We start from the raw sequence: 45,326 nt of genomic DNA on the forward strand, positions 1-45,326 counted from the left end.
AGGTGACAGTCTGTGCGGTAGTATCCGGCTTCATGAAGGGGCCCTTGTTGAGGGGAAACGCGTGTCGCAACACGTTTCTACCGCAACTGGGGCCTTCTTCAATTCAGGAACGCGACTTCTTCATGAATTATTCGGGCTAGGACCCTCGGCCAGATTCAGATGCGGGCCGGGCCCCCCAAGGGTCCCGGCCCGCTCTCATTTTCGGCTCCTGATCGAATCGCAAAGCCTCCAACAGGTGTCCCCCAGGGCGTGGCGTGGTAGCATGCCCCGTCCGAAACTGGCGTCCTGTCAAACCGGCTCCACCGTTCGAAAGGGCAACGACCATGCTCCATCGCCGCGTCCTTCCCCTGCTCGCCATCAGCCTGCTCTTCAGCGTGGCATGTCACGAGGTTCATTTCGAACCTCGAGGCGGTGCGGGCGAGATCGACATCCTCGACGATCTTTTCTCGGTTTCGGTGATTGACGGCGAGACCGTCATCGCCTCCGGGTATTGGGGCGCGATCTATCGCAGCACCGATGGCGGAAAGAGCTGGACCAAGGCCACGACGCCCACCAAGAGCCTGATCTACGACATCAGCATGGCGGACGACAAGGTCGGTTGGGCGGTCGGGCAGCTCGGCCTGGTCCTCTACACCGACGACGGTGGCCAGACCTGGAGCAAGCAGAGCACGCCCAAGAACGAGCAGGGTGTCCATCTCTTCTCGGTGCAGGCAGTCGACCCGCTCCGGGCATTGGCCGTAGGCGAGTGGGGCACGATCATCGGCACGAAGGACGGCGGCAAGACCTGGCGGGACGATTCGCTCACCGTGAGCGCGACCCATCCGCAATTCGTCTGGCTCACCGTGCACGACCAGGAGCGCATCCGAGCGGGCGAGGCCGTGTTCGAGGACGTGGGACTCAACGATGTCTCGTGCCTGCCGTCGAATACGGAGCACTGCTGGATCATCGGAGAGTTCGCCTACCTCTTCCGAAGCGAGGATGGAGGCGACACCTGGGAGCGCGGCGAGATCTTGTCTGGCGTCAAGGTGGCCCCGATTTCCCTCGCCTACAACTCGATCGATATCACCGATGAAGATCGCGAGGTCATCGCGGAGTTCGCACAAGGGATCGCCGACAAGCAGCACCTGAACATCGCGATCCAACCGCGCGTTTCCGCTCGAGAGATCAAGACGTTCGGCAAGCAAGACGATCCCTTCCCGCTCTTCGAGATCATCGAAGCGCGAACCCAGGAGGTGCAGTCCGCCATCGAGGATGCCGGCGTTCTTTCGGATCGCATCCGTCGCCGAGGCGCGCCTCCCTGGGATTTCGAGGATTTCCTCGAGAAGGATCCGGATTTCCTGACGCGTTACTTCGAGAGCCGGCTGTCGGAGTCTCCCCAGATCGAGGTCACGATTGCCCAGAACCCGTATCTCTTCAGCGTGCGCTTCGCCGACGAGAACGAGGGCTACATCTCGGGCCTGGGCGGAGTCGTCCTTCGTAGCAAGGATGGCGGTCGCACCTGGCGTTACGAGGACATCGGCCGGAAGTCCGCGATTTTCTCCGTCCACCCCTTCTCTGGCGAGAATGCGGTGATCGTGGGCGAGAAGGGCCTGATCCGGCTCAGCTCGGATAGCGGGAAGACCTGGCAGGAATCGTCGGATCCGATCTTCCGGACCGTCTTCACGTTCATGCGCGGCGTCAGCTTCGTCGGAGACACTGGCTACATCGTTGGCCAGCGCGGGCTGGTGTTGCGCTCGGATGATGCGGGGCGGACCTGGCGGGATGTGAGACCGGTGAAGAGCCTCATCGTGGCGGCGGGGCACTAGCGGGCCCTCCGGGGCTTTGGTCGCGCTTCAGGGCCTGCCCGGGCTGTCACCAACGAATCCCCCCGTGGGGACCGGTGAGGCTGCTCGCTATGCTCAAGAGGCTCCGGTGCCGGGCCGATTCTGGGAGGCTGGAGCGGATTCAGGAGGGCTTCAATGGCCGAGGGCGGGCAGCGTCCCCGTGTTCTGGTAGTCGACGACAGCCGTTACTACCGGGAGCTTGCCAAGGACGTCCTTTGTACCCGGGCGGAGGTCGAGTGCTGCGCGAACGGTGCTGACGCTCTGGTGGCCCTCTCTCGAGAGCCTGCCGATCTGGTGCTGTCGGACCTGTCGATGCCCGGCCTCAACGGCCTGGAGCTCTTGCAGAAGGTTCAACGGGAGCATCCCGGTACGGACTTCGTGTTGATGACGGCCCATGCCTCGGTGGAGAGCGCAGTCGAGGCCTTGCGCATGGGCGCCGCCGACTACCTCCAGAAGCCGGTCCGCGCGGAAGACCTGATTCTGGTCATGGAACGCACTGTCGCGAGGCGGGGGGTGCTGGTCGAGAACCTTCGGCTACGCGATGAGCTCGCCGCCTTCGAGGCGTGCAAGAGCTTGACCGCGTGCCTCGAATCCGAAGAAGTCTTCGCTGTCGGGCTGGATCTGGTGGTACAGGCCGCAGGCGCAACCAGCGGCTTCTGCCTGTATGGACGTCCTTCGCTGCCGGGCTCTCATGGCTTCCATACCCGCGGCATGGACGAGGAAGCTGAAGCCCAGCTTCGAGAACTCGTCGCCCGAGGCAAACGCCTGACGATCGAGGGTGGGGAGGGTCCCGAGCGGCATTCGGACGGTCCTTTCGTGCGCGCGCTTCAAGACGCCCGGATGCCCGTCAACGAGGCGCTCGTGGTTCCGGTGCAAGGGTCCGAGACCGAGACCGAGAGCGGGCTCTTCTGCATCGTTCAGCCGACGGGTTCGTTCTCGGAATCCTCAGTCGCCAGAGCCGGGATCGTTGCGAGCTTCGCGTCCGTCGCATTGCAAAATGCCGAGCGTTATCTGCGTGTCCGCGAGCGGGCATTCGTCGACGACGTGACGGATCTCTACAACGCGCGCTACCTGCTCGAAGCCACCGAACGCGAGGTGCGGCGAGCCGAGCGCTACGGAAATGCACTCTCGATCTTGTTCCTCGACCTGGATCGCTTCAAGCTCGTGAACGACCAACATGGGCATCTGGTCGGATCGGGAGCGTTGCGTCAGCTCGCGCAGGTACTCCTCCAGTGCGTGCGAACCGTCGACACCGTGGCGCGCTATGGCGGCGACGAGTTCACGATCATCCTCGTCGATACGGAGGAAGACGTGGCCGGTCAGATCGCCGAGCGCATTCGCCAGGCCGTGGAAACGACCTCTTTCGAGGCCACCGATGGCGTGACCCTCCGACTGACCTGCAGTGTGGGAATCGCGGCCTATCCCGCCCACGGGTCCCGCCCGGATGAACTCCTCGATGCGGCGGACAAGGCCATGTACCGGGCCAAATCGAACGGGTGGAACAAGGTCTGCTCGGCAAGTGAGCTCGACTGAGCGGTCCACCAGGGCTCGTTGGCAGGGCCCTGTCCCCTCTGCTAACCAACCTCGCGATTTTGAAGCTGTTTTCCTGCAAGCCAGGCCAGCCGAGAGAGGAACCTTGAGCGACCACCCGTCTTCCGAGAGCCCCAGCGCAGCCGCGCTTGGAGGTCGGCAGGATGTCCACCTCGATGGTATGGGCGATCTGCGGCGGACCCATGCCTGTGGCGAAGTGGGGACGGCCCAGGTCGGTGACGAGATCGTGGTCGCGGGCTGGGTCCATGGTCACCGAGACCATGGCGGCGTGATCTTTGCGGACGTGCGAGATCGCACGGGCCGCCTGCAGTTCGTGTTTCGGCCGGACAACGACGCCGAAGTCCATCGCCGGGCCGACGAACTCCGCACGGAGTTCGTGATTCTCGCCCGGGGCCGGGTCGTGCGTCGTGATCCGGAGAATGTGAACCCGGACCTCCCGACCGGGGAGGTCGAGGTCGAGGCAAGCGAATTGCGCGTGTTGAACGCCGCCGTGCCGCCGCCGTTCCCGATCGAAGACGAATCCGGCGTCGACGAAGCGGTACGCCTGCGGAACCGGATCCACGATCTTCGGCGACCCACACTCCAGCGAACCCTGCGAATGCGCTCGGAATTGGGGCAGGCCTTCCGCCGCAGCCTCTGCGATCTGGATTTCCTCGAGATCGAAACGCCCATTCTCGCGAAAGCAACGCCGGAAGGGGCCCGCGATTTCCTGGTGCCGAGTAGGCTTCAGCACGGCGAGTTCTACGCCTTGCCCCAATCGCCCCAGATCATGAAGCAGCTGTTCATGGTTTCGGGCTTCGATCGCTATTTCCAGATTGCTCGTTGCTTCCGGGACGAAGATCAACGCGCGGATCGCCAACTGGAATTCACCCAGGTCGATCTGGAGATGTCGTTCGTCGGTGTCGAGGACGTGCTCGAGGTGCTGGAAGAGGTGACCTGCCGGGCGTGCAAGGAAGGCGCGGGCGTCGAGTTGCCACGCCCCTTCCCGCGCATGTCCTGGGCGGAGGCGATGAGCCGCTTTGGCATCGATCGGCCGGATACGCGCATCCAGCTCGAGTTGGTCGAGTTGACGGATCTTTTCGCGGCCAGCGAGTTCCGCGCCTTCCGCGGCGTGGTCGATGCGGGCGGGATCGTGAAATGCCTTCCGATTCATGATGCGGACGAGCTTTCGCGCGGAGACATCGACCGGCTCGAGAAATTCGTCCGGAAGGAACTCGGTGCGAAGGGCCTGGCGTGGATCCGCGTAACGGCCGACGGAACCTGGCAATCGCCGATCGTGAAATTCCTCTCCGATGCGGAGCGCGAGGCGATCCAGGAGAAGACCGGCGCTCGGCCTGGCAGCCTGGTCTTCTTCCAGGCCGATCAATCCGAAAAGGCCAACGGCATCCTGGCCCGCCTGCGGGTGGATCTCGGCCTGCGCCTGGGCCGAACGGACGGTCGCGGTTGGGATCCTCTGTTCGTCGTCGATTTTCCGCTCTTCGAGCGGGAAGAGAACGGCGGGCTTACCTACATGCACATGCCCTTCGTGGCGCCGATGGACGAGGACCTGGAACTCCTCGATTCGGAGCCCGAGAAGGTCAGGGCCACCCACTACGATGTGATTCTCAACGGCACCGAACTCGGTTCCGGAAGCCTGCGGAACCACCGTGTGGACGTTCAGCGCCGGGTCCTCGAGATCATGGGCTACGCCAAGGACGAGATGGAGGCACAATTCGGGTTCCTCCTGAATGCGCTGGAAGCGGGCGCACCGCCCCACGGCGGCTTCGCGTTCGGGTACGATCGCCTCGTCATGGTGCTGACCGGTGCAGAGAGCCTGCGCGATGTCATCGCCTTCCCGAAGACCCAGAGGGGACAGGATCTGCTGATGGACGCCCCGTCCGTGGTTCAGCGAGAGCAGCTCGAAGAGCTCCGCCTGCGCGTCGTGCGCGAGCGCAAGGAAGGCTGAGCTTGCTCCGAACGATGTTGATGCTGATCGTGCTCGTAGCCACGATGGTGGCGAACGCCGAGGAGGCGCCGCCCGTCGAGGAGGCGCCGCCCGTCGAGGAACCGGCGCCCACCCCCGTGCGCGCCGGAGTGCGCCGGACCTACACGGTCCAGCCCGGACAATCCCTGTGGCAAATCGCCTCTCTGACGGTGGGGGACCCGACCCTCTGGCCGGCGCTGTATCTGGCTAATCGGGATCAGATCAAGGATCCGTCTCGGGTCTATCCCGGCCAGGAACTGGCCATTCCGAATATCGACCCGGAGCGCGCGGCCACGCTGCGCCGAGAGGGCGGAGCGCTCAACACCCAGTAGGAGCGGGCGGCCCTCGCCTCACTCGGCTCGTTTCCCGGGATGCGGTGCGCTTCTAGATCGGCTAAATCGCCTCCTCATGACGGAACAAGGCCAGTTCGCCCGCGGTGCGGCGCCGAAGTACGCCGGCCAGGACGAGGTGAACCCGGATTCCGTCATCCTCTCGGGCTGGATGATGCTCGAGCATCTGGGTTGGCCCGAGGCGGGGGACCTGACCGAAAAGGGCATCACCACCTCGATCGCCAACAAGACCATCACCTATGATTTCGAACGGCTGATGGACGGCGCCACCAAGCTCAAATGCTCGGAAATCGGCGACGTCATCACCGCCAACATGGGCTAAGGCCCGAAAGGAAGACCCCCACCATGGCACGACCCAAGATCGCCCTGATCGGCGGCGGAAACATCGGAGGCGTCCTCGCAGAGCAGGCCGCCTATCGTGAACTCGGCGACGTCGTCCTCTTCGACGTGGTCGACGGCCTGCCTCAGGGCAAGGCCCTCGACATGGCCGAGGGCGCTCCTCTCCTCGATTCCGATGCGAAGATCTCCGGAACGAATTCCTACGAAGGGATTGCGGGCGCCGACGTGGTGATCATCACGGCCGGCCTTGCTCGCAAGCCCGGTATGTCCCGTGACGATCTGCTCAACACGAACCTCAAGATCATGAAGCAGGTGGCGGAGGGCGTTCGCGACAACGCACCGGATGCCTACGTGATCGTGATCTCGAATCCCCTCGACGCCATGGTCTACACGTTCAAGGAGGTGTCGGGCTTTCCGAAGAATCGCGTCGTCGGCATGGCTGGTGTTCTCGATTCCACGCGCTTCCGAAGCTTCGTGGCCTGGGAGCTGGACGTTTCGGTCCAGGACGTCACTGCGCTCGTGCTCGGTGGCCACGGGGATACGATGGTTCCCCTGGTGCGCTACTGCACGGTGGCAGGGATCCCGCTCCAGCAGCTGCTCTCTGCCGACAAGATCGATGCGATCGTCGAGCGCACGAAGAAGGCGGGCGGCGAGGTCGTCGGCTTGCTGAAGACCGGTTCGGCGTTCGTGTCACCGGCGGTTTCCGCGATCGAGATGGCCGAATCGATCTTGCGTGACAAGAAGCGGGTGCTTGCCTGTGCGTGTCTGCTCGAGGGTGAGTTCGGTGTCGACGGCCTGTATGTCGGCGTGCCCTGCGTCCTCGGCGCTGGCGGTGTCGAGCGGGTGCTCGAGGTCGAGCTGGACGCCGAGGAGCGCAAGCTCTTCGATGCAAGCGTCGAGCATGTGAAGACCCTGGTCGAGCAGATCGAGATCTAGGCCGGCTTCAACCACGGGATGATCCGCGCTGCGGCTTCGCGGCGTTGAGGAGCGTGACGTATGAACGTCCACGAGTATCAGGCGAAGGAATTGTTCCGCGCCTTTGGTGTCGCGGTGCCCGAAGGGCATCTGGCCTCCACGCCCGCCGAGGCGGAGGCCGCCGCGAAGCGGCTCGGTACGGCGGTGACGGTTGTGAAGGCGCAGGTCCACGCAGGTGGCCGCGGCAAGGGCGGCGGCGTGAAGCTGGCCAAGAGCCCTGCAGAGGCGAAGCAGCACGCCAGCGACATCCTCGGGATGACTCTGGTCACCCATCAGACCGGCCCGGCGGGCAAGCTCGTGCGCAAGGTCTACGTCGAAGCGGGTTCGGACATCGATCGCGAGCTCTACCTGGCGCTGACCCTCGATCGGGCAACCGAGAATTTCGCGATCATCGCCTCGACCGAAGGCGGCATGAATATCGAGGAAGTTGCCGAGAGCACGCCCGAAAAGATCCACAACGAGTTCATCGATCCGAACGTCGGACTGCAGAGCTATCAGGTGCGCAAGGTTGCCAAGGCGTTGAAGCTCGACAAAGGGCAGACCGCCAAGCTCGATGTCTTCTTGAAGGGCCTCTACAAGCTCTTCACGGAGAAGGACGGTTCCCTCGTCGAGATCAACCCGCTCGTGGTCACGGCGGATGGCGATCTCCTCGCGCTCGATGGAAAGCTGGGCTTCGATGACAACGGACTTTTCCGCCATCCGGAGATCGCCGAGCTACGCGATCCGGAGGAGGAAGATCCCCGTGAACGGGCGGCCAACGAGATCGACCTGGCCTATGTCGGCCTCGATGGTGATATCGGCTGCATGGTGAACGGTGCGGGTCTGGCGATGGCCACCCTCGACATGATCGCCGTCTGCGGCGGTAGCCCGGCCAACTTCCTGGATGCTGGCGGTGGAGCGGACAAGGAGAAGGTGAAGGAAGCCTTCAAGCTCATCCTCGAGGACGAGAAGGTGAAGGCGATCCTCGTGAACATCTTCGGCGGCATCGTGCGCTGCGATCTGATCGCTGAAGGCGTCGTGGCCGCCGCCGGCGAGCTGGGAGTCGAGGTTCCCCTCGTCGTCCGCCTGCAGGGAAACAACGCGGACCTGGGCCGCGAGATCATGGCCGCATCCGGCCTCAACCTTACGCCCGCCGAGACGCTGCAGGAAGCGGGCGAGAAGGCCGTTTCCGCGGCCCGCGGAGCCTGAGCCGATGTCCATTCTCGCTGACAGGAACACCAGGCTGCTGGTTCAGGGCATGGGCCGCATGGGCCAGCTCCATGCGAAGCTCTCCGTCGAGTACGGGACCCAGGTCGTGGGTGGCGTTCATCCAGGCAAAGGTGGTGCGACCCTCGAGGGGATTCCGATCTTCGATACGGTGACCGAGGCCGTGGCGGAGACCGGTGCAAATGCGTCGGTGATCTTCGTGCCGCCCGGAGGTGCCGCAGACGCCATACTCGAGGCCGCGGACGCTGGCCTCGACCTCACCTGCTGCATCACCGAGGGAGTTCCGGCAGTCGACATGGCCCGGGCGAAGCGCGCCATGCAGGGCTCTCGCACCCGGCTGGTCGGGCCGAATTGCCCGGGCGTCGTCGTGCCGGAGCAATGCCGGATCGGCATCATGCCCGCACAGATCACGAAGCCCGGGCCGGTCGGCGTGGTTTCACGCTCCGGCACCCTCACCTACGAAGCGGTCGATCAGCTCTCGCGGCTGGGGATCGGCCAGTCGACGTGTCTGGGAATCGGCGGCGATCCGGTGATCGGCACCAGCTTCGTCGATGCGCTCACGCTCTTCGAAGCCGACGGTCAGACCGAGGCCGTCGTGATGATCGGCGAGATCGGCGGCTCGGCCGAGGAAGAAGCCGCGCGCTTCATCCAGGAGAAGATGTCGAAGCCCGTGGTCGCGTTCATCGCGGGCCTGAATGCGCCTGCCGGAAAACGCATGGGTCATGCCGGCGCGATCATTTCCGGCGGAAAGGGCCACGCGAGCGACAAGATCGAGGCTCTCGAGGCGGCCGGTGTGGTCGTGGCGAAATCGCCCGGGGAGATCGGGAACACGCTCGCGGCCCGGATCGCCTAGCGGGGACGTCTCCGCCTTCTCTACTCCACGGTCCAGGTGTCGCCGGAGTGGAGGAGGGCTTTCAGGTCGCCAGGGCCATGCGCTTCGAGGGCGTCGTCTACCTGGGCCTGGAGCATGTGTTCGTAGTTGGGCTTCTCGACGGCGCGGATGACGCCGATGGGCAGCGGGAACTCCGGCCTTGCCATGGAGGCGAGGGCGAAGGCGTAGCTCGCACTGGGGGCCGCTTCGTTGTGGGTAGCGACACCGTGGCTCACGGGGTCGTCGTTGTCTCCGAGAGCGATGATCGAGGGCACGCCATCGTGGATGCGGATGCCCCTGCGGTCGCCCTTGGGTCCAAAGACGAGCGGCTCTCCGTTCTCCAGGGCGAGGGAGGACGAGACGCGCGTCTTCCGGTCCTCGAGCTCGAGCCACTCGTTGTCATTGTAGACGACGCAGTTCTGGAGGATCTCGACGAAGGCCGTTCCCTCGTGGGCGTGTGCGCGGTGCAAGGTCTCCTGCAGGTGGGGCGCGTCCACGTCGATCGTTCGCGCCACGAAGGTTGCGCCGGCAGCCAGGGCCAGGGCGATCGGATCGATCGGATGGTCGATCGAGCCCTGGGGTGAACTCTTGCTGCGCATGCCCTCGCGAGAGGTCGGAGAGTACTGGCCCTTGGTAAGCCCGTAGACCCGGTTGTTGAACAGCAGGATCTGCATGTTCAGGTTCCGACGAATCGTATGGATCAGATGGTTGCCGCCGATCGAGAGCCCGTCACCGTCACCGGTGATCACCCAGACGGAGAGATCCGGCCGGCTGGCTCGAATGCCGGTCGCGAAAGCAGGAGCGCGGCCGTGAATGGTGTGGAAACCGAACGTGTTCATGTAGTAGGGGAAGCGACTGGAGCAGCCGATTCCCGACACGAAGACCACGTTCTCCTTGGGTACGCCGAGCTCGGGCATCACCTTCTGGATGTTCTTCAGGATCGAGTAGTCCCCGCACCCCGGGCACCAGCGCACGTCCAGGTCGGAGACGAAATCCCGGGTCTTCAACGGAGCGGTTGTCGCGGCTGCCATTTCAGCTCCCTGCACCGAGGATCTGCTCGATGCGCGCGCGAATTTCATGCACTTTGAAGGGCTGTCCCTGGACCTTCGACAGGCTTTCCGCAGGAACCAGGAACTCGGCCCGCAGCAGGCGTCGGAGTTGGCCCGCGTTGAGCTCGGGCACGAGCACCTGACGGAAGCGTGACAGGACTTCGCCCAGGTCGGAAGGGAACGGATTCAGGTGGCGCAGATGCACGCTCGAAACGTCGAGCCCGTCTTCCCTGGCTCCGTTCACCGCGGAGCTGATGGCGCCGTAGGTGCCTCCCCAACCGATCACCAGGAGTTCGCCCTGGTCCGCTCCGTTCACTTCGGTCGGGGGAATGTCCTGGGTAATGCGAGCCACCTTCTCGGCTCGAAGCCGAACCATTCGCTCGTGGTTCTCGGCCACGTAGGACACGGTTCCGGTGTTCTCCTCGCTTTCGAGACCGCCGATGCGATGCTCGAGCCCCTTGGTTCCGGGAATGGCCCAGGGCCGCGCAAGCGTGTCCGGATCCCGCAGATAGGGCAGGAAACCCTCCGGGTCCTGGTGGTAGCGGACCTCGGTTCGCGGCAGGGAATCCACATCCGGAATCAGCCAGGGCTCCGAGCTGTTGGCCAGGTATCCGTCCGACAACACCGTAACCGGCGTCATGTACTTCACGGCGAGCTGGAAGGCTTCGATCATGATCGTGAAGCAATCGCCCGGGGTGCAGGGTGCGAGCACCGGCATCGGACTGTCGGAGTTTCGCCCGTACAAAGCAGCCAGCAGGTCGGCCTGCTCCGTCTTGGTAGGCATTCCGGTCGAGGGCCCCGCGCGCTGGACATCCACGACCACGATCGGAAGCTCGGTCATCACCGCGAGACCAATGGCCTCCTGCTTCAGGAGGAGGCCTGGGCCGCTCGTCGTGGTGGCGGCGAGCTGGCCTGCGAAGGCGGCGCCAATCGTCGCGCTCGCGGCCGCAATCTCATCTTCGGCCTGAAAGGTCTTCACTCCAAAATGCCGATAGCGGGCTAGTTCGTGGAGGATTTCGCTGGCCGGTGTGATCGGATAGGCGCCGAGGAAGATCGGCCTCCCCAGCTGCACGCCCGCCGCGATGATCCCCCAGGCCAATGCCTGGTTGCCCGTGATGTTCCGGTAGGTACCCGGCTGGATTTTCGCCTTCGGTACGGCGAACGAAGCCGGGAAGAGTTCGGTGGTCTCACCGAAGTGCATGCCCGCCTTCAGGACGCGGACGTTGGCTTCGAGGACATCGCCGCGAAACTTGGTTTCGAGCCACCTCACGGTCGATTCGATCGGCCGGTTGTAGAGCCAGAACATCAAACCGAGCGTGAAGAAGTTCTTGCAGCGATCCTTGTCTCGGGTGCTGAGCTTGAGATCCTTCAACGCCTCGCGGTTGAGGGATGTCAGCGGGATCTCTACGACACGGTACCGATCGACGAGTTCGGGCAGCGGGTCGTCATCGTAACCGGCCCGCTCCAGGTTCTTTCCGGTGAATGCATCGCTGTTGATGATCACCATGCCACCGGATCGCAGGTCCGCAATGTTCCCGTGCAGGGCGGCCGGGTTCAGTGCGACCAGAACGTCGGGCTGGTCGGCGGGCGTGCGAATGTCTTCGCTGGAAAAATGAATCTGGAATCCGGACACACCGGCAAGCGAGCCAGCGGGTGCGCGGATCTCTGCTGGAAAATCCGGGAACGTCGAGAGATCGTTTCCGGCGAGTGCGGTCGACTCGGTGAACTTGGTTCCGGTGAGCTGCATGCCGTCGCCAGAATCTCCCGCAAAGCGAATGGCGACGTGCTCGAGCTGCTTGACCTGCTTTTCGGGCAGGGCTTCGTGCTCGACCGGGTCATCCGGCTTCTCGGGCTGGGCCACGGGCTCGACCTTCTTGATCGGCTTCTTGGGCTGGGCCACTTGCTGTGGGCTCCTTGGGCGGCCGGTCTCCGAGTTGCACCCCGGGCGGGCCGCCGCGGTAGGGAACGCCCCGGCATTGTATCCCCCCAGGTGACCACCGAAACCCCCGAGGGCAAGAGCGTGGGAGATCTGGCCCGCCCGGGAAAAAGGCCTTTGAAAGAAAGGACTTCTGAGGGTGGCCTGCGCTCGGATGAACCTCAAGTGGCGGCCGCCCGGGGCCGATAGCAATGCATGTTCTTCGCGCGGCGGGATCAGCCGCTGAATCTCCTCCCGGGGGCCATTCGCAGCCTCCAGCTCTCGCTCAACACGCCCGTCGTGCGAGTGGAGAATCTGCCCGTGGCGCCGGCTCGAGCCGTCCTGGTCCTCCATGCCAGCTCCACGGGAGGGTTGGACGTGACGCTGAGCGTACGCTCGCTCAAGAGCGGCCAGGTGCTCCACTTCGCGCCCAGCGAGGATCTGCCCGACGCGGCCAGCCTGACGGACGCGGCGATGTCGTTTGGTGAGGGCATGGGATTCTTGTTCGATGACGATGAACTCGCCGTGGGGGACGCCGAGCGGGCCCACGGAATCTGGGTCGACTTGATGGGAGACCCACCCACACAACCTCCGGTAGAGGCGCTGGCGGAGCCCCAGCCGGCGGTGGAGGAAGCCAGCTTCGAGTTCGTCGAGGAAGAAGACGAGCCCGACGAGCTGGAGCTTCTTCTGGTCGAGGCGATCGACGAAGCCACCGTGGACGAACCGGTCGCGGCGGGCCAGTCGGCCCCAGCCCTCGAACCCACACCGGATCCGGCCCCCGAGGTCTCGGCGGAGCCGGCACCCGAAGTCTCGCCGCCGCCCGATACGAACGCGCTCACCTCGTTGGTGGAGGACGCTCTCGCGGCCGACGGTACGCCTGCCCTCTCCGAGGCCGAAGGCGTCCAGCCGGCCGCACCGATGCTGACCAAATTCCGCTCGGCCTCATCGGAAGCCGTTACGGAGCCTCAGCGACCAGAGATCGTTTCGCCGGAGTTCTCCGATTCCGAATCCGATCCCGAGGACGGTGTCGGGCCGGAGCTCGAATCCGACGAGTCCGCCATTGGCGGCGACGCCTCCGACGCCGAGGCGAACCTCCCCGACGCCGATGGACTGGTTGGCGAATCCCCCGTGAGCGTCGAGCCCACCCAGGCCGCGAATGCGTCGGAAGCCGACGAACCCTCGACCGGGTGTGCTTCCACAGAAGATGACACGCCGGTGCTGCACGAGGCCGATTCCGATCGGCCCCTGGCCCCGGCCGTCGCGAAGGGAGGTCGCCTTCGCAAGGCTGCTCTTGGCCGTCTGAGACTGGTGAAGAAACGAAAGCCTGCGTCCGACGAGGATCGTCGGAAATGGTTGGCCCGCATCCTCTCTACTTTTTGAAGGAGGCAACTCCGTGACAAGTCACGATCGAAATCGTCGAATCCTGTCGTTGGTTCTTGCTTTGATGGCCTGCGCCGTCTTCGCTTCGGGTTGTGCCACGTCTGGCGGCAGCCCGAAAGACGTCGCGGATACCTCCAGGCCTGGGAAAGCGGCGGTCGGCTCCGACCAGGCCGAACGCCGGGCGGCTGCTCACTACAACGTGGGTACGGGTCATATGCGAGAGGGGCGCATCGAGCTTGCGATTCGCGAGTTGCGCGTTTCGGAGGAGATGAATCCCAAGGACAAGTGGACCCAGCTCGCTCTGGCGGACGCTTACCGACGCAAAGGGCGCTCTGCCGATGCGGAGCAGCATCTGCTGAAGGCGTTGGCCGTCGACGCGGACTTCCAGCAGGCCAGCCTGACCCTTTCGGCGATCTACATCCAGCTGGAACGCTACGGCGAAGCGATCGCATTGACCGAAATGCTGATCGACGATCCGACCTTTCCCTTGCCCTGGGCAGCGCTTACCAACCAGGGCTGGGCCTACTACAAGCTGGGCCAACTCGTGCCGGCCACCGAGGCCCTCGAGATGGCGACCGAATATCATAGTGGCTACTGGCGTCCGGTCCTCAGCCTCGGCATCATCGAAGCGGCGCGCGGAAACAATGAACGTGCGATCAAGCGCTTCGAGCGGGTCGTCGAGCTCGGACCGGGGCCGCTGGCCCAGGCCGAAGCGAACTATCGGCTCGCTGAGATCTTCATTGCGCAGGGAAACCGCGATCGGGCCGTCGAGTATCTGACAGCCTCCGCGGCACAGAGGCCTAGCGGACCATGGGGCAAACGATCCGAGGAGTATCTGGATCGTCTCCGCTGAAGGGCGGGCCGGACGAGGCGGACGCACCGAAGCCGCCTTCCATCGGCCGGTACCTGGCGCGCCAGCGCAAGCTGCGCGGGATGGAACTCGACGAAGTCGTCGCACTCACGCGGGTCCCCCGCCGGTCCTTGGAACGACTGGAGAGCGGGGCTTTCGACGGCCTCTCGGACGGCTTCGTGCGGGGCTTCGTACGCACCGTCGCCATTGCCATCGGACTCGATCCCGATGAGACCGTCGCCCGGCTGCTCGCGGAGCCGGAGCTTGGCCCCCGCCGCCGCTGGCCTCGCGTTAGTGCGCTGGTCGGCATTGCCGTAGGCATCAGTCTGTTCGCGGCGATGTGTGCCGTCGTCGTCATGAGCCTCACATCCTCGGGGCCGGCGGTGGAACCTGCCGATTCCGCCGGGCGAAGCGCGAACGAACCCGGGCTTCTCCGTCGGGATCCGGTCCGCGTCCTGGCAGAAGAGCAGCGCGCGCTTCGGCAGGATTGAACACCGCCAAGGCGGAAGCGGGGACGTTCTTTCCGATGTTTCCGTTACTCGGTTTCCCGCAGAGCGGGAAACCGAGTAACGGAAACATCGGAAAGAACGTCCCCGCTTCCTGGCTGTTACCCTGCTTTCGTGCCGACCCTCCACACCCAGGCCCTCATTCTCAGGAGTGTCGATTTCGGTGAGTCGGATCTCATCCTCCATCTGCTGACTCCGGATACGGGTCGGCTGACGGTGATTGCCAAGGGCGCCCGGCGCTCGAAGAAGCGATTCCCGGGCACGCTGGATTTCTTCAACCACCTCGATGTCCAGATCGAGCGCCGCCGGCCCACATCGATGGCTCGTCTCGAGCACGCGCGCCTGCGCCGGACGCTCCATGGGCCCCGTTCGGATCCGCGGCGCTTCGCTCTTGGTTGCTATCTGCTCGAGCTGCTCGACCGGTTGGCACCGGAGGGCGGCGCACGGGTCGATCACCACAGGTTGTTCGCCTTTGGTATCGCGGCTCTCGAACTGATCGACGATCGAAGCCCGGATGCGGGCCTGCGAGTGCTCCTCGAGGTCCGGGCCCTCGATGCCCTCGGCATCGGCCCGGAGCTCATGACCTGCGTGCGCTGCGGGGAAGTGCCAGACGGGAGTGCGGGCCCGGTCGGCTTTCATGTGGGCGATGGCGGCCCGTATTGCTCCCGTTGTCTCGCCGAGGGCCAGCATCTGCTGCCGGTGCACGTGGGGACGCTCAGGGCCCTGCAGCAGAGCCGCAGCCTGGCGACGCCCCAACTCGGCCGGCTCTCCCTGCGAGGGGGTGCGTTGGAGGAGGCCCGCGTACTGATCGCGCGTTTCCTGCGTTTCCATGTGGGCCTCGACCTCCGTAGCGTCACATTCCTGGACGCCCAATTGACACCCCCGGAGGCGAACGGAAGACTCCCGCCTCGCCCTCTCGAACCGAAAGCCACCGGCGAAGCCCGATGAGCATGAAGAACCGGCAGATGTCGACCGGCGGAGCCCGATGACCGAGAAGAACCAGCAGAGCTCGCCCAGCCCGGCCGCCGCAAGCGTGCGCATGGAGGACATCGTGTCCCTCTGTGCTCGCCGGGGCTTCATCTTCCCGTCCGGCGAAATCTACGGCGGGATCAATGGATTCTGGGACTACGGTCCGCTCGGCGTCGAGCTGAAGAACAACTTGAAGGCCTTCTGGTGGCAGCGCACCGTGCGGGATCGGGACGATGTGGAGGGCATCGACAGCGCGATCATCACCCACCCGCGCACGTGGGAGGCGTCTGGTCACGTCGAGCACTTCAGTGATCCGATGGTCGATTGTCGTACCTGCAAGCGCCGCTTCCGGGCCGATCAGCTGGATCAACCGTGTCCCGAGGCGCCGAAGAAACGTCGCCTCACGGATTGCGATCTCACCGAGGCGCGTGATTTCAACCTGATGATGCGCACGCAGATCGGGGCCCAGGCTGATGCGTCGGCAACGGCCTACCTGCGCGCCGAGACCTGTGGTTCGATCTTTACGGACTTCCGGCGCGTGCGAGAGGTCGCGCGTCAGAAGGTCCCCTTCGGGATCGCTCAGATCGGCAAGGCGTTTCGCAACGAGATCAACCCGCGGAACTTCACCTTTCGAAGTCGGGAATTCGAGCAGGCGGAGCTGGAGTTCTTCATCCATCCGAGCAGCAGCACTGAGTGGTTTGAACATTGGCAAGAGCAGCGCCTGCGCTTCCATCACGATCTTGGTTTCAACGATGCCAACCTCAGGACCCGGCCTCATGGTGACGACGAACTCGCTCACTACTGCAGCCGGGCCATCGATATCGAGTTCGAGTTTCCGTTCGGCTGGCAGGAGATCGAAGGAATTCACGACCGCGGGACCTACGACCTCACCCAGCACACGGAGTTCTCGGGCAAGGATCTGGTCGTGATGAACGAGGAGACGAAGGAGCGGTTCACCCCCGCGGTCATCGAGACCTCGGTCGGAATGGACCGGACCACGCTGGCACTGCTCTGCGCTGCCTACGCCGAAGAGACGCTAGAGGGCGGGGAGACGCGGACCGTGCTTCGCCTCTCGCCTCACGTCGCTCCCATCAAGGCAGCGGTACTTCCCCTCTCGAAGAAGTTGAAGGAGCCGGCACTCAAGATCGCAGCGGACCTTCGCAAGCGTTGGAACGTTTTCTACGACGATGCCGGCAACATCGGCCGGCGTTACCGGCGCATGGATGAAGTCGGGACCCCGCTCTGCATCACCTACGACTTCGATTCGGAAGACGATCATCAGGTCACGGTCCGTGAGCGCGACGACATGTCGCAGGAACGGATCCCCTTGGAAGGCCTCGCGGCTTACGTGCAGGAGAGGCTGGAGTCAGGATCTTGACCGTCCGCAAGAAAGCGGCGTCTTCGCGGCGGCCGGCACGGAGAAAGGCCTCCACGAAGAAGGCTGGCACGAAGGCGGCCAAGCCCAAGAAGCGATCCGTTCGCAAGAAGGCCGCACTGCGTCGGAAGGCGACGGCGCCGCGCCCGGCTCGGAAGCGACCGGTCGCTCGCAAGGTCTTCTTCTTCGGCGACGGCAAAGCGGACGGCCGCGCCGAGATGAAGGACCTGCTCGGGGGCAAGGGCGCCAACCTGGCGGAGATGACCCGCCTGGGTGTACCGGTCCCGCCCGGCTTTACCATCTCGACGGCCGTCTGCACCGAGTACAACCGGGCCCACGGGCGCCTGTCCGCCGAAGTGCGGAAGGCCGCGCTCGCCGCGCTCTCCAAAGTGGAGAAGGGGATGGGACAGACCTTCGGCGATTCTGCGGCGCCGTTGTTGCTCTCGGTCCGCTCTGGTGCACGGGCTTCGATGCCCGGAATGATGGACACGGTGCTGAACCTGGGCCTGAACGACGAGACGGTCGTTGGCCTGGCGGCGTCAGCCGATGATCGGTTTGCCTACGACAGCTATCGGCGTTTCATCCAGATGTACGGTGATGTGGTGCTCGAGATCCCGCACGATCGGTTCGAGGATCGCCTCGAGGCGTTGAAGGATGCACGGGATGTCGAACTCGATACGGAGTTCAGCGGTGACGACTGGCGCACCCTGGTTCAGGACTATCTCGAGATCGTTCAGGAGCACACGGGTCGGCCCTTTCCCCAGGATCCCGAGGAGCAGCTCTGGGGCGCCGTGAGCGCTGTCTTTCGCTCCTGGGAGAACGACCGGGCGCGTCGCTACCGCGCCATCCATGACATTCCGGGAGAGTGGGGCACGGCGGTCAACGTGCAGGCGATGGTGTTCGGGAACATGGGGGATGGCTGTGCGACTGGTGTGGCGTTCACACGAGATCCCTCCACGGGCAAGAAGAACTTCTACGGCGAGTACCTGACCAACGCCCAGGGCGAAGATGTCGTCGCAGGAATTCGCACGCCCCAGCCCATCAACGAGGAGAGCAAGCAGGAAGACTCGGCCGAACTGCCCACGCTCGAGATGGAGATGCCCGTCGCCTACAAGGAACTGGTGCGGATCACCAGGCGGCTGGAGAAGCACTACCGGGACATGCAGGACATCGAGTTCACCATCCAGAAGGGAAAACTCTGGATGTTGCAGACCCGGACAGGCAAACGCACGACCCAGGCCGCCGTTCGGATTGCCGTCGAGATGGCCAAGGAGCGATTGATCAGTCGGGAAGAGGCCGTCTTGCGGATTTCGCCTTCTTCACTGGATCAGTTGCTTCATCCGACCCTGGATCCGGAAGCGCCGCGCGAAATCGTCGCGCGCGGCCTGCCGGCTTCGCCCGGTGCGGCGGTGGGGCGGATCGTGCTCGCGGCGGACGAGGCCGAGGCCCGAGCCAAGACCGGCGAGAAGGTGATCCTGGTGAGGCTGGATACCTCCCCGGACGACATTCACGGGATGCATGCGGCCGAAGGCATCCTGACGGCCCGCGGCGGAATGACCTCCCATGCGGCCGTCGTGGCGCGCGGGATGGGGAAGTGTTGCGTGGCGGGCTGCAGCAGCCTCCAGGTCGACTTGAACGCCCATGAGGTGCGCCTCGGCGAGCACGTCTTCCGAGACGGTGATTTCCTCACCCTCGACGGCACCCGAGGTGAAGTGATCCGGGGGGAAGTTCCGACGGTGACGCCCGAGCTTGGCGGTTCCTTCGCAGAGCTGATGCGCTGGGCAGACCGCATGCGCAAAGTAGGCGTACGCACGAATGCGGATACGCCCGAGGATGCGGCGGTCGCTCGCGAATTCGGGGCCGAGGGCATCGGCCTGTGTCGCACCGAGCACATGTTCTTCGAACCTGCGCGCATCCTTGCGGTGCGAGAAATGATCCTGGCCAGCGATACCCGCGCTCGGGAGCGCGCCCTCGAGAAGCTCTTGCCGATGCAGCGGGCGGATTTCGAGGGCATCTTTCGTGCGATGGATGGGTTGCCGGTAACGATCCGGTTGCTCGATCCGCCGCTCCATGAGTTCTTGCCCCATTCCGACGAGGATATTCGGGCCGTCGCCAATGCCTTGGATATTTCCGCGGCCGCACTGCGCGCGAAAGTCGAGGCGGTCAGGGAATTCAATCCGATGCTAGGACATCGGGGCTGTCGGCTCGGTATCAGCTATCCGGAGATCTACCGTATGCAGGTACGGGCGATTCTCGAGGCCGCCTATCAAGTGGCGGGTGAGGGAACGAAGGTCCGGCCGGAGATCATGCTGCCGCTGATTTCTCATGTGGGGGAGCTCGAAATCCTCCGCGAGCTGGCCCTGAAGGAGTTCGCCAGCGTCCAGACGGCCCACGGGGGACGCCGTATTCGGCCCCTGATCGGCACGATGATTGAGGTGCCTCGGGCGGCACTCACCTCGGATGAGATCGCACGCTTCGCCGATTTCTTCTCGTTTGGGACCAACGATTTGACCCAGACCGCCTATGCGCTTTCCCGGGATGACGCCGGCAAGTTCCTCTCGGAGTACGTGGAGGGCGGCATTCTCGAGGATGATCCCTTCGTCTCGATCGATGAGGCGGGAATCGGCCGGTTGATGCAGCTCGGAGTCGAGGGCGGCCGGCGGACCGATCGGAATCTGAAGATCGGGATTTGCGGGGAGCACGGCGGTGATCCGAAGAGCATTCGATTTTGCACGAGCCTGGGCTTCGACTACGTGTCCTGTTCGCCGTTTCGGGTGCCGGTGGCCCGATTGGCCGCCGCCCAGGCGGAACTCAGCTTGAAGAAGAGAAGGGGGAGTCGATGATTCGCGTGATCCTCGTTGCGGCGATGCTGTGGGTTGGCGGGGGGCTGGCGGGCTGTGCGCTCTGGCCCTTTGGATCCGAGCAGGCCACCGGTCCGGCACCGGATCTCGATCAAGGTCTGGTGATGGCCGAGGACGCCAGCGTCATCCGCTTCTTCGAGCGCGCCCAGGATTTCTACGGGAAGCTTGCTCAACGCCGCTTCAACGACATCACGACCTATCGGGACGAGCGGCTCCGGGATTTCTTCCGCAGCGAGGGCGCGTTTTCCGACTACTACGCAGGGATGGCGCAGGCGCTTACCGAAGCCCACTTCGAGCGCAATCTGCCGCTCTCCCTGGATGTGGTCGAATTCCGGCTGGAGGGTCCCGGAGAGGCAGAGGTGGTCACCCGTCTGGTGGGAGATGATTCCCAGCCCCTGCGCCCGGGCACCACGGCGCTCGAGCGGGTGGATCGCTGGGAGCGCTTGCAAGGCACCTGGTGGATCATTCCCGGAAAGCTCTAGCGGGCGAGAACACCCATTCGCTCCCACCCGAGCCAGGGTGCGGAAACGAGTTCACAGGGTTCCACTCAAACTCCCTAGAACGGAATTTGTTTTCTCACATGGCAGTTCTGTTCATACCCCCGGGGGCGCCTGACTTCGCGTAAAGCTCAGTCTTTCCAGCTAGTTGTGTGTTTGTACCCCCGACTCAGAGTCCATGGCACGAGGCTTGCTCTCTAGCCGCACAGGACCTCGGTCCCCACCACCTTTGAGAGCCATCCACCGCCAGGGAGATTCCGTGCCGACCCAATCGCCCCCCCCCATGGTCGTCCCGTCCTCGCGCGCCGAGAGCAAGCCTGCCCCCGAAAGGGCTGCTACGAGCCGCACCAAGATCGCGACGCCCCCGCGCCGAAAGTCCCGTCGTAACAACACCCCCTGGGAGAGCGACGCAGAGCTCGTAGAGAAGATCCTGGGCGGCAGCCGCGCCCATTTCGACCTTCTGTACGAGGCCTACTTCCCGCGGGTCTACGGGTTCGCCGTGAAGCGCTTGCGAGACGCGGGCGATGCCGAGGACGTCACCCAGGAAGTCTTCGTCACCGTCTACAAGGCCCTCCATACCTATGCCGGTACTTCCAGTCTGCTGGTCTGGATCTTCGGGATCACCCGCAACAAGGTGAACCGCCGTTTCCGCGGCGTGCGGCCTCGTTTCGAGTCGCTCGATGCCCCGGCGGCCCAGGATCTGGCGACGCCGTCCGTTCCGACCGATCGCGCCGTCGACGCTCGCCGGATGTTGGCTCATTGCGAGGAGGTGATCGAAACGCAACTGACGCCTCTCCAGCGCCGGATCTTCCACCTGAAACACCTGCGTCGGCAGTCGATCCGTTCGATCGCCGGAAGTCTCGGGAAGTCCGAGGATGCCGTGAAGGCCAACCTCTATCGGATGCGCCGCGCCATTGCCCAGGCAGCACCGGGGCTGGAGCAGATCCTCCAGGCCTGATCCAATCGGCCCACCCGGCTCCCTGCAACTGGGTTCGAGTCTCCCCTGACACCCCCGGGGCTTCCCCCGGGGGTGTCAGGTTTGAGGGGTAGCGCACGATTTCTTGACACGCAGGGCCGGCTCGCACCACTTCCTTACTGGAGACCCCGAATGGGGGGTCCGGCCGGGTCTCCAACTGGGAAGGGCACACGCGAGGAGTCCGCGTTGGCCCTGGTTCGAGAACTGCGAGCGTCCGGCAACCGAGACCGGACGAGCAAGACTGCAGATGATGGTGCGGAGGTCGCCGGCCCCGGCGTGTCCGCTTCCGGACTCGGACCGCAAGCGGAGACGGGTCCGCCCTCGACCTGGACGGACGAGGCCCTCTTGGCCCGGGTGTGCACCGGCAGCGAAGAGCACTTCGACGTGCTCTATGAGCGCTACTTCCAACGCATCTACAGCTTCGTCTACGTGCGCGTGCGCAACCATGCAGACGCGGAAGAGCTGACCCAGGAGACGTTTACCGTCGTCTTCCGATCCTCCGAGGGTTGGGCCGGTCGCTCGACCCCCTTGGCGTGGATCTACGGCGTCGCCAAGAACACGGTCTACAACCATCTGCGACGCCATCGGGTCCACGACCAGCGCGTGGAGCAAGCGGGGCCAGGCATCCTGGCCTCCGATTCGGCCCTCTGGGCATGCACGCCCGAGGATCATCTCGAGATGAGTCGCTATGCCCGCGCCATCCATACGCGATTAGAGGGTGTTGCTTCGTGGCAGGCGGAAGCCTTCCTGTTACGACACGTCCATAATCTTTCGATCCAAGAGATCTCGCAACGCACGGACCGATCTGGAGACGCCATCCGGTCCGGATTGTATCGGGTGAAACGGTTGTTGTTGGAAGCGGATAGCCAGGAAAGGGCGAGGGCGACTTGATCCCGCGTCTTGCCACACGGCTTCGGGAACGTTGGCGAACGCGCTCTGGTCGCGCCTCTTCGAACGACCCGCAAGTTCCGGAACGCAATGACAGGGATCGAATCGAGCGTCGGGAGCAGAACGTGAAACGAGAGCTGGCGGCAGAATTTTCCACAGAGGAGCTTCGAGAGTTCCTCGAGGGGGATCTTCGCCCCGATCAGGCAGACCCGGTGTTCAAGGAAGAGCTCCGAGACGAGCTCTGGCAGATGATCCAATCCCGCTACACGAAGGGGCCCGGGCCGAACCAGCGCTAGCCACCACGGCAGCAAGCTCTCATACTCCCTTCGGTGTCCGCCTCTCCCCCGATTCGCAGTGCTCTTCCGAGCCGAAGCGAGCTCGACCGACTACCGCGCGAGCTGCTCAATCGCGGTGGGCGACGAAACCCCGATGTCTACTGCATCGAGGTTTCCGGCACCCAGCTCGTCGTGAAGGATTTCGCTCCGCGCTCCGCGCTCGTGCGAAGGACCCTGGGCCCCTGGGTGACGAGTCGGGAGGCGCGGGCGTGGCAGGTGTTGGACGGCCATCCGAGCGTGCCTGCCTTCCGGGGGCGGATCGATGCCCTGGCCTTTGCCGTCGAGTACCGGCCGGGCCGGCGTATGGGCAGCAAGCTTCAAGGAGAGGTGCCTCCGGAATTCGCCGACCGCCTCGATCGCGCACTGGATGCAATGCATGCCCGGGGCGTGGTCCATCTGGATCTCCGGCATCGCAGCAATGTCCTGCTGGGGGAGGATGGGGATCCCATCCTGATCGATTTCGGCTCGGCGTTGGTGTTTCGCCCGGGAAGCCTGGCAGCCCGACTGCTCCTGCCAATGCTCGCGCGCTTCGACCACCGGGCCGCACGCAAGTGGCGGCGCAAGCTCGCTTCACCGGCTCAGGAAGTGGGATCGTCCCCAGGCCCCGCCGGACCAGCAGGCTCGTCGGGGAGCGGCCGCGGTGCGAGTCGGCCCACGTAGTAGCGGAACGTCTCCAGGGTCAAGCGCGCATCGGCCAGCGCCCGATGGGCGACCGAGCCCTTCATGAGCCCGGCCGTCGTCGCCGCCTGACGCAAGGAGAGCGCGGGGACGGTTTCGCCTTCCACCAGCGACCAGGCGTAGAAGAGCGTTGCCAGGTCGATCACGTGATAGTCGAAGGGGTAGGGGATGCCGCATTTCTGGTACGCCCGCTGCAGGAACATGACGTCCATGCGCACGTTCTGGCCCGCGGGTACGACCACCTTGCCCTTGGGGCAGAGGTCGGCCACTTCGGTCAGGGCCTGCCGGATGCCGACCCCTTCGGCCTTCCAGACCTCCGGCTCGTACTTGAAGATGGCGGCGGCTTCCGGCGTGACCCGCTCTGGCCGCGGGAACACCTTCCACTCGTTCTCGGCCTGCTCCGCGAGACCGTAGTCCGTCACGATCACCCCGATCTCGGTGATGTCGTGGAGTTCCGGGTCGAGGCCACCAAACTCGCAATCCAGGAAGGCAAAGGCGAAGTCCGGCAAACGGGCGGGCCTTTCCAGTTCAGATGTGGCGGAGCAGGTGGCGCTCCCTACGGGAGTCGAACCCGTGTTTCAGCCTTGAGAGGGCCGCGTCCTAGGCCACTAGACGAAGGGAGCGCAAAGGGGCCGCAACCGTACCCCCCATCCGGCGGGTGTCAATGGCGGCTTTCCAGCGTGTGCGCATCGCAACGAGTGACGGTTCTCGTCGCCAAAGTGACGGATTCCGTCACTGGATCGCTGGGTGAATCGCCCCAGGCCGAGATGGACCGATCGCGACTGCCGCCTTTGTGTCTACAGGTTGCGCCGGTACCTGCCGATCCGTGGAGCGTCCTGTGATGTTTGGCACGTCTGTTGCTTTTCCCCTTCGCGAACGCCGATCCGAGTTGAGGCCCGCGGGCCAGGCACGTCGCAGGCAGGTCGCCCGCGAAGGCAACGCTCGGACAAGGAGACAAGAACCCATGCGAAAGCTTCTCAACCGCAAGCGCGGCTTCACCCTCATCGAGTTGATGATCGTGGTCGCCATCATCGGAATTCTGGCGGCCATCGCCATTCCGAACTTCCTCCGCTTCCAGCTCCGCTCGAAGACGGGTGAAGCCCGGACCAACCTGGCGGGCATCCGTACCGCAGAAGAGTCGTACTTTGCCGAGTACGGCGTCTACATCGCCCAGTCCGCGGGCGTCCCGGCGACGGGTGGTACCAACCAGAAGACCGCCTGGAGCACCGGCACCGGCTTCGACACGATGGGCTGGGCACCGGAAGGTTCCGTGTTCTTCCAGTACGCCGTGACGATCAACGGTGCGTCCACGGACTACACCGCCGAGAGCGCCTCGGACCTTGATGGCGACGCCGTTTTCTCGGACTTCGTGTATGTCCATCCGATTCCGGCAGCCACCGCGGGTTCGGCCGCAGCGGGCCTCGGCGACGGCAACTGCGCCGCCACGGGCGCGTACAACGCCAATGGTGGTGCTCAGGACCTGCTGAATGCAGTGGGCGCCTGCGAAGCGATGGACGGCCAGAGCCAGTTCTAAGGACTCTGACTCTTCGCGAGCCAATGGGAGGGGGGCTGGCGCAAGCCAGCCCCCCTCTTTCTTTTTCTGCACGCCGCTTTGCCTGTGACTACAGGTTCCTCGGGATTCTGCCGATCCCTGGAGGGAACGACCGGCGATGTCCCACGGTGTAACCCACGAGTTCGAGGCCTTCATGACTCTTCGTCGATCTCATCGATCCGGTTTCACGCTGATCGAACTGATGATCGTGGTCGCCATCATCGGCATCCTTGCCGCTACCGGGATCGCGAGCTTCCAGAGGTTTCAGACCCGAAGCAAGCTGGTCGAGGTGAGGGCCAACCTCAAAGGTGCGGCCACCGCCCAGAACGCATACTTCGCGGAACAGGGCGGGTATCTGGCAGCCGCTGCGACCCCGGCCGCTGCGCCCGGTCCCCAGAAGCAGCGCTGGATCGGCGGCGGTGCCGTCAGCTTCGATACCGTCGGGTTCGTGCCAGAGGGCTCGGTATTCTTCCAATACGGAGCCGACGTGAACGCCGGCCTGACCGCGTTCACGGTCTCTGCGCTGGGCGACCTGGATGGCGACGGCATCACCTCGGACTTCGCCTACGTGCACCCGGTCCCGGGCGCGTCATTGGGCCCGGCCTCGAGCCATGCACTGGGCTGCGCGGGTGCGGGCGTCATCGATCCGGCACAGCCCGCCGGCGCATTCAACGTGGTCGGCCCCTGTGCTGCAGCAGACGGCCGGAACGAGTTCTAGACGGAGGCACGCTTGCAGGGGGGGATGAAGCAGATCGTGCTGCTCGCGCTGGTCGGCGTGGTGATCGCGGGTGCCCACAGGCAGCTTCCGACCACGCCGCGTCGTGCCGAAGGTGAGGCCCCCGTTCCCGACGCGAACCTGGTACGGGTGGCGTCACTTGGATTCGATGCGCTGGCTTCGGATCTCTACTGGATGCAAGCCGTGCAGATCGGCGGCGACGCAAGGGGCACCGCCGGCCGGAGCCATCGAATCGGCGCGCTGGTCGACCTGCTGACGCAGCTCGATCCCTGGGTCGATCATCCCTACCGGTTTGCGGCCCTGTGGATGACCGACGATGTGCCAGCCGTCCGGACGGCGAATCGCCTGCTCGAGCGTGGCATCGAGCATCATCCGGACGAGTGGCGCAATCGCTTCTACCTGGCCTTCAACTACTTCTATTGGCTCGGTGATAGCGAGAAAGCGGCTGAAGCCCTGGAACCCGCGCTGGGGCTTCCCGGTGCACCTCGCTACCTCCCGCGCATGGTCGCCCGGCTGAAGAGCCAGGGCGAGGGGCTCGACGTGTCGGCAGCATTCCTGAACGAGATGCTGCGACGCACGGAAGATCCGGTGGCGAAAGCAGAATATCAACGGGCACTTCTCGAGATCGAGGCGGAATCCCGGGCGCGCCTGCTGGATCGGGCCCGCGAGGAGTTCAAGCGCCGCCAGGGTCGTGACCTCGTGGCGGTCGAGGAACTTCTCCATGTGGAGCCCCCGGTGTTGGCAAGACTTCCCGAGGAGCCGAATGGCTCGTCATGGGTCTTGAATGACGAGGGCGTGATCGTCTCCGAGAAGCTCCGCTTCCGGTACGTACCGAAGCTCGATGGCACCAGTCGCATGCTGATCGAGCAGCTTCATGAGAAGACGGATGAAGAAGGAGAAACTCCGTGAGCGCACCTGAAATCGTGGTGCAGGTCGAGGGCCTCATCAAGGATTTCCGCCCGGGCTTTGGCCTCACGCGCAAACGCGTTCTTCACGGGATCGATCTCGAGGTGCATCGCGGAGAGGTCTTCGCGTTCATAGGCCCCAACGGTGCGGGCAAGACGACACTCCTGAAGGTCTTGCTGGGCCTGATCAGGGCAACCGAGGGGCATGCGTCGATCCTGGGTTGCGATGTGCGAGAGACCGCTGTGCGGAGTCGGATCGGGTTCTTGCCAGAGGCCCCCTACTTCTACGATTTCCTTACGGGTCGGGAGATCCTGAACTTCTATGCGAAGATCTCCGGGGTCGAGGGCTCGGTCCGCGATCGCCGGATCGACGAACTCCTCGAGAGCGTCGGGCTGTCTCATGCGGGAAACCTCCGGCTCCGCTCCTACTCGAAGGGCATGTTGCAGCGGATCGGCATCGCTCAGGCCCTCGTTCACGATCCGGAGATCGTGTTCCTGGACGAACCCATGAGCGGTCTCGATCCGGTGGGGCGAAAGGAGATTCGCGACCTGATCCTGCAGCTCCATTCATCGGGCAAGACCGTCTTCATGAACACCCACATCCTTTCGGATGTGGAAGTGATCTGCGACCGGGTCGCCATCATCGCCGAGGGTCGCATCGTCCACGAAGGCCCCGTCCACGAGCTCCCCGGGAGCGACGGGCAGTTGGTCGACATCAACGTGACGGGCTTGACGCCCGAGCTGGCGGAGTCTCTCCAGGGCGAGTTCCGCGCCGAGCTCCGCGGGCGAAGTGAGAGGGTCGAGATCCGCGTCCCCGAGAAGAGCGTCGACGCAGTTCTTGGCAGGGTCCTGGCGCAAGGAGGTGCCGTGCGAGGCGTTGCGCCCGCAGGGGCAGCTCTCGAAGATCTCTTCTTGCGCGCCATTCACGAGCCGAAACCCCGAGATGGGGAGGAAAGCCGGTGAACATACTCGCGATCGCTGCAATTGCCGAGAACACCGTCCGGGACGCCGTTCGAAACAAGGTGCTCTACATCCTGCTCTTCTTCGCGCTCGTCCTGATCGGTGCGAGTTTCCTTCTTGCCACTCTTTCCTACGTGGAGCGCGAGCGCATCCTCCAGGATGTGGCATTGGCGTCGATTCGGATGTTCGGAGCGGCGATTGCCATCTTCATCGGCGTCAGCCTCGTGCACCGGGAAGTCGACCGCCGCACGATCTTCACGATTCTCTCCAAGCCGGTTTCGCGCGCAGACTTCCTGGTCGGCAAGTACCTGGGCCTCGTGACCACGCTCTGGCTGCAGCTGGCGATCATGTCGGCAGGCTTCGTCTTCGTCTCATGGTCGATGGATGCACCTCTGAATGGCGGCCACGCGGTGGCGTTGGTGGCCACCGCATTGGAACTCGCGGTTCTGGTGGCACTCGCGACCCTGTTCTCGTCGTTTGCGACCCCCTTTCTCGCGGCTTGCTACAGCGTCGGGCTCTACGTGGTGGGGCACATCACGCGGGATATCCGAGCCCTCGGAGAGATCGCGGAATCCACTACAGCCAAGACGTTGACGGTGTGGATCCATCGCATCTTTCCCGACCTCGAGTCCTTCAACTGGACGATCGAGGCCGTTCACGGCCTGCCGATTCCGCCGGAAGAAGTGGCCTGGTCATTCGTCATGGGTATTGGCTGGTGCATTGGTTTTCTCACCGTCGCCGTCGTCGTCTTCGAGCGCCGGGACTTCCGGTAAAACGGAGCGGTGGCTAGGTTTCGAGCGTGACAGCCAGCGAAGAACTCTGGGTCCTGACGGGGCTCGCATTTGCGTTCGGGTTGGTGGTCGGCTCCTTCCTGAACGTGGTGATCCACCGGGTCCCCGAAGGCGAGTCCATCGTTCAGCCGCGGTCTCGCTGTCCCCGATGTGGCGTGCAGATCGCTTCCTGGGACAACATTCCGCTCGTTTCGTACATCCTGCTGCGAGGACGCTGCCGCCATTGCCAGGTGAGCATCCCGCTCCGCTATCCCCTCCTCGAACTCGTGACTGGCCTGGTCTTCGCCGCCATCGCGCTCCGCTTCGGTCCGGATCCGATGATGCTGGTGTGGGCCGGTTTCAGCGCTGCGCTCATCGCGGCGGCCGTGATCGATTTCGATCATCAGTTCATTCCCGATGGCATCAGCGTCGGGGGTACGTTGGTCGCGCTGGCGATCGTTCCCACCACGCGGTGGCTGCTTGGTGAGCCTGCCCTTTCGGCCTGGTTGGTGAGTCTCACGGGGGGGCTGGTGGGAGCTGGTTTTCTCTGGACCGTGGGTTTTGCCCACGCGCGGATCTCGGCGGCGATGGGTCGCCGCTTTCCGCATTGGCCCGGCGAAGGCGAAGAGATGCCAACCCCGGGAAGCCTCGACTACTGGACGTGGTTTCCGGGCCTGGGCTTTGGCGACGTGAAGCTGATGGCCTTGATCGGTGTCTGCCTCGGCCCGGTCGGTGTCTTGTGGACCATCATCCTGGCGGCGGTCGTTGGCCTCATCTGGGGCGGCGGGGTGGCGCTCTTCCGCGGAGCGGCCAACATGCCGTTCGGATTCGCGCCGTCCATCGCCGTCGCGGCGATCCTGACGATGCTGGTTCCATCCTCGTTCCTGAGCGCTCTCCTGGGCTGAATCCGCCAGCTCAGCACCACGCAAGAGAGTGTTCAAGTCTTCGGCCTGACAGGCCGATTCCCCCCTCCTGGGGGGAAGTATGGAGACGAACGGTTCCGGAATTCGTTGGGCGGCGGGACTCATCGGCCTGTCGTTGGCAATCGCTTGTAGCGATCTGGAGCTCAGAGAGAACCCGGAGCCCTCAGCGCGGACGAAGGGCGTGGAGGTCGCCGGCGAACTCGCATCCGCGCGGGTTGCCCCGGTCGACGCCCCGGATGTCGTTCTGATCACGATCGATACCCTGCGCGCGGATCATGTCGGTGCCTACGGCGCGGACCACGGGGCCACACCCAACATCGATCGCCTCGCCGAGGAGAGCGTCCTCTTCGAGAGCGCCCTGACGACGGCACCGTTGACGTTGCCTGCCCACGCCTCGATGATGACCGGGCTCCTGCCTCCCCAACATGGTGTCCGACACAACGGGGTGTACTTCCTTCGCAATGAAGCGCGCACGCTGGCGGAGGAATTCCGGGAGGGCGGCTGGGCCACCGGTGCGGTCCTTGGCGCGTTCGTGCTCTCCTCGCAGTTCGGCCTCCAACAGGGCTTCGATCTCTACGACGATCATTTCGGGGAACACCGCTCCAGCGGGAGTGGCTTCGTCGAACGATCCGCAGGGGAGGTGACGGACCAGGCCCTGCGCTGGGTCGAGTCCGTCGATGCTCCGTTCTTCCTCTGGGTGCACTACTACGATCCGCATGCGGACTACCACCCGGTCGAGCCTCATAAGTCACGCTTCCCCGGTTCGCCCTACGTTGCCGAGATCGCCTATACCGACGCAGAGCTGGGTCGGCTCCTGGAAGCTCTACGCTCGAGGGACCGATGGGCGAACACGGTGGTGGCGCTGACCTCGGATCACGGAGAAGGCCTGGGCCAACACGGTGAGTCGACCCACGGCTATTTCCTGTACGAAAGCGTTCTCCGGGTTCCCTTGCTGCTTCGGGGGCCCGGATTGAATGCGGGCAACCGCCGTAGCGATCCGGTGTCGAATGCCGCTGTCGGTCCCACGCTCGCTTCCCTGGCGAAGCTACCGCCTCTCGATTCGAGTGCTCTTCCCTCGCTCGTCGAAGTAGATCGAGCGAGCGATACACCCATCTACGCAGAAACGCTCGCGCCGCAGCTCGATTTCGGCTGGGCTCCGCTCTCTGCGACACGCGGAGAACAATTCGCCTACATCCACGGACCCAGTCCGGAGCTCTACGACATCGGTGCCGATCCGCATCAGGTGCAGAACCTGCTCGAGAGCCAGGCCGCCGATGATGCAACCCAGGCGAGGGCGCGGTTGGAAGCGCACGTAGAGCGTGTGCTCGCGGACGCAACGAAACCCAGCCGAAGAATGATCGATTCCGAGACCGCTCGGCGGATGGAAGCCCTCGGGTACCTCGTTGCCCAGGAGACGCCCACCCAAACCGGCATGGATCCGAAGGACGGGCAACGTTGGATCGAGCTGATGTCGTCCGCAATGACCGCCTACTTCGACAACCGCTTCGACGATGCCGAAGCCGATGCACGCGAGGTGCTCGAAGTCTTCCCTGAGAGTGGCAAGATGCGCGCCATCATGGCTCGAATGGCGCTCGCGACCGGCCGCCTGGAGGAAGCGTTGCACCACGTCGAGGCCCTCGTGCGGATCCACCCCGACGCTGCCGAGAATCACGTGCTCCTGGGTTTGACCCTTCTGCGCATGAAGAAACTCGAAGAGGCCGTGGCCGCGTTCCAGACCGGCGTCGATCGGGATTCGGGACACTACGGAGCGCATCTGGGTGCGATGTGGAAGGGTGCGCTCGGGAAGCCTCTCTCCGAGGTCCAGCGCCATGCCGAACTTGCCATCGAACTCTCCGGCGGTGGGCCAGCGATCCTCGAGGAGGTTGGCGAGACGTGGGAAGGCCTGGGCGAGTTCGACCAGGCGTTGGCAGCCTATCAACGCGGACTCGAAGAGGCGCCGGACTCCGAACGATTGCATATGCGCGTGGCGATCCAATACGCGAGGCGCAACGATCCCACGGGTTTTCAGGCTCATATCGAGAGAGCAGGGGCGGCTGGAACCCGCCCGGACCTGCTGAACCGCCTCGGAATCGCCCTGGCCGCAAGGGGCGCACACCGCGACGCAGAGATGATCTTCCGCGGGCTCCTGGCCCGTCATCCCGGAAATCAGGTCGCGCGCCTCAACCTGGCGCGCGTGTTCGAGCAGACGGACAGGGTGTCGGAAGCGGAATCCTTGCGGGCTGGGGAGGCCATTCCAGTCGGGCCGGCTGGGCCGGCCATCCCGGCCAACGCTGCGCCGTGAAGAAGGCTCTGCTCCTCGCGAGTGTGCTCGGGGTCGCACTTGCGTCGGCTCTCGCGACGGTGGGCTGCAACCGCATCGAGATCCTCCCGGCAGATCCGCCGGCGTCGGTTCTCCTCGTGACGATCGATACGCTGCGGGCAGACCATGTCGGCGCCTACGGTGCCGAGGACGTGGGGACTCCCGTGCTCGATCGGCTGGCGTCCGAGGGCGTACGCTTCGCGAACGCGATCGCTCCCACGCCGATCACCTTGCCGTCTCATGCTTCGCTACTGACGGGCCTGTATCCGCCGTCTCACGGCGTTCGACACAACGGGGTGTACCGCCTCGGCTCCGAGGCGACGACGCTTGCTGAACACTTTGGAGCCGCGGGCTATTCGACCGGAGCCGTGGTCGGAGCCGTCGTGCTCGCCGGGCAATTCGGTCTCGCGCAGGGCTTCGATCACTACGACGACCATGTACGCGGCAGGCAATCGAGTCGGAGTGGCTACCCGGAGCGTCGGGCGGGAGAGGTGACCGACCGGGCGCTGGCATGGCTGAAGGATGCCCGGGATCCATTCTTCCTATGGGTCCACTACTACGATCCCCACGCCTCCTACGAACCGCCCGAAGATTGGGCCAAGCGTTTTCCTGGACGTCCCTACGACGGCGAGATCGCCTATGTCGATGCGGAGCTGGGGCGCCTGCTCCTGGGTGCCCGGGCTCTGGGGCACGAAGCTCCGATCGTTGCCGTGACCTCCGATCACGGGGAGAGCCTCGGCGAGCACGGGGAGCGCACGCACTCGGTCCTCGTCTACGATGCGGTGCTCCGCGTCCCCCTGATCCTCTCCGGGCCGGGCATCCCTTCCGGTTCGGTAGGGGAGGGCGTCGTCTCGCTCGTGGATCTGGCACCTACGCTCGCGGGCCTGGCCGGTCTTCCGGAACTCGTCGACGTGGAGGGCCGCGACTTGCTGACGGAGATGGGCTCGCCGCGTCCACGGGCCGAGGCTGAGGGCTGGGCCTACGCCGAGAGCCTGGTCGCCAAGCTCACGATGGGATGGGATGGCCTTCACACGATTCGGACGAGCGACTATCAATACATCCAATCGTCTCGCCCCGAACTCTTCGATCTTCGAAGCGACCCGGACGAGCTTCGGGATCTTCTCGGCGTCGATGCAAGCTCCGCGGCGCTCTCGTCTGGCCAACGCAGGTGGACCGAGGACGCGGAGCAGCGCCTGGCATCCTTGGCCGAGCGAGAAATCGATCGTCCGATGTCCGTGCTGGACGAAGCGACCCGCGCGCAGATCGAATCGCTCGGCTACGCCCTGCCGACCCCCGGCGCGGGGGGAGCACTCGCTGAGCCGTTCTCACCGAGGGACGGTCTGGACTGGATCAAGAAGGCGCTGGCTGCGCACGAAGCCCAACTTGCCGGACGATTGGATCTTGCCGAGGCGCTGGCACGAGACGTCGTCGATCGCTTCCCCCAGAGCCAGCGCGGGCATGACATCCTGACGAACGTCTACCTCCGCACGCGTCGCTGGGAGCAGGCGATGCACCACGCGGAAACGTTGGCGCGGCTTGCCCCGGACTGGGCCGACCATCATGCCCGGGTCGGATTGACGCGGATGAAGACGGGCGATGTTCCTGGGGCCGTGCAGGCATTCGAGCAGGCGTTGGCCCGAGATCCCGACCATCTGGGCGCTCATCTCGGTGCGATGCACGCGCTGGGTCTCGGAGGGCCGCTCGAAGACGCCAGGGAGCACGCGAGTGCGGTGGTGCGACTGGCCCATCAGGATCGCGTCTTCGAGGAGTTGGGGCGCGTCTGGCAGGCGAACGGCCGCGCGTTCGAAGCCCGTTCGGCGTGGGAGACTGGTCTCGAACGCTTCCCGACGAGTGAGAGACTTCGCCAACGACTCGCCCAGGGTGCACCTCCGGCAGCCCAGGCTGAAGAAGGGAACGCGAAACCGTGATGGCAGGACGGATGGCTCTTCTCGCGGGGCTCGTGCTCGCGTCGTGTTTCATGCAGGCGTGCAATCGGGTGGAGGTCGTTCCCGAGGCCTTGTCGACTCCGCAGCGCAACGAGCCTCCCGCGGGCGCGCCCAGCTTCGTACTCGTCACGATCGATACGCTGCGTGCGGATCACGTGGGCGCCTACGGTGCCACCGATGTCGAGACACCCACGATGGATCGGCTGGCCAGCGAAGGCGTGCTCTTCGAGACCGCGATGGCCTCCGCGCCCCTGACACTGCCGGCGCATACGTCGATTCTCACGGGTCTCTATCCGCCGCGTCATGGCGTTCGCCACAACGCGATCTTTCGCGTCTCCGAAAAGACACCGAGTGTCGCGACGCATCTCCGGGAGGCTGGCTGGCAGACCGGCGCCTTCGTCGGGGCCGCCGTTCTCGCGGCGGAGTTCGGCCTCGATCGGGGCTTTGATCGGTATGACGAACAAAATGGCGGGGATCGCTCCAGCGTGAACGGTTTCCCGGAGCGCAGTGCTGAAGACGTGACGGACCAGGCGCTCGCCTGGCTGCAGACGATCGAGGGCCCCTACTTCCTCTGGGTGCACTACTACGATCCTCACGTCGCCTACGCTCCACCGGAACCCTGGGCAGGACGCTTCGCCGAACGCCCCTACGACGGCGAGATCGCCTACGTCGATTCCCAGCTCCAGAGGTTGCTGGGAGGTCTGGAAGGGCGGAAGGATCGGCCGTCCACCTTCCTCATCGTCACCTCCGACCATGGCGAAGGTCTGGGAGAGCATGGGGAGCCGGATCATTCCTATCTCGTCTACGACGCGGATCTGCATGTTCCGTTGATCGTGACCGGCCCCGAAATCGAAAGCCGTCGCGTCACGGGCGTCGTTTCTCACACCAGCATCGCGCCCACGATGCTCTCGCTGGCCGGATTGGCTCTGGAAGGTCGCCTGGATGCCCCGGATCTGGCGCCGCTCCTGCGCGGTGCACAGGAGACGGAGGAACTCACGGGCTGGGCGTATTCCGAGAGTCTGGCCGGTCGTCTCGACCACGGCTGGAGTTCGCTGCAGGCGATCCGGACCGACGACCACCACTACGTACGCGCACCGCAGCCCGAGGTCTTCGAACTCGCGAGCGACCCCGGACAGCTCCACAATCGCTTGTCGCCCGAGCGGTCGGATCTGGTGGACGTGGCCAGCCAGGCCGAAGCACGCATCGAAGCGTTGTCTCGCGGAGCCCGCGGTCTCGAGACCGTCGAGATCGACGCCGACAGGCGCGCTCAGGTCGAGGCGCTTGGCTATGTCGTTCCGGACTCCGTTCCCGAAGAAGGTTCCGTCCATCCGAAGGACGCGCTTCCCTTTGCGCGGCTCTCCTTCATCGCCACGGCTCACCTCTTGAGCGGCGAATACGACAAGGCCCTCGAGGTGTCGGCCCGCGTGCTGGAGCGGTTCCCCGACAGCTACCGGATGCACGATGTGGCGGCACGTAGTCATCTCAACCTGAAGGCGCCAGAGGCCGCATTGCGCCACGCCCAGCAATGCGTCGAGCTGTTCGGGGAGAACGTTTCGACCTGGATGTTGTTGGCGACCGTCCACCTCGAGAAAAACGATCGCGTCGGTGCACGGAAGGCCTACGAAGCTGCGCTCGAGCGCGATCCCGGGCATCTGGATCCGCAGCTCGCCTTGATGAAGCTCGACATCGATGAGGATCTCCCGGCCGCCGAGCGGCGGGCGGAAGTGCTCCTGCGAGATGGTTGCGAGAACCCGCGTCTATGCGAACGCGTTGCCGCGACCTGGGAGATCGGTGGGGAATTCGACCGCGCGTTCGAGCTCTACGCGGAAACGGCTGGCCGCTTCCCCGACGATTCCCGCCTGAACCAACGCATGGCGATTCAATATGTTCGTCGCGGAGAGGACGAAGCCGCAGCACGGCACCAGGCCCGCGTCGACCCCGAGCAGGTAGATGGCGCGCTCCTGGTGCGCCTTGCCATCGCCTACGCGGCTCGCGGAACGCCGGAACTCGCGATTCCCGTGCTCGAGAACGCCCTCGCGCGAGACCCCGAGGATGAGGGTGCGCGCCATCTCCTCCTGCGCGTGCAGCGGGAGAGTAGGCGCACCGACGGCTGATTCCGGCCGGCTCGCTTCAGCGTCGTTCGCGCTACGCTGCCCGGCATGACGGATCAAACCGAATTCTGGAACGAGCACGGCAATACCTGGGTGGTTTGGCAGGAGCGCCTCGATCGCCAGATCGCACCCCACGGTCAGCTTGCCCTCGACGCCCTCGACGCGAAGTCCGGTGAAGCCATCCTGGACATCGGTTGTGGCTGCGGCGATACCCTGCTTGCGTTGGCCGAGCGGGTCGGCCCGAGTGGCAAGGTGTTGGGTCTCGACGTTTCCGCTCCCATGTTGGCGCGTGCGCGGGAACGGGTGGCCAAGGCCGGGGCGGACCAGGTGGCGATCCAGGAAGGCGATGCTGCCGAGGCGTCGCTCGCCCCGGGTGGTTTCGACGCCCTGTTCTCGCGCTTTGGCGTGATGTTTTTCGACGACCCGGTGAAGGCATTCACCAACTTCCACCAGGCGCTCCGGGCCGGCGGGCGCATCGCGTTCGTTTGTTGGCGGGGCCCTCAGGACAACCCGTGGATCACCGTGCCGATGGCCGCAGTGGCTCCGCTCGTCGAATTCCCGCCGCCTCCGCCGCCCGGCTCTCCGGGCATGCTGGCCCTGGCCGACGAGGATCGCCTGCGCAGCATTCTTGGCGACGCCGGCTTCAGCGAGATCACCTTGCAGCCTGCGGATGTCGCGATGGCGCCGGGAGGTGGAACCCTCGACGGAGCGGTCGAGATGTTCCTGGAAATCGGCCCCGTGGCGTCGGCGCTCCGCACCAGCGAAGCGGATGATGCGACCCGGCGGCGGGTGGAGGACGCCGTGCGCGAGGCCTTCGCGGCCCAGGCCGGGGACGACGACCAACTCGAACTCGGTTCGGGATGTTGGCTGGTGACCGCCAGGCGAGGATAGTCGCATGCGCTCCCCGCGGGATGCAGCCCGGCCGCATCTCGGAAGGCGAGTGGATCCCCGGCATGGATTCGAACCATGATTCACAGATTCAGAGTCTGTTGTCCTGCCGTTAGACGACCGGGGAGCCGTTCTTCGGGCCTGAGGCGCCCGGGCGTGCGGGAAGGTAGGCGACCGCGGCCAATCCTCAAGCCGGCGGCTTGCCAGGATGGCGGCGGGTCTGCTATCGCCCCTTCTTCTCAACTGTCCGGGATTCAAGAGGTTTTCTTACGTGGAGCTGCTCGTTGATCGCTTGACCGAGGACCCGAGTGAGCTCGAGTTCGCGGGCTCGGCCGATTGGCTGGCCACGAGCGCCGGAGATCCTGCGCTCGGCAAGGCCCTGGTGGCACCGGTTCGTTTCAGCATCCAAGCCCACTGTATGAGGGAGAACCTCTACCTGGAGGGGGTCGCCGAGGCAGAATTCGAGCTCGGGTGCGGTAGGTGCCTGGAACGCTATCGTCAGCCGGTCCGTGAGCCTTTCCGGTTGGTGCTCGAGCCTGCCGGGGCCCGGGTTCCCGCCGATCCGGAGGGTGCCCTTGCCTTGGCACGTGACGGCCTGGTGCTCTCCGAAGAGCTCGAGGCCGGATGGTTTCGCGGTAGTGAGGTCCAGCTCGACCATTTCCTGCAGGAAGTGGTCACCGCCGGTCTCCCGCAGAAGCCCCTGTGTCGTGAGGAGTGCGCCGGTCTCTGTCCCAGCTGTGGAATCGACCGAAATGTCGAAACCTGTGATTGCCGGGAGGAGCAGCCCCATTCGCCCTTCGCAGCCCTGGCCGGTCTTCGAGACCGGTTGGCCTCGAAGGAAGGAGAGTCCAAATGATCGTTCCCAAACGTCGAACCTCGAAATCGCGGCGCAACAAGCGACGCAGCCATCACGCGCTGGATGCGCCCGCAAAATCCGTCTGCCCGTCGTGCGGCGCGCCGAAGGCGCCTCACCGCATTTGTGGGCAATGCGGTGTGTATCGTGACCGCACGGTGATCGAGACGGACGAGGAGTAGCCTCGGTGCTGGCGCTTCTGTTTCCAGGCCAGGGCTCCCAGGAGGTTGGTATGGGCAAAGACGCCTATGCCACGTCTCCTGCCGCGCGCGCGGTCTTCGAAACCGCCGACCAGGCCCTGGGTTTCTCGCTTTCGAAGCTCTGCTTCGAGGGGCCTCTGGAAGAGCTTCGCCGCACCGAGAATCAGCAGCCCGCCATCCTCGCCACCTCCATAGCGTTGTTGCGTTCCCTCGAAGAACGCATGTCCGTGGTCCCATCGTTCGTGGCGGGCCACAGCCTCGGCGAGTACACCGCGCTGGTCGCCGCGGAGGCGTTGGCCCTCGAAGATGCCGTGAGGCTGGTTCACGCACGCGGCCGCTTCATGCAGGAGGCGGTGCCGGAAGGGCAGGGCGCCATGGCTGCCATCCTTGGTGGAAGTGCCGAGACGGTGGCTGGCGCGTGTTCCGAGACTGCGGAACGGACTGGCCAGGTCGTAGTGCCCGCCAATTGGAACTCGCCGCAGCAGACGGTGATTGCCGGCCACGCCGCCGCCGTCGAGCAGGCTTGTGAGCTTGCCAAGGAGCGGGGGGCGAAACGTGCAATCGCATTGCCGGTCTCGGCACCTTTTCACTGCAGCTTGATGGAGCCCGCCGCCGACAAGCTCGCGGCCGAGCTTGCTCAGGTGCGTTTCTCTGCTCCGACCGTGCCGGTCGTGACGAATGTCGAGGCTGAGCCGAATTCGGAGGCCGCCCGGATTCCCGAGTTGCTTCGCCGCCAGGTCACGGCCGCCGTGCGCTTTACCGAGACGGTGCAACGCCTCGTCGCGCTTGGCGTCGATCGCGTGCTCGAGGTGGGGCCAGGGCACGTACTCTCCGGGCTCGTGGCCCGGATCGACCGCAAGATCCAACGTTCGAGCGCGAGCGGCATCCAAGAGATCGACGAAGTCGCCGCAGCAACCACCGCTGGGTGAGAAGAGGGGGTTCCCATGGGATTGGAAGAACGCGTCGGAGAAATCATCGTCGAGCAGCTCGGCGTCACGGCCGAGGAGGTCGTGCCCCAGGCATCGTTCATCGATGATCTCGGCGCCGATTCGCTCGACATCGTCGAGCTCGTGATGGCGATGGAGGAGGCCTTCGACGTCGAGATTCCGGATGAGGACGCGGAGAAGATCCAGACGATCGGCTCTGCGGTTTCCTACATCAAGGGCAAGCTCGGCAAGGAGTAACAAGGGACCATGACCCCGGACGCCGCTGCGTGCCGGGTGGTCGTCACAGGTCTTGGCTGCGTGACCCCACTCGGCCCCGACGTCGCTTCCAGCTGGAAGGCGGCGTTGGCGGGGACGTGTGGCATCGTTTCGCTGCCCGAAAGCGATGAGCGGCTTCCGTCACGGATCGCCGCGCCCGTCGCGGGCGAATTCGATGTGGGTGATCTACATCCCAAGGAGCGTCGCCGCTACGACCGAGCCATTCTGTTGGCCCTGGCCGCGGCCCGCGAGGCGATGGCCGACGCTTCCCTGGCAGATGCAGCGGATCCGGATCGCGTGGGCGTTGCGATCGGCTCGGGCATCGGGGGCATTGGCACCCTGCTCACCAACCATCGCACCTATCTCGAGAAGGGCCCTCGGCGCGTCTCTCCATTCTTCATCCCGATGACCCTGGCCAACATGCCGAGTGGTGTCGTCGCCATCCGTCACGGTCTGCGAGGCCCCAACCTTTGCCATGTGACGGCCTGTGCGTCAGCGGCGCATTCGATCGGCGAGGCAGCTCGGGCGATCCGGAGCGGAGAAGTGGACGCCATGCTGGCGGGCGGTACGGAAGCGGCCATCCTCGATCTCGTGTTGGCTGGCTTCGGCAGCATGCAAGCGCTCTCGAAGCGCAACGAGGAGCCCCAGCGGGCCAGTCGGCCATTCGATGCGGATCGAGATGGGTTCGTGTTGGGCGAAGGTGCTGCCGTGCTCGTCCTGGAATCCGAGGCCCATGCCAGGGCGCGTGGTGCGCATATCCACGCCGAACTCGCGGGCTACGCGGCTTCGGGCGACGCGGCTCAATTGGCGGCGCCGGATGTCAGTAGCGGAGGCGCGATCCGCTCGATGCGAGGGGCTCTGGCTGACGCGAAGCTCGAACCCGAGGCCGTCGGACACATCAACGCGCATGCCACCAGTACGCCCGCTGGCGATGTGGTGGAGGTCGAATCGATCCGGCACGTGTTCGGCGAGCATACCGACGGCGTCGCCGTATCGGCGACCAAGGGGATGACCGGCCATCTCCTGGGAGCGGCAGGGGCTGTGGAGGCGATATTCTCCGTGAAGGCCCTCCAGGACGGGTTGCTTCCGCCGACGATCAACCTGGACCGGCCGGATCCGGCTTGTGTCCTGGACCATGTGGATGGGAAAGCGCGTGCGGCGGACGTTCGTGTGGCACTCTCCAACTCATTCGGCTTCGGCGGCGTGAACGCTGCCCTGGTCTTTCGGAAATGGGAGGCGTGATGGGGGATCCGATTCTACTGGCAGGGGATCATCGAGGAGTGGAGCTGAAGCAGGCGCTCAAGGAACGCCTGGAGGCGGCCGGCCAGGAGGTCCGCGATCTGGGGCCCACCGGTGACGCATCGGTGAACTACGCGGAGTTCGTGGCACCGGCGGCACGTGCCGTTTCGGCCGGCGAAGCTTCTCGCGCGATCGTCATCTGTGGGACCGGCCTGGGTGTCACCTACACGGCGAACAGGTTTCCCCGCGTACGTGCGGCGCTCGTCCACGACGTGGAGACGGCGACGCTGGCCCGGGAGCACAACGATGCGAACGTCCTGGCGCTCTCCGCCAATCGAACCGGCGTCGACGACGCTTGGGCGATCGTGAAGGCTTGGCTCGAGGTGCCGTTCGAGGGCGGTCGGCACAGCCTTCGCGTCGAGCAGATCGACAGCCTGACCCGGACCCATGACGGCGCATTGATTCGGCAGGATCCGACCATCGCCAATATTCTTCGCCGCGAGGCCGGCCGTCAGGCCCAGGGATTGGAGCTGATCGCCTCCGAGAACTTCGTTTCCGAGGCCGTGCTCGAAGCCGCGGGCTCCGTGGCCACCAACAAATACGCGGAAGGCTATCCGGGCCGGCGCTACTATGGTGGCTGCGACGTTCTGGATGAAGCCGAGAACCTCGCGCGGGATCGTGCCAAGGAGATCTTCGGTTCAGACCACGTCAACGTCCAGCCCCACTCGGGCTCTCAGGCCAACGAGTGCGTCTACCGCGCGGTGCTCGAGGTCGGCGATACGATCCTGGCCATGAACCTGGATCACGGGGGGCACCTCACCCACGGAAGTCCCGTCAACTTCTCCGGAATGCTGTATGACATCGTGCCCTACGGCGTCGAACAGGAAACGGAGACGATCGACTACGATGCGCTCCGGGAGCTGGCGAAGAAACATCGTCCGAAGCTGATCCAATGCGGAGCCACCGCCTACTCGCGGATCATCGATTTCGCGAAGTTCCGCGAGATTGCAGACGAGGTGGGTGCGCTTCTCTTCGCAGATATCGCCCACATCGCCGGCCTGGTAGCGACCGGTCATCACCCCACACCGGTCGGCCAGGCCCAGTTGATCGGGACCACCACGCACAAGACGCTGCGCGGGCCGCGCGGCGGGATGATCCTCTGCGATGGCGAGTTCGCCAAGAAGGTCGACAGTGCGGTCTTCCCGGGTGGCCAGGGCGGGCCCCTGATGCACGTGATTGCCGGCAAAGCGGTGGCCTTCGGCGAGGCGTTGCAGCCCGACTTCCGCGACTATTGCGGGCAGATCATTGCCAATGCTCGCACCCTGGCGGGCGCGTTGGCCAAGCGGGGCTTCCGGATCGTTTCCGGCGGAACCGACAACCATCTCTTCCTTCTTTCGCTGGTGGGACGGGAGATTTCGGGCAAGAAGGCCCAGAACGTCCTGGACGAAGCCGGCATCACCACCAACAAGAACATGGTGCCCTTCGATCCCCGGAAGCCCTTCGTGACTTCCGGTGTGCGGATCGGCACTCCAGCGCTCACGACCCGCGGGATGATGGAGCCGGAGATGGAGGTGGTGGCCGATATGCTGGCCCGCGTGCTCGAGAGCCCCGAAGACAAGGCGGTGCTCGAAAGCGTTCGCGAGGAAGTGGAAGCGCTCTGTGACCGCTTCCCGTTGTATGCCGATCGTTGGCGGTCGACGGTCTAGATCGTGATGCATCCCCTCATCGACGAGGTTCGCTAGATCGTGCGCTGCCCCTTCTGCAATGAGGCGAGCAATCGTGTCATCGATTCCCGGCTCTCGCGTGAGGGGCTCGAGATCCGGCGCCGACGCGAGTGTGACGAGTGCGGAAGACGGTTCACGACCCGGGAGCGGCTCGAATCGGTCTTGCCGAAGGTGATCAAGCACGACGAGCGACGGGAAGAGTGGGACCGTTCGAAGCTCGAGCACAGCGTGCAGAAGGCGTGTACCAAGCGGCCTGTCAGCGAGAACGCCCTGCAGAGGCTCGTGGATCGGGTCGAGCGCCGCATCTCGGAACTCGGCGAGGCCGAGGTGGCAACGGATCGCGTCGGGGATGCCGTGCTCGACGAGCTCTCCGGGCTCGACGTGATGGCGGCAGCTCGCTTTGCTTCGGTCTTCCGGGAATTCGCAAGCGCCGCCGACTACGACGCGTTCTTTGCGACCCTGGACGACGGTCGCGAAGAGGGGTAGCCACCCGCCATGGATCCCGAGCGCGCCATGCGTCATGCCCTCACACGGGCGCGCGTCCGCCAGGGGCGCACCCATCCGAATCCCGCGGTGGGTGCGGTGGTGTTTCGTGGCGATCAGGTCCTCGGCTCTGGCGGGACCCGTCCTCCCGGAGGAGCCCATGCGGAGATCGTCGCGCTGGAACGCGCACGCAAGCGCCACGGAAAAGCGGCGCTTCGCGGCGCCTCCTTGGCGGTGACTCTCGAGCCCTGCCACCACCAGGGGCGGACAGGCCCGTGTACGGCGGCGATTCACGAGGCCGGAATCGCCCGGGTCTTCATCGGCACCGACGATCCCCACCCGGCCGTTTCGGGTCGCGGGGTTCGATGGTTGCGGCGCGCAGGAATCCGGGTGCAGCGGGGGGTGATGGAAGAGGCGTGTCGATGGCACCACCGCGGTTTTCTCTCGGTTTGTGAGCGAGGTCGACCCTGGGTGGCACTCAAACTCGCCGCGACCCTGGACGGACGCATCGCAACGGGTTCCGGCGAATCCCGTTGGATTACCGGCGGCGCAGCGCGGGCGCATGTCCACCAGTTGCGCGACAACGTCGATGCCGTGATGGTCGGTTCTGGAACGGCCCTCCGGGATGATCCGGAACTCACGGTCCGCCGCGACGAGCGGCGCGTTCGTTGCCCGATTCGCGTGCTCGTCGATTCCGAGCTGAAGGTGCCCGTGACGCGGAGCTTGTTTCGCGACGAGGATGCGAATCTCACCTGGGTGCTTGCGGGCCGCAGCGCTCCGGCGAAACGACGGGCGGCTCGGGAAACCGCGGGCGCTCGTGTCTTGCCCGTGCCCGGCCGGCGGGGAGCGTTGGATCTACCGCTGGCCCTCGAGGTTCTGGCCCGGAACGGATTGGGGAGCGTCCTGGTCGAAGGTGGGGGTGGCCTGGCCGCGGCACTGCTCCGCAAGGGCCTGGTCGATGAGCTTCATTGGTTCGCATCACCTTCGCTGCTCGGCGGGGATGCTCGCGAAGCGATCGCCTCCCTCGGTATTGCAAAGCTGGCCTCTCGCCCGAGCCTGGCCGTCCGATCCATTCGACGGCTCGGCGAAGACGTGTACGTTCACGGGGTCTTGAGTTCCAATCGCCAGAGTTCCTCGTGAAGACCTATCCCTCGAGCCGGGATGCCGGAGGGTTGCGGGTCGGTGTCGTAGTGTCGCGCTTCAACCCGCTGATTTCTTCGAGGCTGCTCGACGGCTGCGTGGCTGAGCTCATGCGCCGTGGCTGTGCCTCGGACGATGTGCACGTCGCCTGGGTGCCCGGGGCGTTCGAGATTCCATTGGCCGCACGCCAGCTGGCCGGGAGCGGTCGGTACGACGCTCTCATCACGCTCGGGTCCGTGATTCGAGGCGGAACACCGCATTTCGAGTACGTGTGTCGCGGCGTGACGGATGGTGTTGCCGGCGTGATGCACGAAACCCAGGTGCCGATCGCCTTCGGCGTGCTCACCCTCGATGACATCGATCAGGCTCTGGAGCGAACGGGCGGCAGCCACGGACACAAGGGTGCGGAAGCGGCTCTCGCTGCCATCGAGATGGCTTGTCTGCAGCGTGCCGCCGCGGGCCCGCCGTCGTGACCGCGGGCCAGGCGGGTCGTCGGCGCTCGCGTCAGGTCGCCCTGCAGGTGCTCTTCGCCTTCGATCTCGGGGGCCGGAAGAGTCGCGGTGGGCAAGGGGACGCGGACATCGCATTCGAAACCTTCGCCGACCACTTCGAGCTGCCGCCGGGCGCACGGGCCTTCGCAAAGGACCTGGTCAATGGCGTGATCGTTCATCGGGACGACATCGATGAACGAATCACCGCATCGGCTCGGAACTGGCGCCTCGAGCGCATGGCGACCGTGGATCGCAACGTGCTTCGTCTCGCGACCTTCGAGCTCGTGCATCTCGGTACGCCTCCTCAGGTGGCGATCGATGAGGCTGTCGAACTCGCACGCCAGTTCGGAGGTGACCCCTCTCCGGGTTTCGTCAACGGAGTGCTCGACGCGGTTGCCATGGGCCTGGCCGAGGCGGCGTCATGAGCGCCGTCCTTCCGGTGGAGGTTTGTGAAGGCCGTCTCGATCGGATTGGCGCCGATCTGCTGGTGGCACCGTTCTTCGAGAGCCATCGTCCCCTGCGCGGGCCAGTCGCCCATGTGGATTGGCGATTGTCGGGTCTGCTTTCTGCTGAGCTGATCGCCGGACGCATCAGTGGCGCCCGAGGAGAAGCGACCCTGCTGATCAGTGCCGGCCGGTTGCAGGTACCGCGCATCATTGCGTTCGGTCTCGGTCCGAAGCCCGGTTTCTCGGAGCGCGATCTCGAAGATCTGACCGGGGACCTGATACGGCGCGCCGTTGCGCTCCGGGTTGGGCGCGTGGCGATCGCGCTGCCGGACGAACTCGTGATGGGCTTCCCGATCGAGCTGACCAGTGAGGCCGTGGTGCGCGGGGCAGCCGAGGCGCTCCACGCGCAGCCGGCAGCCCTGCACCTGAGGCTCCTGTGTGGCTCGCGTGGCCGCGACGCCGAGCGCGGCGTGCGAAATGCCGCGAGCCGGGCGGCGGTTCCTGTTCGTCTGGGTAGTGCAGGTCCCGCGACCGGCCAGGCTTCTGGAGGTGAGAGCGCCGATCGGCTCCGTCCACTGGCTGTTTCTGCCCCGGGGATTTCCCCTATTCGCTAGGCCGACGAGACCGGCTTCATGAGGGCTCTAGCCGCTTGCGGGGTCCGTTGGTATGCCGGCTTGGGGTTCGCGGGGCTGGTGGGGGGGGGGCGGGTTGGGTGTGAGGGCATCCTTTCATCCTGCGGTGGGGTCTCGCCCGGCCGACGCGTGGGCGCGGCGCTTTAGTCCGCCTGGGTGGGGCCAAGGTCGGCTTGGGGGCGTGGGTCGGGCGGGCTGTGTACGGGTTCTCGGCTGGATCGCGGCCGGTAGCGGTGTTCGTCGGTGTTCCTTGACATCGCATTCAAACAATGCCAATATCAACACCATGTTGCGTCGGACTCCTCAACTCGAGCTTCCCCTTCGTGGCTGGGGTGGAAGGCGTGAGGGCGCTGGACGTAAGCGCGGTCCGAACCCTCGGGTGGCTCATCTCCAGCGAGCGCCGTTGGCTTCGCGGCATCCTTGCCACGTGACCTTGAAGGTCCGGCCC

43 protein-coding genes and 2 tRNA genes are annotated in these 45,326 nt (G+C 65.0%); 40 read left to right on the top strand and 5 right to left on the bottom strand.

What is annotated here, in order from left to right; all coding sequences use genetic code 11:
- Positions 1–323 precede the first annotated feature (323 nt).
- The 8 genes from GY937_18985 to sucD all read left to right on the top strand — a co-directional run bounded on the left by GY937_18985 (position 324) and on the right by sucD (position 9,060).
- A complete protein-coding gene (locus tag GY937_18985) occupies positions 324–1,805 on the top strand; it encodes a hypothetical protein (protein MCP5058792.1) in 1,482 nt (493 codons plus the stop codon).
- A gap of 153 nt (positions 1,806–1,958) precedes the next feature.
- Positions 1,959–3,356, top strand: a complete 1,398-nt coding sequence (locus GY937_18990) for a diguanylate cyclase (protein ID MCP5058793.1) — start codon at positions 1,959–1,961, stop codon at positions 3,354–3,356.
- A gap of 178 nt (positions 3,357–3,534) precedes the next feature.
- A complete protein-coding gene (gene aspS, locus GY937_18995) occupies positions 3,535–5,319 on the top strand; it encodes an aspartate--tRNA ligase (protein ID MCP5058794.1) in 1,785 nt (594 codons plus the stop codon).
- 14 nt (positions 5,320–5,333) lie between these two features.
- On the top strand, positions 5,334–5,669 hold the full coding sequence (locus GY937_19000) for a LysM peptidoglycan-binding domain-containing protein (GenBank protein ID MCP5058795.1): 336 nt from the start codon (positions 5,334–5,336) through the stop codon (positions 5,667–5,669).
- Between the two features lie 76 nt (positions 5,670–5,745).
- Positions 5,746–6,009, top strand: coding sequence for a hypothetical protein (locus GY937_19005; protein MCP5058796.1), 264 nt, complete (start codon positions 5,746–5,748; stop codon positions 6,007–6,009).
- Between the two features lie 23 nt (positions 6,010–6,032).
- On the top strand, positions 6,033–6,962 hold the full coding sequence (gene mdh / locus GY937_19010) for a malate dehydrogenase (GenBank protein MCP5058797.1): 930 nt from the start codon (positions 6,033–6,035) through the stop codon (positions 6,960–6,962).
- Between the two features lie 60 nt (positions 6,963–7,022).
- Complete coding sequence (sucC, locus tag GY937_19015) at positions 7,023–8,189, top strand: ADP-forming succinate--CoA ligase subunit beta (GenBank protein MCP5058798.1); 1,167 nt, start codon at positions 7,023–7,025, stop codon at positions 8,187–8,189.
- Between the two features lie 4 nt (positions 8,190–8,193).
- Positions 8,194–9,060, top strand: coding sequence for a succinate--CoA ligase subunit alpha (gene sucD, locus GY937_19020; protein ID MCP5058799.1), 867 nt, complete (start codon positions 8,194–8,196; stop codon positions 9,058–9,060).
- Between the two features lie 20 nt (positions 9,061–9,080).
- Here sucD and GY937_19025 read toward each other — a convergent pair whose 3' ends face one another.
- Positions 9,081–10,109, bottom strand: a complete 1,029-nt coding sequence (locus GY937_19025) for a 2-oxoacid:ferredoxin oxidoreductase subunit beta (protein MCP5058800.1) — start codon at positions 10,107–10,109, stop codon at positions 9,081–9,083.
- Between the two features lies 1 nt (position 10,110).
- Positions 10,111–12,396, bottom strand: coding sequence for a 2-oxoacid:acceptor oxidoreductase subunit alpha (locus GY937_19030; GenBank protein MCP5058801.1), 2,286 nt, complete (start codon positions 12,394–12,396; stop codon positions 10,111–10,113).
- Between the two features lie 24 nt (positions 12,397–12,420).
- Here GY937_19030 and GY937_19035 point away from each other — a divergent pair, with 24 nt between their 5' ends.
- The 11 genes from GY937_19035 (at position 12,421) to GY937_19085 (ending at position 23,339) form a co-directional block, all read left to right on the top strand.
- Positions 12,421–13,422, top strand: a complete 1,002-nt coding sequence (locus tag GY937_19035; protein ID MCP5058802.1) for a hypothetical protein — start codon at positions 12,421–12,423, stop codon at positions 13,420–13,422.
- 13 nt (positions 13,423–13,435) lie between these two features.
- A complete protein-coding gene (locus GY937_19040; protein MCP5058803.1) occupies positions 13,436–14,275 on the top strand; it encodes a tetratricopeptide repeat protein in 840 nt (279 codons plus the stop codon).
- Positions 14,233–14,763: a helix-turn-helix domain-containing protein gene (locus GY937_19045; GenBank protein ID MCP5058804.1), complete on the top strand. Its 531-nt coding sequence runs from the start codon at positions 14,233–14,235 to the stop codon at positions 14,761–14,763. The genes GY937_19040 and GY937_19045 overlap by 43 nt, the downstream gene beginning before the upstream one ends.
- 129 nt (positions 14,764–14,892) lie before the next feature.
- The gene (recO, locus tag GY937_19050; GenBank protein ID MCP5058805.1) at positions 14,893–15,726 is read left to right on the top strand and encodes a DNA repair protein RecO; all 834 of its coding nucleotides are present in this window, start codon (positions 14,893–14,895) and stop codon (positions 15,724–15,726) included.
- Between the two features lie 91 nt (positions 15,727–15,817).
- A complete protein-coding gene (locus GY937_19055; protein MCP5058806.1) occupies positions 15,818–17,125 on the top strand; it encodes a glycine--tRNA ligase in 1,308 nt (435 codons plus the stop codon).
- Entirely contained in the window at positions 17,122–19,965 is a 2,844-nt protein-coding gene (locus GY937_19060; protein MCP5058807.1) for a pyruvate, phosphate dikinase, read from the top strand. Before GY937_19055 ends, GY937_19060 begins: the two co-directional genes overlap by 4 nt.
- Positions 19,962–20,465 (top strand): hypothetical protein, encoded by a 504-nt coding sequence (locus GY937_19065; GenBank protein MCP5058808.1) that lies wholly within the window; start codon positions 19,962–19,964, stop codon positions 20,463–20,465. The genes GY937_19060 and GY937_19065 overlap by 4 nt, the downstream gene beginning before the upstream one ends.
- Positions 20,466–20,739: 274 nt before the next feature.
- On the top strand, positions 20,740–21,438 hold the full coding sequence (locus tag GY937_19070) for an RNA polymerase sigma factor (protein ID MCP5058809.1): 699 nt from the start codon (positions 20,740–20,742) through the stop codon (positions 21,436–21,438).
- 150 nt (positions 21,439–21,588) lie between these two features.
- A complete protein-coding gene (locus GY937_19075) occupies positions 21,589–22,347 on the top strand; it encodes an RNA polymerase sigma factor (protein ID MCP5058810.1) in 759 nt (252 codons plus the stop codon).
- Positions 22,344–22,640 (top strand): hypothetical protein, encoded by a 297-nt coding sequence (locus GY937_19080; protein MCP5058811.1) that lies wholly within the window; start codon positions 22,344–22,346, stop codon positions 22,638–22,640. The genes GY937_19075 and GY937_19080 overlap by 4 nt, the downstream gene beginning before the upstream one ends.
- Before the next feature lie 33 nt (positions 22,641–22,673).
- The gene (locus GY937_19085) at positions 22,674–23,339 is read left to right on the top strand and encodes a hypothetical protein (protein MCP5058812.1); all 666 of its coding nucleotides are present in this window, start codon (positions 22,674–22,676) and stop codon (positions 23,337–23,339) included.
- Here the strand turns inward: GY937_19085 and GY937_19090 are convergent.
- Together GY937_19090 and GY937_19095 are read right to left on the bottom strand one after the other, a co-directional pair.
- Positions 23,258–23,866: a 3'-5' exonuclease gene (locus tag GY937_19090; protein ID MCP5058813.1), complete on the bottom strand. Its 609-nt coding sequence runs from the start codon at positions 23,864–23,866 to the stop codon at positions 23,258–23,260. The genes GY937_19085 and GY937_19090 overlap by 82 nt on opposite strands.
- A 38-nt stretch (positions 23,867–23,904) precedes the next feature.
- Positions 23,905–23,980: transfer RNA gene (locus tag GY937_19095), tRNA-Glu, on the bottom strand.
- Between the two features lie 341 nt (positions 23,981–24,321).
- On the opposite strand from GY937_19095, the gene GY937_19100 reads away from it, so the two are divergent.
- The 10 genes from GY937_19100 (at position 24,322) to GY937_19145 (ending at position 36,471) form a co-directional block, all read left to right on the top strand.
- Positions 24,322–24,891, top strand: coding sequence for a prepilin-type N-terminal cleavage/methylation domain-containing protein (locus tag GY937_19100; GenBank protein MCP5058814.1), 570 nt, complete (start codon positions 24,322–24,324; stop codon positions 24,889–24,891).
- A gap of 172 nt (positions 24,892–25,063) precedes the next feature.
- On the top strand, positions 25,064–25,627 hold the full coding sequence (locus GY937_19105; protein MCP5058815.1) for a prepilin-type N-terminal cleavage/methylation domain-containing protein: 564 nt from the start codon (positions 25,064–25,066) through the stop codon (positions 25,625–25,627).
- Positions 25,628–25,651: 24 nt separating this feature from the next.
- The gene (locus GY937_19110; protein MCP5058816.1) at positions 25,652–26,554 is read left to right on the top strand and encodes a hypothetical protein; all 903 of its coding nucleotides are present in this window, start codon (positions 25,652–25,654) and stop codon (positions 26,552–26,554) included.
- A complete protein-coding gene (locus tag GY937_19115) occupies positions 26,551–27,513 on the top strand; it encodes an ABC transporter ATP-binding protein (protein ID MCP5058817.1) in 963 nt (320 codons plus the stop codon). The genes GY937_19110 and GY937_19115 overlap by 4 nt, the downstream gene beginning before the upstream one ends.
- Positions 27,510–28,283 carry an ABC transporter permease subunit gene (locus tag GY937_19120; GenBank protein ID MCP5058818.1) on the top strand — a complete coding sequence of 258 codons (774 nt, stop codon included), beginning with the start codon at positions 27,510–27,512 and terminating at the stop codon, positions 28,281–28,283. Before GY937_19115 ends, GY937_19120 begins: the two co-directional genes overlap by 4 nt.
- Positions 28,284–28,309: 26 nt before the next feature.
- The gene (locus tag GY937_19125) at positions 28,310–29,185 is read left to right on the top strand and encodes a prepilin peptidase (protein ID MCP5058819.1); all 876 of its coding nucleotides are present in this window, start codon (positions 28,310–28,312) and stop codon (positions 29,183–29,185) included.
- 79 nt (positions 29,186–29,264) lie between these two features.
- A complete protein-coding gene (locus GY937_19130) occupies positions 29,265–31,505 on the top strand; it encodes a sulfatase-like hydrolase/transferase (GenBank protein ID MCP5058820.1) in 2,241 nt (746 codons plus the stop codon).
- Positions 31,502–33,451 (top strand): sulfatase-like hydrolase/transferase, encoded by a 1,950-nt coding sequence (locus GY937_19135; GenBank protein MCP5058821.1) that lies wholly within the window; start codon positions 31,502–31,504, stop codon positions 33,449–33,451. Before GY937_19130 ends, GY937_19135 begins: the two co-directional genes overlap by 4 nt.
- Positions 33,448–35,583 (top strand): sulfatase-like hydrolase/transferase, encoded by a 2,136-nt coding sequence (locus tag GY937_19140; GenBank protein MCP5058822.1) that lies wholly within the window; start codon positions 33,448–33,450, stop codon positions 35,581–35,583. The genes GY937_19135 and GY937_19140 overlap by 4 nt, the downstream gene beginning before the upstream one ends.
- A 45-nt stretch (positions 35,584–35,628) precedes the next feature.
- Positions 35,629–36,471: a class I SAM-dependent methyltransferase gene (locus tag GY937_19145; GenBank protein MCP5058823.1), complete on the top strand. Its 843-nt coding sequence runs from the start codon at positions 35,629–35,631 to the stop codon at positions 36,469–36,471.
- Between the two features lie 50 nt (positions 36,472–36,521).
- Here the strand turns inward: GY937_19145 and GY937_19150 are convergent.
- Positions 36,522–36,595, bottom strand: a tRNA-Gln gene (locus tag GY937_19150).
- Between the two features lie 144 nt (positions 36,596–36,739).
- On the opposite strand from GY937_19150, the gene GY937_19155 reads away from it, so the two are divergent.
- The 11 genes from GY937_19155 to GY937_19205 are packed head-to-tail and all read left to right on the top strand — an operon-like array spanning position 36,740 to position 44,860.
- On the top strand, positions 36,740–37,324 hold the full coding sequence (locus GY937_19155) for a DUF177 domain-containing protein (GenBank protein MCP5058824.1): 585 nt from the start codon (positions 36,740–36,742) through the stop codon (positions 37,322–37,324).
- Positions 37,321–37,503, top strand: coding sequence for a 50S ribosomal protein L32 (gene rpmF / locus GY937_19160; GenBank protein MCP5058825.1), 183 nt, complete (start codon positions 37,321–37,323; stop codon positions 37,501–37,503). The genes GY937_19155 and rpmF overlap by 4 nt, the downstream gene beginning before the upstream one ends.
- Positions 37,504–37,553: 50 nt before the next feature.
- Positions 37,554–38,450: an ACP S-malonyltransferase gene (fabD, locus tag GY937_19165; protein ID MCP5058826.1), complete on the top strand. Its 897-nt coding sequence runs from the start codon at positions 37,554–37,556 to the stop codon at positions 38,448–38,450.
- Between the two features lie 15 nt (positions 38,451–38,465).
- On the top strand, positions 38,466–38,705 hold the full coding sequence (acpP, locus tag GY937_19170) for an acyl carrier protein (protein MCP5058827.1): 240 nt from the start codon (positions 38,466–38,468) through the stop codon (positions 38,703–38,705).
- A gap of 9 nt (positions 38,706–38,714) precedes the next feature.
- Entirely contained in the window at positions 38,715–39,965 is a 1,251-nt protein-coding gene (fabF, locus tag GY937_19175) for a beta-ketoacyl-ACP synthase II (GenBank protein ID MCP5058828.1), read from the top strand.
- A complete protein-coding gene (locus GY937_19180) occupies positions 39,965–41,668 on the top strand; it encodes an RpiB/LacA/LacB family sugar-phosphate isomerase (GenBank protein MCP5058829.1) in 1,704 nt (567 codons plus the stop codon). Before fabF ends, GY937_19180 begins: the two co-directional genes overlap by 1 nt.
- Positions 41,669–41,707: 39 nt before the next feature.
- Positions 41,708–42,172 (top strand): transcriptional repressor NrdR, encoded by a 465-nt coding sequence (gene nrdR, locus GY937_19185; GenBank protein ID MCP5058830.1) that lies wholly within the window; start codon positions 41,708–41,710, stop codon positions 42,170–42,172.
- Positions 42,173–42,181: 9 nt separating this feature from the next.
- Entirely contained in the window at positions 42,182–43,309 is a 1,128-nt protein-coding gene (gene ribD, locus GY937_19190) for a bifunctional diaminohydroxyphosphoribosylaminopyrimidine deaminase/5-amino-6-(5-phosphoribosylamino)uracil reductase RibD (protein MCP5058831.1), read from the top strand.
- Entirely contained in the window at positions 43,306–43,782 is a 477-nt protein-coding gene (locus GY937_19195; protein MCP5058832.1) for a 6,7-dimethyl-8-ribityllumazine synthase, read from the top strand. The genes ribD and GY937_19195 overlap by 4 nt, the downstream gene beginning before the upstream one ends.
- Positions 43,779–44,225: a transcription antitermination factor NusB gene (nusB, locus tag GY937_19200; protein ID MCP5058833.1), complete on the top strand. Its 447-nt coding sequence runs from the start codon at positions 43,779–43,781 to the stop codon at positions 44,223–44,225. The genes GY937_19195 and nusB overlap by 4 nt, the downstream gene beginning before the upstream one ends.
- Complete coding sequence (locus GY937_19205; protein MCP5058834.1) at positions 44,222–44,860, top strand: hypothetical protein; 639 nt, start codon at positions 44,222–44,224, stop codon at positions 44,858–44,860. Before nusB ends, GY937_19205 begins: the two co-directional genes overlap by 4 nt.
- Positions 44,861–45,326 lie beyond the last annotated feature (466 nt).

It is taken from the genome of bacterium, from assembly GCA_024228115.1.
Classification (GTDB): domain Bacteria; phylum Myxococcota_A; class UBA9160; order UBA9160; family UBA6930.

Bases quoted from the DNA above. Each gene is read 5' to 3' on its own strand.
- GY937_18985 (MCP5058792.1), top strand. From the start codon at position 324: ATGCTCCATCGCCGCGTCCTTCCCCTGCTCGCCATCAGCCTGCTCTTC.
- GY937_18990 (MCP5058793.1), top strand. From the start codon at position 1,959: ATGGCCGAGGGCGGGCAGCGTCCCCGTGTTCTGGTAGTCGACGACAGC.
- aspS (MCP5058794.1), top strand. From the start codon at position 3,535: ATGGGCGATCTGCGGCGGACCCATGCCTGTGGCGAAGTGGGGACGGCC.
- GY937_19000 (MCP5058795.1), top strand. From the start codon at position 5,334: ATGTTGATGCTGATCGTGCTCGTAGCCACGATGGTGGCGAACGCCGAG.
- GY937_19005 (MCP5058796.1), top strand. From the start codon at position 5,746: ATGACGGAACAAGGCCAGTTCGCCCGCGGTGCGGCGCCGAAGTACGCC.
- mdh (MCP5058797.1), top strand. From the start codon at position 6,033: ATGGCACGACCCAAGATCGCCCTGATCGGCGGCGGAAACATCGGAGGC.
- sucC (MCP5058798.1), top strand. From the start codon at position 7,023: ATGAACGTCCACGAGTATCAGGCGAAGGAATTGTTCCGCGCCTTTGGT.
- sucD (MCP5058799.1), top strand. From the start codon at position 8,194: ATGTCCATTCTCGCTGACAGGAACACCAGGCTGCTGGTTCAGGGCATG.
- GY937_19025 (MCP5058800.1), bottom strand. From the start codon at position 10,109: ATGGCAGCCGCGACAACCGCTCCGTTGAAGACCCGGGATTTCGTCTCC.
- GY937_19030 (MCP5058801.1), bottom strand. From the start codon at position 12,396: ATGGAGGACCAGGACGGCTCGAGCCGGCGCCACGGGCAGATTCTCCAC.
- GY937_19045 (MCP5058804.1), top strand. From the start codon at position 14,233: ATGGGGCAAACGATCCGAGGAGTATCTGGATCGTCTCCGCTGAAGGGC.
- GY937_19055 (MCP5058806.1), top strand. From the start codon at position 15,818: ATGGAGGACATCGTGTCCCTCTGTGCTCGCCGGGGCTTCATCTTCCCG.
- GY937_19065 (MCP5058808.1), top strand. From the start codon at position 19,962: ATGATTCGCGTGATCCTCGTTGCGGCGATGCTGTGGGTTGGCGGGGGG.
- GY937_19075 (MCP5058810.1), top strand. From the start codon at position 21,589: ATGGGGGGTCCGGCCGGGTCTCCAACTGGGAAGGGCACACGCGAGGAG.
- GY937_19100 (MCP5058814.1), top strand. From the start codon at position 24,322: ATGCGAAAGCTTCTCAACCGCAAGCGCGGCTTCACCCTCATCGAGTTG.
- GY937_19105 (MCP5058815.1), top strand. From the start codon at position 25,064: ATGACTCTTCGTCGATCTCATCGATCCGGTTTCACGCTGATCGAACTG.
- GY937_19110 (MCP5058816.1), top strand. From the start codon at position 25,652: ATGAAGCAGATCGTGCTGCTCGCGCTGGTCGGCGTGGTGATCGCGGGT.
- GY937_19130 (MCP5058820.1), top strand. From the start codon at position 29,265: ATGGAGACGAACGGTTCCGGAATTCGTTGGGCGGCGGGACTCATCGGC.
- GY937_19145 (MCP5058823.1), top strand. From the start codon at position 35,629: ATGACGGATCAAACCGAATTCTGGAACGAGCACGGCAATACCTGGGTG.
- rpmF (MCP5058825.1), top strand. From the start codon at position 37,321: ATGATCGTTCCCAAACGTCGAACCTCGAAATCGCGGCGCAACAAGCGA.
- fabD (MCP5058826.1), top strand. From the start codon at position 37,554: ATGGGCAAAGACGCCTATGCCACGTCTCCTGCCGCGCGCGCGGTCTTC.
- acpP (MCP5058827.1), top strand. From the start codon at position 38,466: ATGGGATTGGAAGAACGCGTCGGAGAAATCATCGTCGAGCAGCTCGGC.
- fabF (MCP5058828.1), top strand. From the start codon at position 38,715: ATGACCCCGGACGCCGCTGCGTGCCGGGTGGTCGTCACAGGTCTTGGC.
- GY937_19180 (MCP5058829.1), top strand. From the start codon at position 39,965: ATGGGGGATCCGATTCTACTGGCAGGGGATCATCGAGGAGTGGAGCTG.
- ribD (MCP5058831.1), top strand. From the start codon at position 42,182: ATGGATCCCGAGCGCGCCATGCGTCATGCCCTCACACGGGCGCGCGTC.
- GY937_19205 (MCP5058834.1), top strand. From the start codon at position 44,222: ATGAGCGCCGTCCTTCCGGTGGAGGTTTGTGAAGGCCGTCTCGATCGG.